This is a genomic window from Streptosporangium sp. NPDC020145, from assembly GCF_040631275.1.
Lineage (GTDB): Bacteria > Actinomycetota > Actinomycetes > Streptosporangiales > Streptosporangiaceae > Streptosporangium.
The window spans coordinates 57672-114082 of sequence record NZ_JBEXZT010000001.1 but is presented as its reverse complement, the minus strand read 5'-3'; the positions used below and the strand labels follow the sequence as shown (position 1 = coordinate 114082).

The 56411-nt window shown below is 72.2% G+C and carries 54 protein-coding genes and 1 tRNA gene (2 of these 55 cut by a window edge); 33 read left to right on the top strand and 22 right to left on the bottom strand.

Translation table 11 applies throughout. The features are described 5' to 3' along the window. The 3 genes from ABZ463_RS00520 to ABZ463_RS00510 form a co-directional block, all read right to left on the bottom strand. Positions 1–2988, bottom strand: the 5' portion of a protein-coding gene (locus ABZ463_RS00520) for an amino acid adenylation domain-containing protein (protein WP_362771659.1). The gene continues 12441 nt to the left of window position 1, outside the view; only the first 2988 of its 15429 coding nucleotides appear in the window; it begins with the start codon at positions 2986–2988; its stop codon lies beyond the left edge, outside the window. A gap of 94 nt (positions 2989–3082) precedes the next feature. Then, on the bottom strand, positions 3083–3325 hold the full coding sequence (locus ABZ463_RS00515) for a phosphopantetheine-binding protein (protein WP_352009149.1): 243 nt from the start codon (positions 3323–3325) through the stop codon (positions 3083–3085). 45 nt (positions 3326–3370) lie between these two features. Next, positions 3371–4711 (bottom strand): lysine N(6)-hydroxylase/L-ornithine N(5)-oxygenase family protein, encoded by a 1341-nt coding sequence (locus ABZ463_RS00510; protein WP_352009148.1) that lies wholly within the window; start codon positions 4709–4711, stop codon positions 3371–3373. Positions 4712–4967: 256 nt separating this feature from the next. Between ABZ463_RS00510 and ABZ463_RS00505 the strand changes: the two genes are divergently transcribed. Genes ABZ463_RS00505 through ABZ463_RS00490 form a run of 4 tightly spaced genes read left to right on the top strand, consistent with a single transcriptional unit; the run spans position 4968 to position 9150 of the window. Continuing rightward, positions 4968–5717, top strand: coding sequence for a 2,3-dihydro-2,3-dihydroxybenzoate dehydrogenase (locus ABZ463_RS00505; protein WP_352009147.1), 750 nt, complete (start codon positions 4968–4970; stop codon positions 5715–5717). Positions 5718–5738: 21 nt separating this feature from the next. Further along, positions 5739–6887, top strand: coding sequence for an isochorismate synthase (locus ABZ463_RS00500; RefSeq protein ID WP_362771656.1), 1149 nt, complete (start codon positions 5739–5741; stop codon positions 6885–6887). Between the two features lie 11 nt (positions 6888–6898). Next, positions 6899–8470 (top strand): (2,3-dihydroxybenzoyl)adenylate synthase, encoded by a 1572-nt coding sequence (locus ABZ463_RS00495; RefSeq protein ID WP_362771654.1) that lies wholly within the window; start codon positions 6899–6901, stop codon positions 8468–8470. Between the two features lie 20 nt (positions 8471–8490). After that, complete coding sequence (locus ABZ463_RS00490) at positions 8491–9150, top strand: isochorismatase family protein (RefSeq protein WP_352009144.1); 660 nt, start codon at positions 8491–8493, stop codon at positions 9148–9150. 78 nt (positions 9151–9228) lie between these two features. Here ABZ463_RS00490 and ABZ463_RS00485 read toward each other — a convergent pair whose 3' ends face one another. The 4 genes from ABZ463_RS00485 to ABZ463_RS00470 form a co-directional block, all read right to left on the bottom strand. After that, positions 9229–10032, bottom strand: a complete 804-nt coding sequence (locus tag ABZ463_RS00485; RefSeq protein ID WP_362771652.1) for a DUF1028 domain-containing protein — start codon at positions 10030–10032, stop codon at positions 9229–9231. Between the two features lie 100 nt (positions 10033–10132). Then, positions 10133–10786, bottom strand: a complete 654-nt coding sequence (locus ABZ463_RS00480; RefSeq protein WP_352009142.1) for a class I SAM-dependent methyltransferase — start codon at positions 10784–10786, stop codon at positions 10133–10135. Positions 10787–11247: 461 nt separating this feature from the next. After that, a complete protein-coding gene (locus ABZ463_RS00475) occupies positions 11248–11799 on the bottom strand; it encodes a hypothetical protein (protein WP_352009141.1) in 552 nt (183 codons plus the stop codon). 78 nt (positions 11800–11877) lie between these two features. Continuing rightward, positions 11878–12630 (bottom strand): lysophospholipid acyltransferase family protein, encoded by a 753-nt coding sequence (locus tag ABZ463_RS00470; protein WP_362771649.1) that lies wholly within the window; start codon positions 12628–12630, stop codon positions 11878–11880. A 117-nt stretch (positions 12631–12747) separates the two neighbouring features. Between ABZ463_RS00470 and dhaK the strand changes: the two genes are divergently transcribed. The 3 genes from dhaK to ABZ463_RS00455 are packed head-to-tail and all read left to right on the top strand — an operon-like array spanning position 12748 to position 14784. Next, positions 12748–13740 carry a dihydroxyacetone kinase subunit DhaK gene (dhaK, locus tag ABZ463_RS00465; protein ID WP_362771647.1) on the top strand — a complete coding sequence of 331 codons (993 nt, stop codon included), beginning with the start codon at positions 12748–12750 and terminating at the stop codon, positions 13738–13740. Continuing rightward, positions 13740–14405, top strand: a complete 666-nt coding sequence (gene dhaL / locus ABZ463_RS00460) for a dihydroxyacetone kinase subunit DhaL (RefSeq protein ID WP_352009138.1) — start codon at positions 13740–13742, stop codon at positions 14403–14405. The genes dhaK and dhaL overlap by 1 nt, the downstream gene beginning before the upstream one ends. A 7-nt stretch (positions 14406–14412) precedes the next feature. After that, positions 14413–14784: a phosphoenolpyruvate--protein phosphotransferase gene (locus ABZ463_RS00455; protein ID WP_352009137.1), complete on the top strand. Its 372-nt coding sequence runs from the start codon at positions 14413–14415 to the stop codon at positions 14782–14784. 107 nt (positions 14785–14891) lie between these two features. Here the strand turns inward: ABZ463_RS00455 and ABZ463_RS00450 are convergent, their stop codons facing one another. The 4 genes from ABZ463_RS00450 to ABZ463_RS00435 form a co-directional block, all read right to left on the bottom strand. Continuing rightward, positions 14892–15383 carry a hypothetical protein gene (locus ABZ463_RS00450; protein WP_362771644.1) on the bottom strand — a complete coding sequence of 164 codons (492 nt, stop codon included), beginning with the start codon at positions 15381–15383 and terminating at the stop codon, positions 14892–14894. Positions 15384–15510: 127 nt separating this feature from the next. After that, positions 15511–16461: an endolytic transglycosylase MltG gene (mltG, locus tag ABZ463_RS00445; protein WP_352009135.1), complete on the bottom strand. Its 951-nt coding sequence runs from the start codon at positions 16459–16461 to the stop codon at positions 15511–15513. After that, a complete protein-coding gene (locus ABZ463_RS00440) occupies positions 16458–16970 on the bottom strand; it encodes a SigE family RNA polymerase sigma factor (RefSeq protein WP_352009134.1) in 513 nt (170 codons plus the stop codon). Before ABZ463_RS00440 ends, mltG begins: the two co-directional genes overlap by 4 nt. A gap of 77 nt (positions 16971–17047) precedes the next feature. After that, positions 17048–17290, bottom strand: coding sequence for a hypothetical protein (locus tag ABZ463_RS00435; protein WP_352009133.1), 243 nt, complete (start codon positions 17288–17290; stop codon positions 17048–17050). 96 nt (positions 17291–17386) lie between these two features. Between ABZ463_RS00435 and ABZ463_RS00430 the strand changes: the two genes are divergently transcribed. Next, positions 17387–17959 (top strand): TetR family transcriptional regulator, encoded by a 573-nt coding sequence (locus tag ABZ463_RS00430; protein WP_362771641.1) that lies wholly within the window; start codon positions 17387–17389, stop codon positions 17957–17959. Between the two features lie 440 nt (positions 17960–18399). On the opposite strand, the gene ABZ463_RS00425 is transcribed toward ABZ463_RS00430, so the two are convergent. Next, positions 18400–18476, bottom strand: a tRNA-Pro gene (locus ABZ463_RS00425). 107 nt (positions 18477–18583) lie between these two features. Here ABZ463_RS00425 and ABZ463_RS00420 point away from each other — a divergent pair. Both ABZ463_RS00420 and ABZ463_RS00415 read left to right on the top strand, forming a co-directional pair. Next, positions 18584–19060 carry an Rrf2 family transcriptional regulator gene (locus tag ABZ463_RS00420; protein ID WP_362771639.1) on the top strand — a complete coding sequence of 159 codons (477 nt, stop codon included), beginning with the start codon at positions 18584–18586 and terminating at the stop codon, positions 19058–19060. Between the two features lie 73 nt (positions 19061–19133). Then, complete coding sequence (locus ABZ463_RS00415; protein WP_362771637.1) at positions 19134–20321, top strand: MFS transporter; 1188 nt, start codon at positions 19134–19136, stop codon at positions 20319–20321. Positions 20322–20466: 145 nt separating this feature from the next. Here the strand turns inward: ABZ463_RS00415 and ABZ463_RS00410 are convergent, their stop codons facing one another. Further along, positions 20467–22389: an AfsR/SARP family transcriptional regulator gene (locus ABZ463_RS00410; protein ID WP_362771635.1), complete on the bottom strand. Its 1923-nt coding sequence runs from the start codon at positions 22387–22389 to the stop codon at positions 20467–20469. 178 nt (positions 22390–22567) lie between these two features. On the opposite strand from ABZ463_RS00410, the gene ABZ463_RS00405 reads away from it, so the two are divergent. The 16 genes from ABZ463_RS00405 (at position 22568) to ABZ463_RS00330 (ending at position 41212) form a co-directional block, all read left to right on the top strand. Continuing rightward, the gene (locus tag ABZ463_RS00405) at positions 22568–24118 is read left to right on the top strand and encodes an amino acid adenylation domain-containing protein (protein ID WP_362771633.1); all 1551 of its coding nucleotides are present in this window, start codon (positions 22568–22570) and stop codon (positions 24116–24118) included. A 7-nt stretch (positions 24119–24125) separates the two neighbouring features. Then, entirely contained in the window at positions 24126–24353 is a 228-nt protein-coding gene (locus tag ABZ463_RS00400) for a phosphopantetheine-binding protein (RefSeq protein ID WP_362771631.1), read from the top strand. Next, positions 24350–25696, top strand: coding sequence for an FAD-dependent oxidoreductase (locus tag ABZ463_RS00395; RefSeq protein ID WP_362771629.1), 1347 nt, complete (start codon positions 24350–24352; stop codon positions 25694–25696). The genes ABZ463_RS00400 and ABZ463_RS00395 overlap by 4 nt, the downstream gene beginning before the upstream one ends. Beyond that, entirely contained in the window at positions 25689–27389 is a 1701-nt protein-coding gene (locus ABZ463_RS00390; protein ID WP_352009125.1) for a class I adenylate-forming enzyme family protein, read from the top strand. The genes ABZ463_RS00395 and ABZ463_RS00390 overlap by 8 nt, the downstream gene beginning before the upstream one ends. 8 nt (positions 27390–27397) lie before the next feature. Next, positions 27398–28765 (top strand): lysine 2,3-aminomutase, encoded by a 1368-nt coding sequence (locus tag ABZ463_RS00385; RefSeq protein WP_352009124.1) that lies wholly within the window; start codon positions 27398–27400, stop codon positions 28763–28765. Next, positions 28762–29775, top strand: coding sequence for a hypothetical protein (locus ABZ463_RS00380; protein WP_352009123.1), 1014 nt, complete (start codon positions 28762–28764; stop codon positions 29773–29775). The genes ABZ463_RS00385 and ABZ463_RS00380 overlap by 4 nt, the downstream gene beginning before the upstream one ends. 4 nt (positions 29776–29779) lie before the next feature. Next, positions 29780–31009, top strand: coding sequence for an AMP-binding protein (locus tag ABZ463_RS00375; protein ID WP_362771626.1), 1230 nt, complete (start codon positions 29780–29782; stop codon positions 31007–31009). Further along, positions 31006–32280 carry an MFS transporter gene (locus tag ABZ463_RS00370; RefSeq protein WP_352009121.1) on the top strand — a complete coding sequence of 425 codons (1275 nt, stop codon included), beginning with the start codon at positions 31006–31008 and terminating at the stop codon, positions 32278–32280. Before ABZ463_RS00375 ends, ABZ463_RS00370 begins: the two co-directional genes overlap by 4 nt. Further along, the gene (locus ABZ463_RS00365; protein WP_362771623.1) at positions 32277–33152 is read left to right on the top strand and encodes an SDR family NAD(P)-dependent oxidoreductase; all 876 of its coding nucleotides are present in this window, start codon (positions 32277–32279) and stop codon (positions 33150–33152) included. Before ABZ463_RS00370 ends, ABZ463_RS00365 begins: the two co-directional genes overlap by 4 nt. A 50-nt stretch (positions 33153–33202) precedes the next feature. After that, the gene (gene paaI, locus ABZ463_RS00360; RefSeq protein ID WP_352009119.1) at positions 33203–33574 is read left to right on the top strand and encodes a hydroxyphenylacetyl-CoA thioesterase PaaI; all 372 of its coding nucleotides are present in this window, start codon (positions 33203–33205) and stop codon (positions 33572–33574) included. Then, complete coding sequence (locus tag ABZ463_RS00355) at positions 33574–35706, top strand: molybdopterin oxidoreductase family protein (RefSeq protein ID WP_362771621.1); 2133 nt, start codon at positions 33574–33576, stop codon at positions 35704–35706. The genes paaI and ABZ463_RS00355 overlap by 1 nt, the downstream gene beginning before the upstream one ends. Continuing rightward, positions 35703–37151, top strand: a complete 1449-nt coding sequence (locus ABZ463_RS00350; protein WP_362771619.1) for an FAD-dependent oxidoreductase — start codon at positions 35703–35705, stop codon at positions 37149–37151. The genes ABZ463_RS00355 and ABZ463_RS00350 overlap by 4 nt, the downstream gene beginning before the upstream one ends. Beyond that, on the top strand, positions 37148–38497 hold the full coding sequence (locus tag ABZ463_RS00345) for an MFS transporter (RefSeq protein WP_352009116.1): 1350 nt from the start codon (positions 37148–37150) through the stop codon (positions 38495–38497). The genes ABZ463_RS00350 and ABZ463_RS00345 overlap by 4 nt, the downstream gene beginning before the upstream one ends. A gap of 25 nt (positions 38498–38522) precedes the next feature. Continuing rightward, positions 38523–39779: a hypothetical protein gene (locus tag ABZ463_RS00340; RefSeq protein ID WP_362771616.1), complete on the top strand. Its 1257-nt coding sequence runs from the start codon at positions 38523–38525 to the stop codon at positions 39777–39779. A gap of 539 nt (positions 39780–40318) precedes the next feature. Beyond that, a complete protein-coding gene (locus ABZ463_RS00335) occupies positions 40319–40816 on the top strand; it encodes a cupin domain-containing protein (protein WP_352009114.1) in 498 nt (165 codons plus the stop codon). A 27-nt stretch (positions 40817–40843) separates the two neighbouring features. Beyond that, positions 40844–41212, top strand: a complete 369-nt coding sequence (locus ABZ463_RS00330; RefSeq protein ID WP_362771614.1) for a hypothetical protein — start codon at positions 40844–40846, stop codon at positions 41210–41212. A 51-nt stretch (positions 41213–41263) separates the two neighbouring features. Here ABZ463_RS00330 and ABZ463_RS00325 read toward each other — a convergent pair whose 3' ends face one another. Then, positions 41264–42583, bottom strand: coding sequence for a PLP-dependent aminotransferase family protein (locus tag ABZ463_RS00325; RefSeq protein WP_362772208.1), 1320 nt, complete (start codon positions 42581–42583; stop codon positions 41264–41266). 146 nt (positions 42584–42729) lie between these two features. On the opposite strand from ABZ463_RS00325, the gene ABZ463_RS00320 reads away from it, so the two are divergent. Together ABZ463_RS00320 and ABZ463_RS00315 are read left to right on the top strand one after the other, a co-directional pair. Further along, a complete protein-coding gene (locus ABZ463_RS00320) occupies positions 42730–43191 on the top strand; it encodes a carboxymuconolactone decarboxylase family protein (RefSeq protein WP_352009112.1) in 462 nt (153 codons plus the stop codon). Next, positions 43188–43511 (top strand): hypothetical protein, encoded by a 324-nt coding sequence (locus ABZ463_RS00315; protein ID WP_362771612.1) that lies wholly within the window; start codon positions 43188–43190, stop codon positions 43509–43511. Before ABZ463_RS00320 ends, ABZ463_RS00315 begins: the two co-directional genes overlap by 4 nt. Before the next feature lie 225 nt (positions 43512–43736). Here ABZ463_RS00315 and ABZ463_RS00310 read toward each other — a convergent pair whose 3' ends face one another. Next, on the bottom strand, positions 43737–43991 hold the full coding sequence (locus ABZ463_RS00310; protein ID WP_271219377.1) for a Smr/MutS family protein: 255 nt from the start codon (positions 43989–43991) through the stop codon (positions 43737–43739). A 269-nt stretch (positions 43992–44260) separates the two neighbouring features. Between ABZ463_RS00310 and ABZ463_RS00305 the strand changes: the two genes are divergently transcribed. Further along, positions 44261–47605, top strand: coding sequence for a S8 family serine peptidase (locus ABZ463_RS00305; protein ID WP_362771609.1), 3345 nt, complete (start codon positions 44261–44263; stop codon positions 47603–47605). Between the two features lie 42 nt (positions 47606–47647). Here the strand turns inward: ABZ463_RS00305 and ABZ463_RS00300 are convergent, their stop codons facing one another. Beyond that, entirely contained in the window at positions 47648–48076 is a 429-nt protein-coding gene (locus ABZ463_RS00300) for a CBS domain-containing protein (RefSeq protein ID WP_352009109.1), read from the bottom strand. Positions 48077–48252: 176 nt separating this feature from the next. Here ABZ463_RS00300 and ABZ463_RS00295 point away from each other — a divergent pair, with 176 nt between their 5' ends. Together ABZ463_RS00295 and ABZ463_RS00290 are read left to right on the top strand one after the other, a co-directional pair. Beyond that, positions 48253–49671, top strand: coding sequence for an aminopeptidase P family protein (locus ABZ463_RS00295; protein ID WP_362771607.1), 1419 nt, complete (start codon positions 48253–48255; stop codon positions 49669–49671). A gap of 47 nt (positions 49672–49718) precedes the next feature. After that, positions 49719–50396, top strand: a complete 678-nt coding sequence (locus tag ABZ463_RS00290) for a 4'-phosphopantetheinyl transferase superfamily protein (RefSeq protein WP_352009107.1) — start codon at positions 49719–49721, stop codon at positions 50394–50396. Here the strand turns inward: ABZ463_RS00290 and ABZ463_RS00285 are convergent. Further along, positions 50313–51278, bottom strand: a complete 966-nt coding sequence (locus ABZ463_RS00285) for a cation diffusion facilitator family transporter (protein ID WP_352009106.1) — start codon at positions 51276–51278, stop codon at positions 50313–50315. The genes ABZ463_RS00290 and ABZ463_RS00285 overlap by 84 nt on opposite strands. Positions 51279–51406: 128 nt before the next feature. Here ABZ463_RS00285 and ABZ463_RS00280 point away from each other — a divergent pair, with 128 nt between their 5' ends. Next, on the top strand, positions 51407–51925 hold the full coding sequence (locus ABZ463_RS00280) for a nitroreductase family protein (RefSeq protein WP_362771604.1): 519 nt from the start codon (positions 51407–51409) through the stop codon (positions 51923–51925). Between the two features lie 15 nt (positions 51926–51940). Next, positions 51941–52495 (top strand): MarR family transcriptional regulator, encoded by a 555-nt coding sequence (locus ABZ463_RS00275; protein ID WP_352009104.1) that lies wholly within the window; start codon positions 51941–51943, stop codon positions 52493–52495. Between the two features lie 43 nt (positions 52496–52538). Here ABZ463_RS00275 and der read toward each other — a convergent pair whose 3' ends face one another. From der to ABZ463_RS00250, 5 genes are all read right to left on the bottom strand, one after another. Next, on the bottom strand, positions 52539–53963 hold the full coding sequence (der, locus tag ABZ463_RS00270; protein ID WP_352009103.1) for a ribosome biogenesis GTPase Der: 1425 nt from the start codon (positions 53961–53963) through the stop codon (positions 52539–52541). Next, positions 53960–54595, bottom strand: coding sequence for a (d)CMP kinase (gene cmk, locus ABZ463_RS00265; RefSeq protein ID WP_352009465.1), 636 nt, complete (start codon positions 54593–54595; stop codon positions 53960–53962). The genes der and cmk overlap by 4 nt, the downstream gene beginning before the upstream one ends. Positions 54596–54731: 136 nt before the next feature. Continuing rightward, positions 54732–55814 carry a prephenate dehydrogenase gene (locus ABZ463_RS00260; RefSeq protein ID WP_352009102.1) on the bottom strand — a complete coding sequence of 361 codons (1083 nt, stop codon included), beginning with the start codon at positions 55812–55814 and terminating at the stop codon, positions 54732–54734. Between the two features lie 33 nt (positions 55815–55847). Then, positions 55848–56207: a chorismate mutase gene (aroH, locus tag ABZ463_RS00255; protein ID WP_352009101.1), complete on the bottom strand. Its 360-nt coding sequence runs from the start codon at positions 56205–56207 to the stop codon at positions 55848–55850. A 54-nt stretch (positions 56208–56261) separates the two neighbouring features. Then, positions 56262–56411 carry the 3' end of a pseudouridine synthase gene (locus ABZ463_RS00250; RefSeq protein WP_352009100.1) on the bottom strand. Its footprint extends 567 nt past the window's final position, so only the last 150 of its 717 coding nucleotides appear in the window; its start codon lies off the right edge, out of view; it ends in the stop codon at positions 56262–56264.

The following is a 56411-nucleotide window of genomic DNA, read 5'->3' as shown; positions in this document are numbered from 1 at the left end:
CACGCCGTCGTCGGGGCGGGCCTGCCGTACGGCTCCCGCGACGGCGGCCAGACCGGCGACGGTCCTCAGCTCGAAGACCTGGCGGGGCGTCACCGCGAGCCCGGCCTTGCGGGCGCGCCCGCAGACCTGGATGGAGGTGATGCTGTCGCCGCCCAGCTCGAAGAAGTTGTCGTCGATGCCGATCTCGGGCAGACCGAGGACCTCGGCGAAGATCCCGCAGAGCGTCTCCTCCGTCGCGTCGCGCGGCGGGCGGCCCATGGCGGTGAACTCGGGGGCGGGCAGGGCGCGCCGGTCGAGCTTGCCGTGCCCGGTCAGCGGCAGGGCGGCGAGCACGACGACGGCGGCGGGCACCATGTAGCCGGGCAGCCGGGCGGCCAGCGTGCCCCGCACCCGGGCGGCCTCCAGGCCGTCGCCGACGACGTAGCCGGTCAGCAGCCCGCCGCGCACGGCGGCCGCGGCCTGGGTGACGCCGGGCACGGCCGCCAGCGCGGCCTCGACCTCGCCCAGCTCGACGCGGTGGCCGCGGATCTTGATCTGGTCGTCGGTGCGGCCGTGGAACTCCAGGGTCCCGTCGGGGCGCCAGCGGGCCATGTCGCCGGTGCGGTACATCCGCCCGCCCGGCTGGAAGGGGTCGGCGACGAACCGTTCCGCGGTCAGGCCGGGCCGGTTCAGGTAGCCGCGGGCCAGGCCGCCGCCCGCGACGTACAGTTCCCCGGTCACGCCGGGCGGCACCGGGGCCAGGCGGGCGTCGAGCACGTAGGCCCTGGCCCCGCCGACGGGACGGCCGACGACCGGTTCCTCACTGTCGTCGAGCCAGGCCCACAGGGCGTCCACGGTGAACTCGGTCGGGCCGTACAGGTTGTGTGCGCGCACACCGGGGGTCTCGCGCAGCCGCCGCCACAGCGCGGGCGGCACGGCCTCCCCGCCGAGCAGCACGAGCCCGGGGTGTCCCGGCCGGTCGAGCATGTCGGCGTCGGCCAGTTGCAGGCAGAACGACGGGGAGACGTCGATGACGTCGAGCCCGGTGAAGGAGGCGGGGTCACGCCGTTCGTGCTCGTCGAGGACGACCAGTTCGTGCCCGGAGACCATCCACAGGAACGGCCCCCACGCCGAGTCGAAGGAGAAGGCGTAGGAGTGCGCGACCTTCCTGCGGGGTCCGGCGTGCAGGGTGACGCGGTGGTGCTCCCACAGGTTGGCGAGGGTGGCGTGGGTGACGGCGACGGCCTTGGGCAGGCCGGTCGAGCCGGAGGTGTAGAGCACGTACGCCAGCGAGGCGGGCCGTACGGTCACCCCAGGAAGGACCCCCGCTTCGGCTTCGGCTTCGGCGAGCGTCTCCGGGGTGACCACGAGCACCGGGCCGGCGTCGGCCAGCAGGAAGGCGCGCCGTTCCTCCGGCAGGTCGGTGGGGAGCACCAGGTGGGCGGCGCCGGACTTGAGGGCGGCGAGCTGGGCGACGATCATGCCGGTGCCGCGGGGCAGTTCGAGGGCGACGGTCCGCTCGGGGGCCGCTCCCCTGCCGAGCAGCAGCGCGGCCAGCCGGTCGGAGCGGGCGTCGAGCTCGGCGAAGCTGAGACCGTTCCCGGTGCCGGACAGGTCGCGGACCGCGACCGCCTCCGGCGTCCTGCGGGCCTGGGCGCGGAACGCCTCGGCGAGGGTCGCGCCGGTGACGGACGTCCCGGTGGCGTTCCAGCCGTCGACGACGAGGTCGCGTTCCGCCGGGGTGATCAGCGGCAGTTCCGCGACCGGCGTTCTCGGCGCCGCGGCCATGGCGTCGGCGAAGGCGAGGAAGCGCCGCAGGTGCGCCCTGAGGGTCTCGGGCGTGCACCTGCCGGGGTTGCCGTCGAGTTCGACGACCAGGACGTCGTCGGGGGTCTTGTAGAAGGAGAACTCCAGGTCGTCGACGGGGCCCGCGGCGAGGTTGCGGGTGACGCCGTCGACCCCGGCGAAGGAGAGCTCGTAGTCGAAGGCCTTGACGTTGACCGAGGGGCCGTACAGCCTGCGTCCCGAGCCGACCAGGTCGAGGTCGCGCTGCAGGTCCTCACCCCGGTAGTGCTGGTGGGCCCGGACGGCGACGATCTCGGCGGCGGCCTGGCGGACGAGGCCGGTGAGCGTCGTCTCCGCCTCGTGGAGGAGCCTGACCGGCAGGACGTTGACCGTCATGCCCGGCACGCGCATCGACGCCACGCCGAACCGTCCGGCGAACGGCATGCCCAGGACGACGTCCGCGGCGCCGGTCATCCGCCAGGTGTAGGCGGCGGTGACGGCGGTCACCGCGTCGGCCCAGGTCCCGCCCGCCTCCTTGGCGACGGCGAGCAGCGCCTGGCCGGGGAACTCGGCCCGCTCGCGCAGGAAGCCGTACGTGGAGGTCCCCGAGGTGATCTCCGCGACCTCCGGCCGGTCGGCGAGGTGCTCGCGCCACCAGTCGCGGTCCTGCTCGCGCCCGCCGGAGGTCCGGTAGTCGACCTCCTGGCCGACGACCGCCCCCAGCCGCCCGAACGGGCTGTCCCCGTACGGCCTGCCCGCGGCCAGCGCCGTGTAGATCTGCGCGACCCGCCCGGCCAGCAGGGCGAAGCTGTAGCCGTCCATGAGGATGTGGTGGAAACGCTGGTACCAGAGGTAACGCTGGGGGCCGACCTCGTAGAGGGTCTCGGCGACCAGCGGCCCGGTCAGGATGTCGACCGGGGTCGCGAGGTCGGCCCGCATGGCGCGCAGCGCCTCCTCGGGGTCGCAGCGGACGACGCCGAAGTCCCAGTCCGCGGCCTCGCCGATCACCTGCCACGGCCCGTCGGGGCCGTCCACGATCCGCACGTTCAGGGCCTGCGTCTCGCCGACCCCGATCCGTACGGCCTCGCCGAACAGGTCCAGGTCGAGGGGTCCGCACAGCTCGACGTACTGGCCGACGTTGAAGCTCGGGTCGGCGGGGTCGAGGCGCTGGGCGTACCAGACGCCCAGCTGCGCGCCGGTCAGCGCGAGCACGTCCGCGGGCAAGGGGAACCTCTTTCTCGGATCTCGTCTTCCATGGCGGATCCCGGGCGCCTGCGGCCCGGCCCGCCGAACGTGGTTCAGGCGCCGTCGGCCCGGCTCACCGGCCGCCGTCCTCCATGCGGTCGCTGATGAGCCGCCACCAGGCGGCGACGGTCGGCTGCTCGGCCAGTTCGATGAAGGTGGTGCTGACGCCCGCCGCGCGCCAGCGTTCGACGAGGCTCATCACGCGGATCGAGTCGAGTCCGCGGTCGAGGAGGTTCTCGTCGTCGGAGATCTCGGCCGGCTGCTCGGACAGGACGTCGGCGACGTCCTCCCGGACGCGCTCGTGGCTCAGCGACATGGGGTGACCGTTGCTTTCTCATCGGGTGGTCGGGGGGCGGGCTGTCTAGCCGAGGGCGGCCACGGACGCGGAGTCCACGCCGGGCAGGCCGCTCGCGCGGGGGCCGCCCGCGATCGAGCGGACGATGTCCCCCGCCCTGACGGCCACGTTGGACAGCAGGGAGGACGACAGGCCGTGGGCGTACTCGGTGCCGCCCTGCAGGTAGATCCCGGCCTTGACGGACGGGTCGGTGAGCACGCGGTAGTCGGCGCCGACCAGCAGCCGTCCCTCGTCGTCGAGGCGGCAGTGCCCGGCCAGGTCACCGAGCAGTTCGGCCGGGTCGACGGGGCGGTAGCCGGTGGCGAAGACCACGGCGTCGCAGTCGAGGACGGTGCTCGTGCCGGTCGCCAGGTGGTCGACGTGCACGCGCACGCCGTCGGTGACCTCGTCCAGGCCCGCGACGCGGGAGACGTTGAGGATGCGCAGCCGTTCCCGGCCGACGACCTTCTCCTGGTAGGCGCGCCGGTAGAGCTCCTCGATGAGTTCGAGGTCGACGACCGAGTAGTTGGTGTTGGCGTGGTAGTCCAGCAGGGATCGCCGGACGTCCTCGGGGGCGGCGTGGAACTCGTCCACGGCCTCGGCGTCGAAGATCCGGTTGGCGAACGGGCTGTCGTCCGCGGGGCTGTAGCCGTACCGGGTGAAGATCGAGCAGACCTCGGCCTCCGGGTAGGTCCGGTGCAGGTGGTCGGTGACCTCCGCGGCGCTCTGTCCCGCGCCGACGACGGCGAAGCGCCGCCGGGTGAGCGGGGGCAGCCCGGCCAGCCGGGTCAGCAGGTCGGCGTTGTGCCAGACGCGCTCGGACAGGTGCACGCCCTTGGGCAGCCGGGGCCGCAGGCCGGGGGCGAGCACCAGGTTGCGGGTGTGGCCGAGGACCTGGCCGTCGTCGCCGAGGACCTCGATCCGCCCGGCGTCGCCGTGGGCGTCCCACACGGGCCGGGCGCCGCGCACCGTGGTGCCGTAGGTGACCTGGTGGGCGAACAGCGCGGCGACCCACTCCAGGTAGTCGTTGAACTCGACGCGGGTCGGGAACAGCGTCTTGTGGTTGACGAAGTCGGCGAGCCTGCCCTTGGCGTGCAGGTAGAACAGGAAGCCGTACTCGCTGGCGGGGTTGCGGAGGGTCGCGAGGTCCTTGAGGAAGGAGACCTGCAGCGTCGCCCCTTCGATGAGCATTCCCGGGTGCCAGCCGAATCGCTCACGGCGCTCGAAGAACGCCGCCTCCAGAGCCGTTCCCGTCGTGCCGTGCTCTCGCAACGCCACGGCCAGGGCGAGGTTGGCCGGACCGAATCCGACGCCGACCAGGTCGAGTGGCCGCCGAGACCGTGGTCTCTCCGCGGGGGGTTCCGACATTCCGCTCCTCGTGTCTGGGCATGGCTGAGCCCCCCTCAGAAAAAGGGCATGCGTAATGGAAGGGCCCAAAATCCACCTAAAGTACTTAGGTAAGTCTTACCTAAGATCTATCCCGTCAAGACGGACGTCAAGGGGCAATCCAGTGTGAACCAGATCACAACAGTCGATCTCTTGACAGACCTTGTCGGGACATGGAAGGTAAATTTAGGCTTACCTAAGTTTAGGCTTACCTAAGTTGACCAGTGAGGGCAGAGCGATGAACGAGCCCGGCCTCTCGGGTGCCGTGGCACTCGTGACGGGTGCCGCACGAGGTATCGGAGCGGCCGTGACGACCGCGCTCGCCCGCGCGGGGGCCGCCGTCGCCGGGGTCGACCTCCTTCCCGAACCCTGGGAGGACCGGGACGAGAAGGTGACCCGGCTGGTCGCCGACGTCACCGACCCCGCACGGATGGAGACGGTCGTCGCGGAGGTCGAGGACCTCCTCGGCCCGATCGGCGTCCTGGTCAACGTGGCGGGCATCCTGCGCACCGGCGCGGTGACGGACTTCGGCGAGGACGACTGGAACCGGGTGTTCGCGGTGAACGCCTCGGGCGTCTTCCACGTCTCAAGGGCCGTCGCGCGCAGGATGGTTCCCCGCCGTTCCGGGACGATCATCACCGTGGCGTCGAACGCGGGCGGCGTGCCCCGGATGGGGATGGCGGCCTACGCCGCCTCCAAGGCCGCCTCCGCCATGTTCACCCGCTGCCTCGGGCTCGAACTCGCCGAGCACGGCATCCGCTGCAACGTGGTCTCCCCCGGTTCGACGGAGACCGTGATGCAGGCCGGGCTCGACCGGCGCTCCGTGCTTGAGGGCGATCCCGCGACCTTCAGGGTCGGCATCCCGCTCGGCCGGGTCGCCGACCCCTCCGACATCGCGGACGCCGTGACCTTCCTCGCCTCCGACCGTGCGCGGCACATCACCATGCAGGACCTGTACGTGGACGGCGGCGCCACGCTGCGAGCCTGACTTCTGTAGGAAAGGCTAGTTTTGAGCATCGCATACGAGGCGGTCACCGCCTCCGAGCTGCTGCACGGGTACCGTCCCGGGCTCTCCTCCCTCTTCTCCTCCCCCCAGCACACGCTGCTGGGCCAGGGGTGCGCCGACGTGGTGCCCCCCGCGGCGACGCTGCGCGAGCTGGCGGGCCGCGTGCGGGAGCGGGCGGGTCTCGTCATGGGCGCCATCCCGTTCGACGAGCCGGGTGCGGCGCACCTCGTCGCGCCGGAGCGGGCCCGGTGGGCCGACCCCTTCGTCCCCTGCGACCCGCCGGAGGCCGAACCGGGGCAGCCGTGGCGGATCGTCGCGGTCCCCAGCCCGGCCGACCACCGCAAGGGGGTACGGCGCGCCCTGGACCTGCTGGAACGGGGCGCCCTGGACAAGATCGTCCTGGCCCGGTCCCTGGAGCTGACCCGACCCGAACCGGTGGACGTCGTGACGATGGTGCGCCGCCTGGCGGGCCGCGACCCGCACGGCCACATCTTCGCGGTGCCGCTGCCCGGTGACAGGACCCTGGTCGGCGCGAGTCCCGAGCTGCTGGTCTCCCGTACCGGGCCGGCCGTGGTGGCCAACCCCCTGGCGGGGTCGGCGCCGCGCAGCGCAGACCCGCAGGAGGACCGCCGCCGCGCGGCGGCCCTGCTCTGCTCCGCCAAGGACCAGCGGGAGCACGCCGTCGTCGTCGAGGCGGTCGCCGACGCGCTCGCCCCGCACTGCCGCGCGCTCAGCGTGCCCGCCGAGCCCTCACTCGTCTGCACGGCCACCATGTGGCACCTGTCGACCAGGGTCACCGGCCGCCTGAACGACCCGGCGACGACCTCACTCGACCTGGCCGTCGCGCTGCACCCCACCCCGGCCGTCTGCGGCACGCCCACCGGGGCGGCCCGCGCCGCCATCGCCGACATCGAGCCCTTCGACCGCGGCTTCTACACCGGCATGGTCGGCTGGTGCGACGCCTCGGGCGACGGCGAGTGGGCCGTCACCATCCGCTGCGCCGAGGTGTCGCGGACCGGGGTCCGCCTGTTCGCGGGCGGCGGCATCGTCGCGGGCTCGGTCCCCGAGGCCGAACTCGACGAGACCTCCGCGAAGTTCCGCACCCTCCTGCACGCCCTCGGTCTCGGCGCGCAGGCCTCAACCCACGATTGACGGGAACCACGATGAGCGTTGTGCCGTACCCGCCGGAGTTCGCCGAGCGGTACCGCGCCGCCGGATACTGGCGCGGCGAGACATTCGGCGGTCTGCTCCGCGAACGGGCCGCGGCGCACGGCGACCGCGTCGCCCTGGTCGGCGGCGGCGAGCGGGTGACCTACCGCGAGCTGGACGAACGCGCCGACGGGCTGGCGACCGGCCTGCTCGGGCTCGGGCTCGGCCCCGGTGACCGGGTCGTCGTCCAGCTCCCCAACCGGATCTCCTTCTACGAGGTCTGCTTCGCGCTGTTCCGGATCGGGGCGCTGCCGGTGTTCGCGCTCCCGGCCCACCGGTCCTCGGAGATCTCCTACTTCTGCGAGTTCACCGAGGCCGCGGCGTACGTCATCCCCGACGTCCACGACGGCTTCGACCACCGGCGGCTCGCCGAGGGGCTGAAGGTGCCGCACGTGATCGTGGACGGCGACCCCGGTGGGCACGTCGCCCTGGACTCCCTGCGCGCGGACGGCGCGGGCCCCACGGACATCCCCGGCCCGGTCCCCTCCGACGTGGCCTTCCTGCAGCTGTCCGGCGGCAGCACCGGGCTGCCCAAGCTCATTCCCCGCACCCACGACGACTACATCTACAGCTTCCGCGCCAGCGCCGAGATCTGCGGGCTCGACGAGACGAGCGTCTACCTGTGCGCGCTGCCCGCCGGGCACAACTTCCCGATGAGCTCCCCCGGCGTCTTCGGCGCCCTGTACGCCGGGGGACGCGCGGTGCTGGCCCCCCACCCTGGGCCGGACACCTGCTTCCCGCTGATCGAGGCGGAGGGTGTGACGATCACCGGGCTGGTGCCGCCGCTGGCGCTGCTGTGGGTCGAGGCCGCCCGCCGCGCCGAGCACGACCTGTCGAGCCTGCGCGTGCTGCAGGTCGGCGGAGCGAAGCTGAGCGAGGAGGCGGCGCGCAGAGTGAGCCCCGCCCTCGGCTGCGCCCTGCAGCAGGTCTTCGGGATGGCCGAGGGACTGGTCAACTACACCCGCTTCGACGACCCCGAGGAGATCGTCGTCACCACGCAGGGCAGGCCGATCTCACCCGACGACGAGATCCTGATCGTTGACGACTCCGGCTCCCCGGTCGCCCCCGGGGAGACCGGCCACCTGCTCACCCGCGGGCCGTACACGATCCGCGGCTACTACCGCGCCGAGGAGCACAACGCGACCGCCTTCACCCCCGACGGCTTCTACCGGACCGGCGACATCGTACGGCGGACGCCGACCGGCCACCTCGTCGTCGAGGGACGGGCGAAGGACCAGATCAACCGGGGCGGCGAGAAGATCGCGGCCGAGGAGGTCGAGAACCACCTGCTCGCCCACCCGGCCGTGCACGACGTGTCGGTCGTGGCGATCCCCGACGCCTATCTCGGCGAACGGTCCTGCGCCCACGTCGTGACCCGATCCCCCGTCGGCGTGCCCGAGCTGAAGGCCTTCCTGCGGGAGCGGGGCCTCGCCGACTACAAGATCCCCGACCGGATCGAGTTCACCGAGACGCTGCCGACGACCGCCGTCGGCAAGGTCAGCAAGGTCAGGCTCAGAACCCGTTGACGACCGAAGAAAGGAACGACGTGGCCATTCCCGCCATCGCCCCCTATCCCATGCCGGGAGAGGAGGGGCTGCCCGAGAACCGGGTGGAGTGGACGCCGGACCCACGGCGTGCGCTGCTGCTCGTGCACGACATGCAGAACTACTTCGTCAGCGCGTTCACCCAGGGCGCGTCGCCGATGTCCGACCTGGTGGCGAACGTCTCCGCGCTCCGCGAGACCGCCGGGCGGCTCGGTGTCCCCGTCGTCTACTCGGCCCAGCCCGGCGGGCAGACCCGCACGCAGCGCGGCCTGCTGCAGGACTTCTGGGGGGCGGGGATCGGCCCCGAGCCCGGCGCCCAGGAGATCATCCCGGCCCTGGCCCCGGGTCCCGACGACGTCCACCTCGTGAAGTGGCGCTACAGCGCCTTCCACCGCACCCGCCTGCGCGAGCTGATGACGGAGACCGGCAGGGACCAGCTGGTCGTCACCGGGATCTACGCCCACATCGGCTGCCTGATGACCGCCTGCGACGCGTTCATGAGCGACACGCAGGTCTTCTTCGTCGCCGACGCCGTCGCCGACTTCTCCGCCGAGCACCACGGGATGGCCCTGACCTACGCCGCCGAGCGGTGCGCGATGGTCCTGACCACCCGGCGTCTGAACGAGCGGCTCACCACCGCGGCCACCGTGGTGGCCCACTGATCCCGTACGGCGTCGTCACCAGGGTGTCCCGGCGTGGGGACGCCCTGGTGACCCCGTCCTCGCAGGGGCCCGGCCGCCTCAGGCGTCTCCCCTGAGGCGGGCCAGGACGATCGGGTCGATCCTGCCCTCGACCAGCCTGCCCTCCAGGTTCTCGACCCCGGCCCACTGGTCGAGTGTGTCGTGTCCCAGCTCCTTCAGGCGGGCCTCGATCTCCTCGGCCAGCTCTCCCCGGACCTCCAGCAGGCTCTCCGGGTCGGGCCTGCCGAACAGCAGCTCGTGGACGTCCAGCAGCCTGCGCAGTTCGGTCACCGGGTCGGGGTGGTCGTCGACGCGCAGGTCGCAGGCGACGTCGCCCGAGCCCGCGTAGCCCGCGCCCGCCTCGACCACGTAGACCGCCGCGCTCTGCCTGCCCCTGCTGTCGCCGCCGGCGGCGTCGCCCGCGGCCAGCGCGGCCACCAGCCGTTCGGCGAGGGGCAGTTCCGCGGCGGCCAGCCAGGCCGCCTCCATCTCCCGGACCACCTCGGGGCCGGTGAGGATGTTGCCCTGGATGGCGTAGCCGTCACCGCTGACCCCGCCCGCCCAGGCGGGGCACTCCTGCCCGGTGAAGGTGGCGCCCGCGCCGTCGGCTCCGACCACGCCGAGCTGACGCTGGTCCCGCCCGGGGTCGGAGGCGATCAGCCCGGCCACCGCGTCCTCGGCCCGCGTCCCGGTACGCAGCAGCGCCAGTCCCTGCGGCCGGAAGGCGACGTTGGCCCACGCCTGGGTCGCCAGCGCTCCGGCGCCCGCCTCCGCGGCGGGCACGATCGCCCCGGCCGCCAGGAACTTGCTCGCCACGGCGACCCCGTAGGCGTCACCGGCCCTTGCCACGATCGAAAACGTCACGCGCCGACCGTACCCGGACAAAACGGCGAGGTCCATATCACCCCTGCACGGCCCCGTCTCCGCTGGAGGGCCGTCGTCCTGGCACGGTCCATCCGCGAACTCAACGCTTGATCGCGATCAGGGCCTTCACCAGACCGGCCATCCACTCGTAGTGGAGCTCCGAGTCCGGGAAGTAGTGCCGCATCTCGGTCTTGCTGAGCAGTTCGATCTCGGCCACCGAGCGCACCGCGCTCGCCCGGTCCGCCGGGCGGGTGTGCACCAGGGGCCAGCGCCGCACGGTCGCCGCCCGCACCGCCATCGGCATGAACTGCAACCCGGGGAAGACGTAGTGCGGCTCGACGGGGAAGTAGCGGTAGGGCGTCTGCACCCAGTGCCGGTCGGCCAGGTCGTAGACGGCCTCGGCGAAGCTCTCCCGTCTGGCGTGGCCGCCGACGTGCTCGATGACCGCGTTCGAGAAGACCAGGTCGTAGCGGCCGTGGGTGGCGGCGCGCAGATCACAGGCGTCGCCGTTCTCCACGGTCACCCACGGGGGCAGCTCGGCGGGCGGGGTGGAGAGGTTGACGATGTGCACACGCGCGGGCTTGACCGGCGAACGGAGCCAGGCGCTGGCCGTACCGCCCAGGTCGATGACCGTCATGTCGCCCACGTCGGGGAAGACCCGCGCCAGCCACTGCCAGCGGCGCGCGCGGGCCTTGGCACCCAGGGAGTCAGGAGCGTCCACGAACCTGCTACGCAGGGCGGTCAAACGGCTCATCGGGCATCCATTCTCGGAGTCGAGCAATACACCGGACAGCAGGGTCAGATTTCCTGAACGTTCGCGATGCCTCACCGTCGTCAGCCGACGGCCCCCGATTCCCCGTTCGCGAGACAGCAGGGAGATACCCCTTGATTCTCATGAACTTCAGGAAGTTTTCCATAGAGGGGATATCCGTCGTTAGTGCATCGTTATAGTGCGCGATCAGGTGACACGCGCGACTCATGAGGCATATAGCGAAATATCACATTTGACCGGATTTACCTGCTGGACATCTCGCCCAAAAATACCAATCGTCCCCTCCTTGCCATCCCGAACAGAAACTTCCTTCCAGGCGCCACCCCCTCTCTCAATTCGCAAAATTTACGACTATTCGGCCGGTTCTTAATGAGAAACCAGGAACGGTCCAAAAACCATGACCAATGCCATACGGATCACGCCCCTCGTAATACCTCTAAGCATCACGAATAGGCAGCGACCACGCCCACGACGAGACCGGCCAGAGAGACGGCCGTGAGCAGGCATCCGACGGCCACGGCCGGGCGCCGGCCACGCCGTACCCGCAGGACGTACAGCAGCGCGTACGGCAGGAAGCCCAGCACCCCGACACCGAGGAAGGGCAGGGTGAGGGCGGCCAGCACACCCGAGGTGCCGGCCGGGACCGCGCGGTCGCCCTCCGGGGTGAGCCGGGCGCGCCTGACGTCGCCGACCGTCGAGTCGGGTGAGGCGGCGACCTGCACCGTCTCACCGGTGCGGTCCAGGACGAAGCTGCCCCGGCAGTCGTAACGCCCCTGCCCCAGAGGCGCGCACGAGACGACCGTCAGGGTTCCCGGGGAGCCGGTCCTCCCCGTGGCGAGCTTGAGATCCTCGACCGCGAAGACGAAGGGCGCCAGGCCGAGCGCCGCCCAGAGGATCATCAGCACGGCCATCCCCACCGGCCCGGGAGTACGCCCCGGCCCCGGCGACGGGGCGGGCTGGAAGGCCTCGGCGAGGTTGTCGAACACGTCATTCATGGGATCAGCGTGGACCACACCGCTTGTGGCCCACCTGACACCGGCTTGCGGACCTCCCGGGGCTCGCGGGGCGGGCCTTCAGGACAGGTCGTCGCCCTGTCTCGCCTGCGCCTCCGCGGCGTCCAGCTTGGCGGCCTCCTCCGGAGTCGGGGCGCCGCCACCGAGGTGGCTGGGCTGCCACCACGCGCCCGGCGGGATCTCCGGATAGGTCCGCTGCGCCCGGTCGAGCAGCTCGGCCATCCTCCTGCGCAACTCGGCGGTGACCGCGTCGTAGTCGTCACCGCGCTTGGGCTCCAGCGGTTCGCCGACCAGGACCGTGATCGGCACGTGCCGCTGCAGCAGCCTCCTGGGCCGCCCCTTGGTCCACAGCCGCTGGGTGCCCCACAGGGCCATCGGGATCAGCGGCACCTTCGCGCCGACGGCCATCCTGACCGCGCCGTTCTTGATCTCCTTGACCGTGAAGGACCGGCTGATCGTGGCCTCGGCGAACACCCCGACGACCTCACCCGACTTGAGCGCCTTCAGCGACGCGCCGAACGCGGCGGCACCCGCGGCCCTGTCCACCGGGATGTGGTGCATGCCGCGCATCAGCGGACCCGAGATCCGGTGGTCGAAGACATCCTTCTTCGCCATGAAGCGGACCAGACGCTCGGCGGGCAGGGCCGCCAGGCCCGCGAAGATGAAGTCCAGATAGCTGATGTGGTTGCTGGCGAGCACCGCGCCGCCGGTCCGCGGAATCCGCTCCGCGCCCTCGACATGGATCTTGAGGTCCAGCGCGCGGAACAGGGTCTTCGCCAGCGCGATGACCGGGGGGTACACGATCTCAGCCATGGCTGAACCGTACCTCAGTCCTCCCCCTCCCCCGGTACCCCCGCCCCGCCCTCGCCCCACTGAGAGTTCCGCACCGCCGTGCTTGCCACGACACGGGAACGGGAAGAGCTAAGGAATGTGAAGAAGCTCATCAACAGCGCCGAAACGGTCGTCACGGACGCGCTGCGCGGGCTGGCGGCCGCCCACCCCGACCTGAGGGTCGACCCCGGCGGCCGGATCGTCTCCCGTGCCTGCGGTCCCACCCCGGGCAAGGTCGGGCTGGTCTCCGGCGGCGGCTCCGGCCACGAGCCGCTGCACGCGGGCTTCGTCGGGTACGGCATGCTCGACGCGGCCTGTCCCGGCGAGATCTTCACCTCCCTGGTGCCCGACCAGATGGTCACCGCGACCGCCGCCGCGAACGGCGGCGTGGGCGTGCTCCACGTCGTGAAGAACTACACCGGCGACGTCCTGAACTTCGAACTGGCCGCCGACCTGTGCGCCGAGGAGGGCGTCGAGATCGCCCGTGTGCTCGTCGACGACGACGTGGCCGTGCGCGACTCCCCGGACACCGCGGGCCGCAGGGGCACCGGCGCGACCGTCTTCGTGGAGAAGATCGCCGGAGCCGCCGCGGAGGGCGGCGCGCCGCTGGCCGAGGTCGCGCGGGTGGCCCGGGAGGTCAACGCCAGGAGCCGCTCCTTCGGCATCGCGCTGGAGGCCTGCACGACTCCCGTCTCGGGCAGGCCGACCTTCGAACTGGGCGAGACCGAGATCGAGCTGGGCGTCGGCATCCACGGCGAGCCCGGACGGTCACGCGCCGCCATGCGCGACGCCCGGGAACTGGCCGCCGTCGCGCTCGACGCCGTCAATGAGGACATGCCGCTCTCCGGCGACGTCCTGGTCATGGTGAACGGCCTGGGCGGCACGCCGCTCATCGAACTCCACATCGTCTTCGCCGAGATCGCCGAGCGGTTGTCCGGCAGGGGCGCGCGGGTGGCGCGCAGCCTGGTCGGCGACTACGTCACCAGTCTCGACATGCGGGGCTTCTCCGTCACGGCCTGTCTGCTGAGCGAGGACCTCGCCCGCCTGTGGGACGCCCCGGTCCAGACCCCCGCCCTGCGCTGGGGCCGCTGATGGACACCGCCCTCCTCACCCGGTGGATCACCGGGATCGCCGAGACGGTGCGCGCGAACCGGGAACGGCTCACCGAACTGGACGCCGCGATCGGCGACGCCGACCACGGCGTCAACCTCGACCGGGGCTTCGGCGCCGCCGTACAGGCGCTGGCCGAGGAGCCACCGGTCAGCCCCGGCGCCCTGCTCCGTCTGGTGGGCGGCACGCTGATCCGCAGGGTCGGCGGCGCCTCCGGCCCCCTGTACGGCACGGCGTTCCGGGAGGCGGGCAGGCACCTCGGCTCTCTCGGCGACTCCCCCGAGGTGTCCCCCGCCGAACTGGCCCGCGCGCTCAGGGCCGGCCTCGACGGCGTCACGCGGCTGGGGTCGGCGGCGGAGGGTGACAAGACCATGGTGGACGCGCTCGCCCCGGCCGTCAGGGCGCTTGAGTCGGCCACCGCGTCACCCGCCGCCGCCCGAGCCGTCGCCGAAGAGCGGGAGGCGTTCGAGGCGGCGGCCTCGGCCGCCCTCGCGGGAGCGGAGGCCACGATCCCGATGGTGGCCCGTAAGGGCAGGGCCAGCTATCTCGGCCCTCGCAGCGCGGGTCACGAGGACCCCGGCGCCGCCTCCTGCGCGCTCGTGTTCGCCGCCCTGCTCTCGGCCGTGAACGATCCCGGGCAGGGGTAGGGCGCCGATGGTCGGCATCGTCCTCATCTCCCACAGCGGGCCGCTCGCCTCGGAGGTCGCGACGCTGGCCGCCCAGATCTGCGGCGTCACCGTACCCCTGGCTCCCGCGGGGGGCGCGTCCGACGGCGGCCTGGGCAACAGCGCCGACCTGGTGGCCGCGGCGATCTCCCGGGTCGACCAGGGGGACGGGGTGATCCTGATCCCCGACCTCGGCGGCTCGGTCCTGACGGCCCGCCTCTTCGAGGCCCCCGGGGTCGTGGTCGCCGACGTACCGTTCGTCGAGGGCGCCGTCGCGGCGGTCGTCTCAGCGAGCACGGGGGCGTCCCTGCGGGCCGTACTGGCCTCGGCGGAGGAGTCCAGGACCTTCCGCAAGCTCTGAGGCCGGGCTCCGGGCGGCGGCCGGCCGAGGCGTCGGGCCCGGCCGTCCGGTGAGGACCCAGGTGGGGGGTCGGGACCTCACCGGACGCGCCTCGCGGGTCCGCCGGACTACTTGACGAGCTTGCCGAGTGCCCCTTCGTACTCCTGGGCGTCCATCGGCATCAGCTCCTTCGAGACCCGCACCACGACCGGGCCCTTCACGTAGCTGTACTCGGCGAGTGTCGGGACCTTCTGCGCGCTCTCCTTCAGGAGGTTGGCGCGCACCTCCGCGTCTCCGGCCGTGGCGAAGACCTCGACGCTGCCGCCGAGGCCCACGTCACCCTGCTTGGCTCCGGGGACCTTGGTGGCGTCGACCCGCTGGTCGGTGAAGGAGGCCTTGGAGGTGTAACCGTTCGGCTTCCCGAGCAACTTGTTCGGGTCGTTGGAGGCGGTGTAGGTCACCGTGAGGGACACGGGCAGTCCCTGTTTGGCCAGCGCCTCGACCATCTGGGTGGCGTTCATGGTGGTGGTCGGAGCGCTCGCGCAACCCGCGAGGGTGAAGATCAGCAACCCGGCGGAAACCGCCGTGCCCGTTCGTCGCTTCTGGGGGGTTTTGAACATACCCCTTTCTTCGTTTGGAGCGCTCTCCTCATTACACGAACGACATCATCGGTTCCATACCGTGTCCTTCCGCAGGAGAGAGTCCCGTCCCGGGGCCGCCTGGGAGAGCGCTCCCCCGGCTCGTGACTCACCCGGCCTTCCCGAGGTTCCCGCGGTACTCCCTGGTCAGTTCGAGGAACTCGGCTTCGGAGGCGGCGAACTTCGTGACACCCCTCTTCGGGTCGGTCGTCACGAAGTAGAGCCAGGGCCCGGCGGCCGGCTTCAGGGCGGCCGCGATGGCGTCGGCGCCCGGGTTGCAGATGGGCCCGGGCGGCAGGCCCCGGCGCGCGTAGGTGTTGTACGGCGAACGGCTCCTGAGATCCTCCTGCGAGGCCTTGGCGCCGTACTTGCCCAGGCCGTACAGGACGGTGCTGTCCAGTTGCAGTCTCAGTCCGGGCGTGTGGTCCAGCCGGTTGTGGACGACCCGCGCGATCTTCGGCATGTCGCGTTTGTCGGCCGACTCGGCCTGGACGATGCTGGCGATGATCAGGATCTCCAGTGGTGTACGGCCGGCGCGCCTGGCGCCGGCCACCAGATCGCCGTCCCCGGCCACGCGGTTGAAGCGCGTCACCATCGCGGCGAGGATCTCGCCGGGGCTCGACGTGGACGGGACCTCGTAGGTTCCGGGGAAGGCGAATCCCTCCAGCGCGCCCCTGGCGTAGGACGGCAGGCCGAGCGCCCCGCCGTCCTTGGCGGCCCGCCCGAACTCCGCCTGCGGTCTTCCGGTGGCGGCCGACAGCCGCTCCAGGACCTGTGAGAGCCGTAGCCCCTCCCGCACGGTCAGGGTGATCCGTCCCCGCCCGGTCTCCACAGACGCCGTGCCCGGACCCTGCCCGGCGGCGTCCCGGGATGAGGACAGGCCCTGGGACACGAGCGTGGACCCGACCGCCATCGCGGTCACGGCCGCCGCCGCGACCAGGGCGAGTCCGCGCCCGCGGGGGCGCCCCCGCCTGACCTGGACGAACCGGTCCGGTGGGGGCGGCTGCTCCTCGTGGGCCATGTCGGAAAGGGTCTCGCGCAGCAGATCCTCGATGTTCATCCGAACTCCCTCACCGTGCTCAGTTCGGGCGCGGCCGCCCTCAGACGTTCCAGCGACCGGTGGATCTGGCTGCGCACCGACCCCACCCTGACGCCGAGCAGTCGTGCGATCTCGGTCTCGGACAGGTCCTCGAAGTAGCGCAGCACGAGGATGGTCCGCTGCCGGGGGGTCAGCCGGGCGAGTGCCTCGCGCATCACCAGGCGGAGATCCGCCGCCTCGGCGTGCCCGTCGCCGATCCGTTCGGGCAGCCATCCGGTGGGCACCTCCGCGATGCGGGAACGGCGCCGCCACCGGCTCACCTGCTCGTGGTACATGACGCGGCGGACATAACCCTCGATGGCCGCGGTGTCCCGCAGACCCCGCCATTTCGCCGCCGTTTTCGCCAGCGCCGACTGCACCAGGTCCTCAGCGGCGTGCCGGTCGCCGGTCAGCAGGTAGGCGGTGCGGAACAGCGCCCCCGATCGATCGATGACGAACTCCCTGAGGTCCGCCTCAAATCCTGGATCCACCCGTCCTCCTCTCGATGTCACCGGACAAGGACGCGGACGGAGCGCCGATCTATGCCGGTGGGACCGGATCGCCCGGTCTAGGCGTCGTCCGAGGTGGTCAGGCGGCGGCTCCGGCGAAGGTGGGCGTGGACGCGCAGGAGGCTGGGGACGAGGGCGTACACCACGGCGGGGACCACGATCGCGGTGAGCGCCAGGGTGCGCAACGGCAGCGGCAGCGGCGCGAGGACGGGCCCGATCACGACCTGGACCAGCATGATCATCGCGTAGACCGACAGCCAGGTGATCACGGCGCGGTGGTGCACGGAGGGGACAGCGGACATGTCAGTGCCTTTCGCTACACATTTCCAACTCGCTGGTTGGATATTGTCACGACAGACTCCAACTGTCCAGTTGGAATTTCGGCTATGCTGGCCGCCATGGCGTGGAACACGGAGAGGACACGGCAGCTCCTGCTGGACGCGGCCGTACAGGAGTTCGCCCAGCACGGCCCCGAGGCCGCCCGGCTGGATCGGGTCGCCGCCGCCGCGGGCGTCAACAAGGAACGCATCTACCAGTACTTCGGCAACAAGGAGCAGCTGTTCGCCGCCGTGCTGACCTCGGCGCTGGAACGGCTGGCCGAGGCCGTGCCACTGGACGAGCACCTGGCCGGCGACCTGCCGGAGTACGCCGGGCGCGTCTACGACTACCACCGTGAGCATCCACAGCTCATCCGCCTGCTGCACTGGGAGGGCCTGCACCGCGGCGACGGGCCCATCGCGGCCGAGGAGCGGCGCGGTGCCCACTACGCCGCGAAGCTGGCCGCGCTGACCGCCGCCCAGAAGGCGGGCACCCTGAACCCGGACCTCGCGGCCAGGGAACTGCTCTACGCCGTGGTCGCCCTGGCCGGATGGTGGTACGCCACCCCGCAGCTCGCCCGCATGATCATGGCGGAGGGCACGGAGACCGCCCGGGACACCCTCGTCCGCCTGGTCGCCAGGCTGGCCGGCTGAGGCGGACGTCGTCCTCCCGATCTCCGAGTCGTTCGCGGGTCTCTCCACACTTGGCGGCCCGCCGTGGATCGGCCCCGTCGGTCTCCTCAGGCGAGAGGCCTGCCACCCACAGCGACGACCAACGGTTCGCCGAAACCCACAGAGAACCGATTCACCGGACATCCCGAATCTCGACGCCGCGCCGAGGGCACCCGGCGCGGCGGGGCGCCCGTGGTGCTCAAGCAGGGGCGGCCCTGGTTCGAAGCCGATGAGGACGGCAGGGACGTGCGTGACCCGCCGCGCGACGAGGAGGCCGTTCTTCGGCACCCCTCTCAGGAAGCTGCGCCCTGCGCGCGCGGGAGTACGGCCCTCTTGTGGGACGCCGGTGCCTCAGTTGGTGCCTCAGAACGCGAAAAAGGTGCCTCTCATGTGAGAGACACCCTCGCTGACCAGTGGAAACCTGGTCGGGACGACAGGATTTGAACCTGCGACCCCTTGACCCCCAGTCAAGTGCGCTACCAAGCTGCGCTACGTCCCGGTTGTCCTTCGGACACCGTGAACCTTAGCGTAGATCAGCAGCGTGTGCACACGAGCGAGCCGGTGGCCGACGTCGACGGGATAACCGGGATGTGTAATATCCCGGTTATGTTGATGGGTGAGGGCGTCGAGTGGGGTCTGCACTGCTGTCTGGCCCTGGCGTGGCTGGGAGATCAGGCGCCGGTGTCGACGGGACGGCTGGCCGAGGTGTTCGAACTGCCGCCCGAGTACCTGAAGAAGCGTCTCCAGCCACTGGTGCGTGCGGGAATCCTGTCCTCCTCGCCGGGGCCGCGCGGCGGCTACTCGCTGGCGCGGACACCTGAGGAGATCAGCCTCATGGACGTGGTGGCCGCGATCGAGGGACGGCAGGACGCGTTCCGCTGCACCGAGATCCGGCAGCGCGGCGCCGGAGCCGAGGCCGCGGGCTCCGAGTTCGCCCGTCCGTGCGGGGTCGCGCAGGCGATGCGCAGGGCGGAGCTCGCGTGGCGGCGGGAACTGGCCGCGCAGACCCTGGCGGATCTCATCGCGGTGAGTCCCGCGGCGGCCCCGGCGCGGGTGCGCCGGTTCTGCCAGACCCTTTCCTGACCCCGGTCCTCCGGCACGAGGAGATCCATCGCGCCCGGCCGGCCGGCCGGGCCTCATTGAAAGGTAAATCGGGATGTCAAATGTCTCGATATCGCGCCCGGCCGCCCTCGGCGGCCTGGGCCGGACGTGGGTGCTGGCCCTGGGAACGTTCGCGGTGGGCACGGACGCGTTCGTCCTGGCCGGGTTCCTGCCGGACGTCGCCGCCTCACTGCGCGCCTCGACGGCGGGCGCGGGGCAGGCGGTGACGGTGTTCGCCGCCTGCTACGCGCTCGCGGCGCCGGTGGTGGCCACCCTGACCGCGCGGCTGCCGCGCCGGGCGCTGCTGGTGGCGGCGCTGGTGCTGCTGGCCGCGGCGAACGCGGGCTCCGCGCTGGCGCCGGACCTGCCGTCGCTGCTGGTCACCCGGGTGCTCGCGGCGGTCGGCGCGGCGGCCTACACCCCGACCGCAGGGGCGGTCTCGGCGGCGTTGGTCCGTCCCGAACTGCGGGCCAGGGCGCTGGCCGTGGTCGTCGGCGGGCTGACGGTGGCGACGGCGCTGGGGGTGCCGCTCGGCGGCGCGATCGGAGCGGTGATGGGCTGGCGGGCCGCCCTGGGCCTGGTGGCGGCGTTGTGCCTGGTGACCGCGCTGGCCGCGGGCGCGTTGACGCCGCCCCTTCCCGGAGGCGTCCCGGTGCCGCTGCGGACCAGGCTGGCGGCGCTGCGCAGGCCCGGGGTGGCCATGGTGCTGCCGCTGACGGCCCTGGGCATGGCCGCCGCCTACACCGCCTACGCCTTCGCGGTCCCGGCGCTGCGTGCCCTGGGTGTGACCGGCTCGGGCACCGTGTGGGTGCTGTCCGCCTACGGTCTCGGCGCCGTCGCGGGGAACCTGGCCGCCGGTTTCGCCGCCGACCGGATCGGCCCGGTCAGGACGCTGGCCACCGGCTACGCGCTGATGGCCGTGACCATGGCCGCCTTCGCGACGCTGGCCGTGACGGGCGTGCGGGCGCCCGCCGCGGTCGCCCTGCTGGCCGTCACGTGGGGCGCGGCGAGCTGGTGTCAGACCCCGCCGCAGCAGCACCGGCTGATCGAGGCGGCGACGGCGCAGGCACCGCTGCTGGTGGCGCTGAACTCATCGGCGATCTATCTCGGCATCAGCGTGGGCACGGCGGTCGGCGGGCTGACGATGCCGGCCGGGACGGGGACGACGTTCGCCGTCGCGACGGCGCTGGCGCTGGCCGCGCTCGCCTGGCTGTCCGTGACCGCCGGGGTCACCCGTCGGTGAGGAACGCGAGCCGATCCGGATCTGCCGGCTTCGGGCGCCCGCTCCTCACCTCGGTCCGTGTCCCGCCGCCTCGCCGGTGAACACCCCCGGCCTGGCGCGGCACCCGAACATGAACCGGACAGAGTTCACGAGAGCAAACGCCCGCTCAGAGGACGGCGATCATGTGCGCCGGTACGGTGGCGGCCTCCGCGAGGCAGGCCTCCTCGCCCGCCTCACGGACGGCGCGCAGGTACCAGGCCAGCAGGGCGTCCAGGGCTCGGGCGCGCTCGGGTTCTGGGTCCTCGGCCCAGGCGCGTTCGAGGGCGTACTCGCGGACCAGGTCGTGGAGGGCGTAGCGGCCCGGTTCGGTCTCCTCGACGAGCCCCGCGGCGGCGAGACCGTACAGCAGGCGGTCGGCCTCGCCTGGGGGCGTGCCCGCGAGCGCGGCGGCCGCCTCGGCGGTGAAGACGGGCCCCGGGACCATGCCGAGCAGCCGGAACAGGCGCCGGGCGGGCGGGTCGAGGTGGCGGTAGGAGCTGTCGAGCGCGCCGCGCGCGATCTCACGCGCCTCCCCGGCGGCGGGCACGGAAAGCCTGGCGCCGGCGAGCCTGCGGGCCCGGCCCGCCGTCTCCCCCACGGGCCCACCCGCGACGTCGGCCGCGGCGACGCGCAGCGCCAGCGGCAGGTAACCGCAGGCCCTGGCCAGTTCCCCGGCCGCCTCGGGCTCCGCCGACAACCGTTCGCCGCCCGGGAGTTTGCCGAACAGGGTGACCGCCTCGTCCGAGGCGAGCACGCCGAGCGGGACCGGGACCGCGCCGTCCCTGGCGACGAGGCCCGCCAGGTGTTCCCTGCTGGTGACCACCGTGGCGCAGCGCCTGCCGCCGGGCAGGAGGGGACGGACCTGCTCCACACTGCCCGCGTTGTCCAGCACGACCAGCACCCTGCGGTCGGCGAGCAGGCTGCGGTAGACCGCGCCCGCCTCCTCCACGGTGCCGGGCACGCGCTCGGCGGGAACGCCCAGCGCGCGCAGGAACCGTCCGAGGACCTCGATCGGGCGCAGCGGCCGTCGCGGTGAGTGACCGTGCAGGTCGACGTAGAGCTGCCCGTCGGGGAAGCGGGAGCGGGTCCGGTGCGCCCAGTGGACGGCCAGGGCGGTCTTGCCGACGCCGCTCGTGCCGGTCACCAGCGAGATCGCCACCGTTTCGTCACCGGTCACGACCGAGTCCAGCAGGGTCAGTTCGGCGGCGCGGCCGGTGAACTGGCCGGGTTCCGCGGGCAGCTGGGCGGGGACCGCGTCCGCCTCGACGGACGGCAGAAGAACGGTCCCCGCCCCGCGTACGGTGCCGCGCAGGATTGTCTGGTGCAGTTGCCGCAGCTCAGGGCCGGGGTCGAGGCCGAGTTCCTCGACGAGACGGCGCCGGGTGCGTTCGTATCGCTCCAAGGCGTCGGCCCTGCGGCCCGCCCGGCACAGGGCCAGCATGAGCAGGCCGACCAGTCCCTCCCTGAAGGGGTGCTCGGCCACGAGCGCGATCAGTTCGGGGATCAGCACCGTGGCGTGGCCCGCGCGCGCCTCGGCGTTCAGGCACTCCTCGGTGGCGGCCAGCCGTTCCTCGGTGAGGGTCTCGCGCAGCCCGTCGAGCAGCTCACCTCCGGAGACTCCGGTCAGGGGTTCCCCCCGCCACAGCGCGATGGCGCGCCGCAGGGCGACGGCCTGCGCCTCGTCGGTGTCGAGAGAGCGTGCCCTGGTGACCGAAATCCGGAACTCGTGGACGTCCACCTGTTCGGCCGCGAGTTCGAGGAGGTAGCCCTGCGGCGCGTAGGCGATCGTGACGCCCATCCCGGCGAGGGCCGGCCGCAGCCGCGAGACGTATCCCTGGACCAGGCCCCGCGCCCCCGCCGGTGCCCGCTCCCCCCATAAACCTCTGATCAGCCGTTCCATCGGGACCGTACGACCCGCCTCCAGCGCGAGCAGGGCCAGCACCGCTCGCTGCCGCGGCGGGCCGAGGGGGACCTCCCGGCATTCGCAACGCGCCTGGACCGCTCCGAGCAGCCCGATTTTCAGAACGTGCCCCAGGCACCTTTCTGACATTTCGCTCTCCGTCTGTCACATCGTTGTCACAGGCAGCCATGCGAGAAACACGAGATGTAGTCCAGCCGAAATCCAGGCCGCATCAAGTCCACATCCAGCGCTCCTCGACAGCATGAACGCGATCCCCCGAATTCACTGCAAAACACCATTTGGCGTGTTAACTCAGAAAGAGGCAAGAGTGCCTTATTCGCATCCCGACGTGATAAGGGCGTTCGCGGACGCGGCCGAACGGTATCCGGAACGGCTCGCGACGGCGGACAACGGTCACCCCCTCACCTACGCCGAGTTCGCCGCGTGGGTCCGCGCGACGGCCGGGCGGCTCGGCCCCCGCCCCGGGACGGTCGGGGTGGTCGCCTCGCACTCGGCGGCGACCGTGGCCGCCCTGCTCGGCGTCCTGGCCGCGGGCGGCACGTACTGCCCCGTCGACCCGGCGCACCCGGAGCCCAGGCGGCGGGCGCTGCTGGCGGCGAGCGGGTGCCGCCTGCTGCTCACCCCCGACCCGGACGCGCCCACGCCGCCGGGAGTGCGCGCGCTCGCCCTTCCCTCCCCCGGGGAGGCCGTACCGGGGGAGGCCCTACCGGGGAAGGCCCTACCGGGGGCCGTGCCCGGGACGGGGGACACCGCAGACGCCGACGACCCGGCGTACGTCCTGTTCACCTCCGGCTCAACGGGGGCGCCGAAGCCCGTGGTGACCCCGCGCGGGGCCGTCTCCACCGTGACCGGTGAGCTGCGGACCCTGTTCGGGCTGACCCCCGAGGACCGGGTGCTGCAGTTCGCGTCGCCGAACTGGGACACCTGCCTGGAGGAGATCCTGCCCGCGCTCACCACGGGGGCGGCGCTGGTCTTCGACGAGCGGGCCCACTCGGGCTCCTTCCCCCGGCTGCTACGGATGATCGAGACCGAGCGGATCACCCTGCTCGACCTCCCCTCGGCGTTCTGGCACGAGCTGGTGCGCCACCTGACCGAGGAGCGGGCCGTGCTGCCGGCCTGCGTGCGGACGGTCGTCATCGGCGGGGAGGCCGTCAGCCCCGTACGGCTCGCCGACTGGTGCGCGCTCGGCACCGACGGGATCCGGCTGGTCAACACCTACGGGTGCACGGAGACCACGCTCATCACCCATGCCGTCGACCTGCACGGCCCGTTCGCGCCCCGCAGGGACCGGCCGTGGACGGCGGGGGAGCGGGTCCCGATCGGGCGCCCCCTGCCCCATGTCCGCCAGCACGTCACAGGGGACGGCGAACTGCTCGTCGGCGGCCCCTCGCTGGCGCTCGGCTACCGCGACCTGCCCGAGGCGACCGCGGAACGGTTCGCCGAGGCGGACCTGGGCGAGGGCCCCGAGCGCTGCTTCCACACCGGCGACCGGGTGAGCCGGACCGAAGACGGGACGCTCGTCCACGAGGGACGGCTCGACCACGAGCTCAAGGTCCGTGGTGTCCGGGTCGATCCGGGCGAGGTGGAGGCCCAGATCTCCGGCCACCCGAGGGTGGGCGCGGTGGCGGTCGCGGGCGCGACCGTCGCCGACCACACGACGCTCGCCGCCTACGTCGTGCCCCGCTCGCCCGCCGACGCCCCGACGCTCGCCGGAGACGTCCTGGACTATCTGCGCGCCCGGGTGCCCGGTCATCTGGTGCCCAGCCGGATCACCGTCGTTCCCGAACTCGCCTATACGGCCAGCGGAAAGGTCGATCGAGCGGGTTCGCACCGGCGATACGCGTCCTCAGCCAATTGAAGGAGCAATGCATTCCATGAACGTAGACGCCATCTCCGACATATTCCGGCGTGTGCTGGAAAATGACGATGTAAGGGCCGATTCTGACTTTTTCGTCATGGGTGGAGACTCGCTACTCGCCACCCGTGTGCTGAGCGCGGTCGCCCGGTCCTGGGGGGTCGAGCTGGACTTCGACGACTTCATGACCGCCCCGACGCCGGACGCCCTGGCCAAGAAGATCGCGAGCACGGCATGAGCGTCGTCGTGGTCGGGGCGGGCCTGGCCGGGCTCACCGCCGCGACCGACCTGGCCGCGCGGGGCGTCGAGGTCACCGTCGTCGAGGCACGCGAACGGGTCGGCGGCCGTGTCCACGGCGTCGAGGCCGCCCCCGGCAGCTGGATCGACGCGGGCGCCGCCTACCTGGGGGAACGGCACACCGCGCTGACCGCTCTGATGGCGCAGGTGGGCCTGCGGACCACGCCGACCGCCATGACCGGTGACAGCCGCTTCGCGCTCGGCGACGACGGCGACGGCCGTACCAGGCCCGGACGGTTCCCTCCGTTGTCGGCGGTCGCGCTCGGCGAGCTGTTCGACGCGCTGGACGAGCTGACCCGCGCGGTGCGCGCCGACGCGCCCTGGCTGTCGGCGGACGCCGTACGGCTGGACGCGACGACCGCGGACGAGTGGGCGCGTGAGCACCTGCGCCACCCCGACGCGCGGCTGTTCTTCCCGCTGTTCCTCGGGGAGATGATGGCCGCCGACCCCCGGGACGTCTCGGTCCTGCACATGGGGTTCTACCTGCGCTCGGGCGGCGGGGTCCGCTATCTCAACGCCTTCGCCGGCGGCGCGCAGGAGGACCGCGTCGCCGGTGGCGCGCACCGGCTGTGCGAACTGCTGGCCGGACGGCTCGGCGACCGGGTACGGCTCGGCGAGCCGGTGCGCGCCGTCCACCAGGACGACGAGGGCGTGACGGTGACGACCACGGCCGGTTCGCTGCGGGCCCGCGCCGTGGTGGTCGCGGTGCCGCCGTCGCTCGCCGACGCCGTCGACCACCACCCCGCGCTGCCGGTCCCCCGCTCCGGCGGGCGTACGGCGCCCGGCTGCGCGGTCAAGGTGCACCTGGTCTATCCGAGCCCGGCCTGGCGCGAACGGGGCCTGTCCGGCTGGTCGGTCAACGCGCGCGGGCCGCTGCTGTCCACGGTCGACGACTCGCCGCCCGACGGCGCGATCGGCGTGCTGACCGGTTTCGTGACCGGCAGGCAGGCGCACGACTTCGCCCGGCTGTCCCCCGGCGAGCAACGCGCGCGGGCGTTCGAGCAGGCCGTGCGGCTGTTCCCCGGACTGCCGGAGCCGACCGGCTTCCACGTGACCGACTGGGTCAACGAGGACTACAGCCGGGGGTGCTACGCGGCCCTGTTCGGCCCCGGGGACTGGACACGGCTCGGCCCGCACCTGGTCACCCCGCACGGACGGGTGCACTGGGCCGGCACCGAGACGAGCACGGAGTTCTTCGGCCTGATGGAGGGCGCCATCCGGTCGGGTCACCGCGTCGCCGCAGAAGTGATCACGACTTACGACAGGAGAGACGAGCATGTCTGAGACCACCTCGATCGCCCCCCTGGAGGTCCGGCGGAGGCTGATGACCGAGCCGGGACTCGGCGCGGGCAACTTCCTGGACCACGCCCTGGCCGCCAACCCCAACCGGGACGTCCCCTTCGTCTACAGCCACCACGACGACCACCTCGGCCGGGTCGTGTTACGCGGCCACAGCCTGACCGACCTGGCGGCGCTGCGGGACCGCTACGCCGGGTGGTACCGGGCCAACGGCGTACGGCCCGGCGAGCCGGTCGGCGTCGTGGTCGGCGAGGGGCTCCAACCCCTCATCCACTTCCTGGCGCTCACCTCCCTCGGCGCCGTCCCGGCGATGGTCAACGACGCCATGCGGCCCGACATCATGGCCGGCTACCTCGCTCACGTGGGGGCCGTCGGCGTCGTCGCCGACGACACGACCCGGCTGCAGGCCGCCTACCGGAACAACCCGCGGGAGCGGCCCCGGTTCGTCGCGCCGTCCTCCGAGGTGCGGGCCCACGACGCGGGCTCCGGCACGCCTGACGGCGAGCCCTACCGGCACGCCCCCGACGACGTCGTCGGGCTGATCCACTCCTCCGGCACCACCGGCGTCCCCAAGTCGACGATCCTGGGCCACCTGCAGTTCTGGGACGGCAAACAGCCGAGGATGGTGCGTTTCCCCGCCGAGCCGTACGACAGGCTGATGTCGCTCATGCCGCACACCCACGCGGGCGGGCTGAGCTACTTCCTCACCGCGGTGTTGCTCGGGCTGCCGACCGTCGTCATGTCGGACTGGCGGCGCGTGGCCGTCGAACCGGTCATGGAGGCCTTCCAGCCGACGATGCTGGCCTCCTTCCCCAGGACGTTCGTCGAACTGGCCACCGGCGACCTGCCCGTCAAGGGCGCCGCCAAGGTGCACTCCTGGTTCAACACCGGCGACAGCGCGCACCACGGGCACATCAGGCGCCTGGTACGGCTCGGCGAACGGCCCGCGGGCCTGATCAAGCCGTGGCTGCTGCCCGGCGGGGCCGCCTCCGACGGGCCGCTGCCCGGCTCCCAGTTCGTCGACGGCCTCGGCTCCTCGGAGATGGGGATGGCGCTGTTCGGCCAGGTCACCACGCCGGAGACGCCGAGGAACGACCGCTGCGTCGGCAAGGCGCAGGAGGCCGTGACCCGCGCGGCGGTGCTGGACGAGGACGGTGAGGAGGTGCCCGACGGCACCGTCGGCCTGCTGGCGGTCATCACCCCCTCCAGGACCCCCGGCTACTGGAACGACCCGAAGCTGACCGGAAGCTTCGAGCTCAACGGCTACTGGCTGACCGGGGACGTGGCCCGCAGGGACGGCGAGGGCAACTTCTACCACCTCGACCGGACCATGGACGTCATCGACACCGTGGACGGCCCCGTCTACAGCCTGCCGGTCGAGGAGGTCCTCATCGCCGACTGCGCCGACCTCGTCCAGGACTGCTCGGTCATCGGCGTGCCGGGACGGCCCGGCGAGGGACAGCGCCCGATCGCCGTGGTCGTCCCCCAGGCGGAGGCAGGCGACGTCACCGCCGACGAGGTGCGGGAACGCGCCAACAAGGCCCTCGCGGAGGCGGGCCTGGCCACGCTCGCCGCGGTGGTCGTCGCGCGGGACGAGGCGGACGTACCGCTCGGCCCGACCGGCAAGGTGCTCAAGCGCGAACTGCGCACCCGGCACGCGACGCTGCTGGCCGGGTGATCCTCCGCATGAACGGCGAGGCCTCCCGGCCGTACGTCTACACGCGGCGGCCCCTCGTGGAACCCGACTGGCGGCGGCTGCCCGGCTGGCGCGGCGTCGGCGACGACCTGTGGCGCGACGCCCAGTGGCAGCGTGCCCACTGCGTGAAGAACGCCGCGCAGCTGCGCGCGGTCGTCGGCGACCTGCTCCAGGAGTCCTTCTACGCCGACCTGGCCGCCGACGCGCAACGGTTCGCGACCATGCCGACGCTGCTCACCCCGCAGTTGCTCAACGTGATGGCGCCGGACGCCGTGACCGGCCCCGCCTCCTTCACCGAGGCGTTCCTGGCCGACCCGGTCCGCCGCTACATGCTGCCGGTCTGCTCCGACCGCCACCCCGAGTGGCCGAGCCACCCGCTCGCGCGGCGCGACTCACTGCACGAGGCGGAGATGTGGGCCGTGGAGGGCCTGACCCACCGCTACCCGACCAAGGTGCTGGCCGAGCTGCTGTCCACCTGCCCGCAGTACTGCGGGCACTGCACCCGGATGGACCTGGTCGGCACCTCGACCCCGCAGGTCGTCAAGGCCGGCCTCGCCCTCAGGCCGGTCGACCGGCAGGAGCTGATGCTGGACTACCTCAAGCGCACCCCCGGCGTGCGGGACGTGGTGGTCTCCGGCGGTGACGTGGCCAACGTGCCCTGGCCCCGGCTTGAGGCGTTCCTGCTGCGGCTGCTCGAACTGGAGTCCGTACGGGACATCCGGCTGGCGACCAAGGCGCTGGTCGGCCTGCCACAGCACTGGCTGCGGCCGGACGTGGTCGAGGGAGTCGGCCGGGTGTCCGCCGTCGCCCGTGCCCGCGGGGTGAACCTGGCCGTGCACACCCACGCCAACCACGTGCGCTCGGTGACACCGCTGGTGGCCGAGGCGGCCCGCGCCCTGCTCGACGCGGGTGTGCGGGACGTGCGCAACCAGGGCGTGCTGCTGCGCGGGGTGAACGCCACCCAGGCCGACCTGCTCGACCTGTGCTTCGCCCTGCAGGGCGAGGCGGGCATCCTGCCGTACTACTTCTACCTCTGCGACATGATCCCCAACGCCGAGCACTGGCGGACGCCGCTGCACCAGGCGCAGCGCCTCCAGGAGTCCCTCATGGGCTACCTGCCCGGCTACGCGACGCCACGGATCGTGTGCGACGTGCCGTACGTCGGCAAACGCTGGGTGCACCAGGTCGCCGAGTACGACCGGGAACGCGGCGTCTCCCACTGGACCGGCAACCACGGGGTCGGCCCCGGCCGGGACGGACCCTCCGCCCCGGGAGACCGCTTCCCCTTCTACGACCCGATCGACACCTTGCCCGAGCCGGGCCGCCTCTGGTGGACCCGAGGAGAGGGACGACGATGACCCTGCCCCCCGAGAGCACACTGCGTCGTATGTGCTGGATCTTCCCCGACCGGGAGTCGTCCAGGACCGGCGCCATGTGGCGCCACTACTTCTGGGACATGTACGCCGAGGTGGCCGAGGAGCTCGGCCTGACCTGGACCAGGCACGCCCCCGAGGCGGTGACCGTGGACGGCCTCGAACCCGGCAAGCCGCGTGTCTACGTGGACGACGAGCTCGTCACCCCGCAGGACACGCTCTTCATCACCGCGCTGTACTCGCTGCCCTACCAGGACATGGACGTGTTCAACCAGTACGGCCTGTACGCCGTGCTCGAACAGGCCGGCTTCTACCTGCCGTTCCCGCCGTGGCTGTCCCCGATCGCCAACGACAAGCTCGCCACCGTCCTGCACCTGCACGACTCCCCCATCCCGCCGATCCCCACGATCCGCGTCGGCAGCGGACGGGACGTGGGCAAACACCTGTACGAGGTGGCGCTGGACGGCCTCACCTACCCGGCCATCGTCAAGCCCGCCGGGTGGTGCGGCGGCGGCGGGGTCAACCTGGCCCGCGGCCCCGAGGACGTCAGAGGCCTGGCCAGCCTGGCGCAGGGCGGCGACACCACCCTCGTGCTCCAGCCCTACCTCGGCGACGGCACGGTCGACTACCGGGTCTACGTCGTGGACGGCAGGCCGTACGCGGTGCTGAAGCGGACCCCGGAGGCCGGGTCGCCGGTCGCCAACGCCAGCCGGGGCGGCGCGATGGAGTTCGCGCCCGTCCCGCCCGAACTGGCGGAGGCGACGGCCTACTTCCACCGCAAACTGCCCATCCCGTTCTTCTGCGTCGACTTCCTCCACGACGGCGAACGGTTCTGGTTCTCCGAGCTCGAACCCGACGGGGTGATCGCCCCCGACTTCGGCGACCCGGGCCGGGCGGTTCAGCGGGACGTCACCCGGGCGCGCTGGACGGCCTACCGGGACGCCCACACCCGCTGGATGACGCGGGACTCCTCGACGACCCACGAAAGCCGGTGACGACATGACCGAATCGTTCTCCCTGCCGCCGGAGGCCGCCGAGCCCCGCCTCGACGTCGCACGGCGCTCCCTGGAACGGCTCAGGGACGTGCCCGCGCTGGCGCCGCGCTACGCCGGCCACGGCAAGGTGCTCACCCTCGACGACCTCGCCGCGCTGCCCCCGCTGGTCAAGGACGACCTCAACGTGGCCCTGGCGCACCTGAGGCCCCGGGCGGAGCACGGCGCGACCTGGCTCTTCCAGAGCGGCGGCAGCACCGGAGAGCCCAAGGTCGGCCACGCTCCGACCGGGTTCTACATGCGCGGCGTCCACGAGCAGTGGCGACCGCTCGGGCGCGACGACGTCTTCGTCAACGGCTGGGGCGCGGGCCGGATGTGGGGCGCCCACTTCCTGGCCGCCGCCTTCGCCGACCTGTCCGGCTGCGAGGTCATCGCGCTCGGCTCGGTCTCCGCGCCGGAGTACGGCGACTGGCTGTCGTTCTTCGCCACCAGGGGCGTGAGCGCGTTCGGCGGCACCCCGAGCGTGCTGCGGCTGTGGTTCGCGCACGCCAGGCAGGCCGGAATCCGCCTGCCCGCGCTGCGCAAGGTGCTCTGGCTCGGCGAGGCCTGGCACCCGCAGCTCGACGAGGACCTCGCCGAGGTCGCGCCGGACGCGCGCCGCTGGGGCATGTTCGGCAGCACCGAGACCTGGGTCGCGGGCACCAACACCCCCGACTGCCCGGCGGACGTCTTCCACCTGCTGCCCGAACAGCTCGTCCACGTGGACCAGGACGAACTGCTGGACTTCACCACCCTCAACCCGGACATGCTCAACCCGGTGCTTCGCTACCGGACCGGCGACGCCGGACGGTTCACGACGTGCGAGTGCGGCAGGCCCGACCGGGCGCTGCGCGTCCTGGGCCGCCGTGACTCGGTGGTCCAGGTGCGCGGACTCGGGCTCCACGTGGACGACATCGTCGCGCGGGCGGAACGGGAGCCCGGCGTCCTGCGGGCGCAGGTCCTGGTCAACGAGCGGCGGGACCGGGTCTCCTCCGTCGAGGTGCTGCTGCTCACCGCCCCGAACGCTCCCGAGGGCCTGGCCGTACGGCTGCGCGAGGACCTCATGTCCTCGACCTTCACCATCAGCACCGCCTTCCAGCACGACCCGGGGTCCTTCCGGGTCACGGTCGCCGACGCGCTGGTCGGCAACGAACGCACCGGCAAGACCGCCTCCTTCGTGGTGCGGGAGGAGCCGTGAGGCCGAGGACCTCCCTCGGCCGGGAGTTCAACCTGTTCTGGGGCGGCCAGACGATCAGCCTCGTCGGTGACCGCATCACGGTGTTCGTCGTGCCCACCCTGATGATCTTCGCGTTGCACGCCTCGCCGTTCGAGGTCGGCGTGGTCGCCATGGCGCAGTACCTCGGCATCCCCCTGCTCGGGCCGGTCGCGGGCGTGCTCGTCGACCGCTGGGACCGGCGCAGGACCCTGGTCGCCTGTGACCTCGTACGGCTGGCCGCCGTGGCGGCCATGCCCGTCACCTACTGGCTCGGCGTGCTGTCCACCCCGGTGCTGTTCGTCTGCGTGGCGCTGGTCAGCGGGGCGACGATCTTCTTCAACGTCGGCTACCTCGTCGCGGTGCCCACCACCGTCCCCGAGGACAAACTGGTCAGGGCCTACTCCCGGCTTGAGGGCAGCAGGACCGTCTCCGAGGTCGCGGGCCCGTCGATCGCCGCCGGCCTGTACCACGCGCTCGGGGTGGCCGCGTTGCTCGTGGACGCCGCCAGCTACCTGGTCTCGGCCGCCTGCTTCCGCACCATGCGGCCCTGGGGGGCGGGAACCGTCCAGCACGGCTCCATCTGGTCACGGCTGGTCCTGGGATTCCGGCTCAACTGGACCGACCCGGTGCTGCGCCGGGTGGTGATCGCCGCGGTGACGCTGAACTCGGGCGGCCCCATCTTCGTCACGGTGCTGCCGGTGCTGGCCTACCAGGGCCTCGGCGTCCCGGTCGGCGTGTTCGGGGCGGCGATGTCGGCCGCGGCGGTGGGCGCGGTCCTCGGCGCGCTCGTCGCGCCCAGGATCGGCGCCCGGCTCGGCCTCGGCCGTACGCTGGCTTGGGCGCTCCTGCTGCACTGCCTGGTCGGCCTGGGCATCCTCGCCGCACCCGCGCTGCCCGCCGCGCCCGTCATCGGGGTGACGTTCGGCTGCTACGGCTTCTTCATGTCGTGCATCAACGTCTGCAGCGCCCCGATCCGCCAGTCGCGGATGACGGCCGACAACCAGGGCGTCACACACGCGGCCTTCCGCACCGCGACGTGGGGGGTCATCCCGCTGGCCGCGCTCGTGGGCGGACTGGCGGTCACCCTGCTCACCGGCGACCTGGGCGTGCTCAACGCCGCCAAGGCCGTCATGGTCGGCGGCACGCTGCTGGCCGCGCTCTCCTTCGTGCCCGCCTCCGGCGTCCAGGCGCTGCTCGACCGGGCCGCCGCCGAACAGCAGGAGGAGCCTCAGCTGTCCGGGAGCGCGTCGTGACGCCCCGGCGCGGAGTCCTGCTGGTCACGGGAACCTCCTCGGGCATCGGCCTGGCGACCGCGGTGAGCGCGGCGCGGGCCGGGTTCACCGTGGTCGCCACGATGCGCGACCCGGACCGGGCGGACGAGCTGCGCGAGGCGGCCGGCCAGGCCGGGGTCACCCTGGACGTGCGGCGCCTCGACGTCACCGACGCCGGCTCCGTCGACACCTGCCTGCGGGAGGTACGGCTGACCCACGGACGCCTCGACGCGCTGGTCAACAACGCCGGGATCTCCAACTTCGACCCCACCATGGAGATGTCCACCCTGGAGGCCCTGCGGGCCAACCTGGAGGTGAACTTCTTCGGCGTCGTCGCCGTCAGCCGGGTCGCGATGCCGCTGCTGCGCGCCAGCCGGGGCCGCCTGCTGACCGTCGGCAGCGTGCACGGCGTCGTCGGACAGCCCTTCAACGAGGCCTACGCGGCGGCCAAGGCGGCCGTCGAGGGCTTCATGGAGAGCCTGGCCCCGGTCGCCGCCCGGCACGGGGTCCGCGTCGGCGTGGTCGTGCCCGGCTTCGTGCCCGGCACCCGGTTCGGGATCTTCCCCGGCGTCAACAGGGAGACCGTCCGCGCCGCCTCGGGACCGTACGCGGAGACCTTCTCCGACTACCTGGCCTGGGTGACCGGCCAGGGGTGGGAGGGGGCGGGCCAGTCCCGCTGGGAGGTGGCCGAGGTCGTGGTGCGTGCGCTGACCGCCGAGGCGCCGCCGTTCCGCATCCCCACCAGCGACTGGGTCACCGCCTACCTGTCGCACAAACTCGCCGACCCGGACGGCTCCGCCGTGCAGAAACTGGCCGGGACCTGGGTCTCCGGCTCCGACGGGGCGGCCCGGTGAACGGCGCGGCCAACGGTGGGGGCAGCTGTGGGGGCGGCGCCGGAGACGCCGTGTGCCGCTCCCTGGGCATCACCGTCGAGGAGGTCTCCGTGGGAAGGGCCCGGCTGCGGATGCGGATCTCCGAGGACATGTTGAACGGCCACGGCCTGGCCCACGGCGGCTACCTGTTCCTGCTGGCCGACGCCGCCTTCGCCTACGCCGGCAACGCCCGCGGCCCGGTCACGCTGGCGCAGAGCGCGCAGATCACGTTCCTGCGCCCGGCCGAGGCCGGTGAGGAACTGCTCGCCGAGGCCGTCGAACGCACCAGGTACGGCAGGCAGGGCGTCTACGACGTGACCGTGCGGCGCCCCTGCGGCGAGATCGTCGCGGAGTTCCGCGGCCAGAGCGTGACGGTCTCCGGCAGGCCCGGTGGAGTGTCGTGATGAGCACGAGCACCGGGACGCACTGCCCCTACTGCGCGTTGCAGTGCGGGATGACCCTGACTCCGCTCCCACCGGCGGGCGCGCGGGTCGGCCCCAGGGACTTCCCGGTGAACGAGGGCGCCCTGTGCCAGAAGGGGTGGACGGCGGCGGCGCTGCTCGACACCCCCGACCGGCTCACCCACCCGCTCGTCCGCCGCCGCAGGGACGAGCCGCTCCGGCCCGCGACCTGGCCGGAGGCCCTCGACCTGATCGCCGGGCGGCTGCGGGAACTGCGTGAACGGCACGGGCCGGACGCGGTCGCCGTCTTCGGCGGTGGCGGCCTCACCAACGAGAAGGCCTACCTGCTCGGCAAGTTCGCCAGGGTCGCCCTGCGCACCTCGCAGATCGACTACAACGGCCGGTTCTGCATGTCGTCGGCCGCGGCGGCGGGCATCCGGGCCTTCGGCCTCGACCGGGGGCTGCCGTTCCCGGTCACCGACCTGCGGGAGGCGGAGACGGTCATGCTGGTCGGGGCCAACGTCGCCGAGACGATGCCGCCGTTCGTCCGGCATCTGCGCCGGGCCAGGGACCACGGCGGTCTCGTCGTGGTCGACCCCCGGCGCACCGCGACGGCCGAACTGGCCTCGCTGCACCTGGCGCCCAGGCCGGGCACGGACCTGGCGCTGGCGCTCGGCATGCTGCACGCGGCGGTCGCCGGGGGGCACCTGCGGCACGACTACGTCGGCGCGCGGACCGGCGGGTTCGCCGGGGCGTGGCGCGTCGCCGCGCGCTGGCGTCCCGAGGAGGCCGAACGGGTCACCGGGGTCGCGGGCGCCGACCAGCGGGCCGCCGTCGAACTGCTCGCCGGGGCGCGTAACGCCTACGTCCTGACCGGCCGGGGAACCGAACAGCACTCCAACGGCGTGGACACCGTCTCCGGCTGGATCAACCTGGCACTCGCCCTCGGGCTGCCGGGGCGTACGGGCTCCGGCTACGGCTGCCTGACCGGGCAGGGCAACGGGCAGGGTGGCCGTGAGCACGGGCAGAAGGCCGACCAGCTGCCGGGTTACCGGCGCCTCGACGACGAGGCGGCGCGCCGGCACGTGGCCTCCGTGTGGGGCGTCGCCCCCGAGGAGCTTCCCGGTCCCGGCCGCTCCGCCTACGAGCTGCTGGACGCGCTGGGCACCTCGACCGGGCCGAGGGCTCTGCTGCTGTTCGGCAGCAACCCCGTGGTCTCGGCGCCCCACGCCGCGCACGTGACACGCAGGCTCGCCGCCCTCGACCTGCTGGTCGTCGCCGACGTCGTCCCGTCGGAGACCGCGCTGCTGGCCGACGTGGTGCTGCCGGTCACCCAGTGGGCCGAGGAGGAGGGCACGATGACGAACCTGGAGGGGAGGGTGCTGCTGCGGCGCAGGGCCGTACCTCCCCCCGAGGGGGTCCGCGGAGACCTGACCGTCCTGCGGGAGCTCGCCGTACGGCTCGGGCAGCCCGCCGAGCGCTTCCCCGACGATCCCGAGGAGGTGTTCGCGGAACTCGCCCTGGCCTCCCGCGGCGGCGCGGCGGACTACTCGGGGCTCAGCCACCGGCGGCTGCGAGCCGGCGAGACACCGCACTGGCCCTGCCCTGAACCCGGCCATCCGGGAACGCCCCGCCTGTTCCTGGACGGCTTCGCCCACCCCGACCGCCGGGCGCGCTTCACACCCGTCGAGCACCGGGGACCCGCCGAGTCCCCCGACGCCGTCTACCCGCTGGTCGCCACGACCGGCCGGACGCTCGCGCACTACCAGTCCGGCGCGCAGACCCGCCGGGTCGCCGAACTGGTCAGAGTGGCGCCCGCGCCGTACGTGGAGGTGCATCCCGACACGGCCCGGCGGGCCGGGCTGGCCGACGGCGACCTGGCCCGTGTCGTCTCACGGCGGGGCGCGGTCGAGGCCGAGGTGCGCTGCGCGCCGGGGATCAGGCCGGACACGGTGTTCGTGCCGTTCCACTTCCCCGGCGCGGGCCGGGCCAACCTGATCAGCAACCCGGCGCTCGACCCCGTCAGCGGGATGCCGGAGTTCAAGGCGTGCGCGGTACGGCTCACCCCCGCCCGTGAATCCTCCGCCCGTGAATCCTCCGCCCGTGAGATCCCCGCCCACGAGGAGGGGTCGTGAGTCCCCGCAGGGTGGTGGTCGTCGGTTACGGCATGGCCGGAGCCCGATTGGCCGAGCTGGTCAGGGAACGCGACCCACGGGGCGAGCTGGTCGAGCTGACCGTCGTGGGTGCCGAGTCCCGTCCCGCCTACAACCGGGTGCTGCTGCCCGGCGTGCTGGACGGCACGATGACCGCCGACGGCATCGCCCTGCACGGACGGGAGTGGGCACGGGACAACCGGGTCCGGCTGCTGCTCGGGGCCGTCGCCGTACGGCTGGACCGGGCGGCGCGCATGGTCCACCTCGCGGACGGCCCTCCGATCGGCTACGACGCCCTGGTGCTGGCGACCGGCAGCAGGCCGTGGCTGCCGCCGGTCGGCGGGCTGACCGGCGAGCGAGGTGAGCCCGCGCGGGGCGTGGCCACCCTGCGCGGCCTGGACGACTGCGCGCGGATCGCGGCCGTGACCGGCCCCGGAGTCCCGGTCGCCGTGCTCGGCGGCGGGGTGCTCGGCGTGGAGACCGCGCTCGCGCTGGGCAGGCGCGGCGCCGGGGTCACGCTGATCCATCCCGCGCCCCACCTGATGGAACGCCACCTGGACCCGACAGCCGGGATGATCCTGGCCCGGCTGTGCCACGCGGCGGGAGTACGGGTCGTGACCGGCCTGACCGCGGTCAGGCACTACCCGGACGAGGGCGTCAAGCTGGAGGACGGCGCGTTCGTCCCGGCCGCGCTGACGGTGGTGACCACCGGGGTGCGCCCCGAGACGGACCTGGCCGTCGCCGCCGGGCTGGGCTCGGCGGAGGGCGTCCCGGTCGACGACCGGCTGCGCACCGCCGACCCGTACGTCCACGCCGTCGGCGACTGCGCCCGGACCGGTGACGCGCCGTCCGGCCTGCTGCGGCCCGCCTGGGATCAGGCGGCGGTGCTGGCCGACCTGCTCACCGGCGCCGGCCCCACGGCACGCTACCGCGCGAGCCCTCCGGTCACCCGGCTGCGCGCCGGGGACGTCGACCTCACCGTGTTCGGCGCCTCGCACCTCGGGCTGGACAGCCGGGAGGCCGAGGTGCTCGGCTACGCCGACCCCGCCAGGGGGACCTACGCCAAGCTGACGCTCGACGGCGACCGGGTGACCGGGGCGATCGTGCTCGGGCTGCCCGGCGTCGGGGCGACGCTGACCCAGCTGTACGACACCGGGTGGCCCGCACCCGCCGACCGGCTCGCCCTGCTGCTCGGACGAACGCCGCCACCGGCCGTCGACGACGACCCCGCCCGCCTGCCCGGCTCCACGGTGATCTGCCGGTGCAACTCGGTGACCAAGGACGACCTGACCCGCGCGGCCCGCGCCACAGGCGGCGGCGTGACCGCGCTGGTCCGCGCGACCAGGGCGAGCACGGGGTGCGGTGACTGCCTGCCAAAAGTACGACGCCTCGCCGATCCACACGAGACGACAGGAACCCCTACATGAACGACAGACGCCCCAAGACCCGCAGAACCGGACGCTGGATCGACCACTGGGAACCGGAGGACCCCGGCTTCTGGGCGGCGACCGGACGCCGCGTCGCCACCAGGAACCTCCTGTTCTCCATCGTCGTCGAGCACCTCGGCTTCACGGTGTGGCTGCTGTGGAGCGCCGTCGTCGTCCTGCTGCCCGCCGCGGGCTTCCCCTTCGACGTCGACCAGCTCTTCTGGCTGGTCGCGGTGCCCAACCTGGTGGGCGCCGCACTGCGGCTGCCGTACACCTTCGCGGTCTCGGCCTTCGGCGGGCGCAACTGGAACGTGGCCAGCGCGCTCCTGCTGCTCGTCCCCGCCGGGCTGCTGACCTGGATGGTCTCCGACCCGCGCACGCCGTACTGGATGTTCCTCGTGGCCGCGGCCACGGCCGGGCTCGGCGGCGGGAACTTCGCCTCCTCCATGGCCAACGTCTCCTACTTCTACCCGGAACGGAGTAAGGGCTTCGCGCTGGGCGTGAACGCGGCGGGCGGCAACCTCGGAGTGGCCGTGGTGCAGCTGACGGTCCCGCTCGTCGCGGCCTTCGGCCTGGCCAACGCCGGTGCGGTGTGGGTGGTGCCGATCCTGGCGGCGGCCCTGTGCGCCTACCTGTTCATGGACAACCTGGCCGTGGTGAGAGCCGACTTCGCCTCACAGAGCAGTGCCTTCCGCCGTGGACACACATGGGTCATGTCCTTCCTCTACATCGGCACCTTCGGCTCCTTCATCGGCTACTCGGCGGCGTTCCCGCTGCTGGTCAAGGCGACCTTCCCCGAGGCCGCGGCCACCTACTCCGCCTTCCTCGGCGCCCTGGTCGGCTCACTGGCCCGCCCCCTCGGCGGCTGGCTGGCCGACCGTCACGGCGGGGCCAGGGTCACCGCGTGGTCCTTCACCGCCATGGCCGCCGGCGCCACCGGTGCCCTCGCCGGACTCGGCACGCGCAGCTTCCCGCTCTTCCTCGGCGCGTTCATGGTGCTGTTCGTCGCCTCGGGGACGGGCAACGGCTCCACCTACCGCATGATCCCGGCGATCTTCACCGCCCAGGCGGAACGTGACGTCGCCGACGGCGTGGAACGCGAGCAGGCCCGGCTGCGCGCCAGGCGGGAGGCCGCGGCCGCCATCGGCATCGCCTCCGCGGTCGGCGCCTTCGGCGGCTTCCTCATCCCGCGCGGTTTCGCCGTCTCCCTCTCGCGGACCGGCTCCGTGGACGTCGCGCTCTACCTGTTCCTGGCCGCCTACGGCGTGTTCCTGGCCACGAACTGGTGGTTCTACCGCCGCCGGGTGCTGGCCCGAATCCCCAGCCTGGCCCACGCCCTGATCTGAACCCCTCTCCCGGAAGGAGCAGCACATGCCCGCCAAACCGCTGCGCGACCTGATCGACTTCGCCCGGCGCAACTCCCCCTTCTACGCCGACCTCTACCGTGACGTACCGCACGGCACCGAGGACCTCACCCTGCTGCCGATCATCGACCAGACGGCCTTCTGGGCCGCGAACACCTGGCCGGACAACCGGCTGCTGACCGGGCCGCTGACCGACGCCGGGGTCTACACCTCCGGCGGCACGACCGGCGCGCCGAAGTTCTCCCCGTGGACCCGTACCGAGCACACCGACTCGGTCAGCGCCTTCGGGGCGGGCATGGTCAGGTCGGGCCTGAGACCCGGTCACCGGGTGGCGAACCTGTTCTTCGCCGGCGAACTGTACGGAGGGTTCCTCTACATCGACAACGCCCTCTACCACGCCCCTGTCGAGAACGTCCGGCTGCCCGTCGCGGGCTCCGCGCCGGACGACTACATCGCCGACCTGATCGCGGCCTTCGACGTCGAGGTGCTGGCGGGACCGCCGATGAAGCTCAGCGGGGTCGCCGACGCGATGAACGCCAGGGGGCTGACGGCCGAGTCGGTCGAACTGCTGCTGTTCGGCGGCGACCTCCTCTTCGACGACCTGCGCCCGCACCTGGCCAAGGCCTTCCCCCAGGCGGTGATCGCCTCGCTCGGGTACGCCTCCGTCGACGCCGGGCTGGTCGGCGCCCCGGTCGTCGGTGACGACGTGCGGGTGCACGAGGCCTTTCCCAACAGGACGCTGGTCGAGCTGGTCGACGAGGTGACCGGCGAACCGATCACCACCCCCGGCGTGCCCGGCCGGGTGCTCGTCACCAACCTGTTCCGGACCCTGATGCCGATCATCCGCTACCCGGTCGGCGACCGGGCCGAGTGGATCGACGACGAGTGCCGCCGGTTCCGGCTGGTCGGCAGGACGACGGAGGGCGCCAGGGTGGCGATGGTGACGATGCGCACCGAGGACGTCCGCGAGGTGATCGTCGCGGCCGACACCGACCGGGTGCTGGCCGGGATGCAGCTGGTACAGCGCCGCTGGGACAACAAGGACGGCCTGGTGCTCCGTCTCGCCTACACCGAGGAACCGTCCGAGGCCCTGACCAGGCACTTCATCGAGGCCGTGCACGAGGCCCGCCCGATGTACCCCGAGTACGCGGCCAAGGGGTTCGTCCACCCCCTGAGCATCGAGTGGGTACGGCCCGCGGACCTGGCCACCAACCCCAGAACCGGCAAACTGATCCCCCTGGTCGACGAACGCCCCCACGCCTGACGATCTCTGATCGAGCCCCGGTGTCTCCGGCGCCGGAGCCCTCCCCTTTACAATGTAGATCAAAATCAAGGACCCGTGGACCGCACAGGCCGGGAAAGGACCACCGTACGAGCATCCGGCACGGAACCTTCCCGGCCCTGGCCGTGGACGCCTCGGCCCCCGCCACACGACACCCCCGCGAGGCGGGCCGGGCCCGCTTGTGCCCGAGGTGGCACCCCTCTTCGACCACCTCTACCCCCGCACGCCGGACCCGCTGTTCGACCGTCATCACCGGCCCGCCCCGAACGGCCCGCAAACGGCCCGGCGTCCGAGAAGGACCGCCCCCGTACGGGGGCGGTCCCGGCGTGTTCGTGCTCGGCCTGCGCCCGGGACGGCTCCGCCGCGCTCCCCCTCCGCAGGGTCCGCACAGAGACCGGACGTAGATTGACCCATGTTCTCATGGCCAAAATGAACCATGTGGTGGGTCTTTTCGGGCCCTAGATTCGGTTGTGCCGCCACGGAGAAACGTTCCTGCGGTATCACCGAACATCGGAGAGATCATGAACTTCGCCACCGCTGACCAGCCCGTTCTCGTCCGGTCCCTCGAAGCCGAGGCCCTGCGGGACGGCGCGAGCAGCCTGATCACCCTGCTCGCCGACTCCGGGGAAACCGGCGGTGCGCTGACCGCCAACAAGGCGACGTTCCTGAAGGGGTCGCCGGGTGCGCCCGCGCATTTCCACACCCGGGCCACGGAGATGTTCTACGTCCTGCGCGGTTCGATGCGGATCCTGCTGAACGACACGGTCGTGACCCTCGGCCAGGGCGACTTCCTCACCGTTCCGCCGACCGTTCCGCACGCGTTCGCCCCGTCGGCGGGGTCCGAGGCCGAGATGCTCGTCGTCTTCACGCCCGGGATGGACCGGTTCGACTACTACCGGCTGCTTGAGCGCGTCCACCACGGCGAAGCCTCCGTCCAGGAGATCCGCGACAGCTCCGAGCGCTTCGACAACCACTACTTCGACAGCCCCGTCTGGCAGCGGGAACTCGCCCGGCGCTGAAGCCCCTCCGCGAAGAAGGACTCCATCATGACCGCTCTGACCGCACCCGGTATCGCGGCCCGCCGACGGCCGGGCCTCACCCTGGCGCTGCTGGCGTTCGCACAGCTGATCGTCTCGATCGACTACAACATCGTGTACGTGACGCTGCCCGAGATCGGCTCGGCTCTCGGCTTCTCCGCCCAGAGCCTGCAGTGGGTGATCAGCGCCTACGCGGTGGCCTTCGGCGGCTTCCTCCTGCTCGGCGGCGGGGGCGCCGCGATCGTCGCCGTCACCCTCTCTCCGGCCGCCCCCTCCCCCACCGCCGTCACCGGCGGCCTCCAGACCGCCGTCACCATCGCCGTCGCGGGCATCGCCCTCACCGCCCTCCTCGCCCTCCGGCTCCGCGGCCCTCGCTGAGAGCCCGGTCACCGCCCCGTCCCCGGACGGGGCTTTCGCCGTCCCTGCGGTTCACGGGGCGGGTGGAAGGATCTCGCAGAGGGCGGCGAGGGCGGCGGCGTAGGCGTGGTCGGACGGGGTCGCGTAGCCGACGACGAGGCCCTCAAGGTCGGCGGGGGTGTCGGGGTGCCGGAAGCCGGCCAGGCCGTCCAGGGACACACCGCGCCAGGCGGCGGCCCTCAAGGTGGCGGCCTCGGTGCCGTACGGCAGGCGCAGGACGGCGTGCAGGCCCGCGGCGATGCCGGCCACCTCGATGTGCGGAGCCTGGCCGGCGAGGGCCTCCACCAGCCGGTTGCGGCGTTCGCGGTAGCGCTGGCGCATGTGGCGGATGTGGCGGTCGTAGGCGCCGGAGACGATCAGGTCGGCGAAGGTGAGCTGGTCCACGACGCCGGTCCAGCGTTCGCGCTGGCCCTTCACCGCCAGGACCGGGTCGACCAGATGTTCGGGGAGCACCATCCAGCCGAGCCGGAGGGCGGGCGAGATGCTCTTGCTCGTCGAACCGACGTACAGGACGTGCTCGGGATCGAGCGCCTGGACCGCGCCCACCGGTTCCCGGTCGTACCGGAACTCGCCGTCGTAGTCGTCCTCGATCACGACGCCGCCGCGCTCGCGTGCCCAGTCGACGGCGATGTTGCGGCGTGCCGGGGTGAGCGGACCGCCGATGGGGAACTGGTGGGCGGGGGTGAGCAGCACCGAGCGGACACCCCGTCGCCCGGCCAGGTCCTCGGTTCTGGTGCCGTGGTCGTCCAGGCCGAGCGCCACCGTCCTGACCCCGTCGGCGGCCAGCAGGGAACGGTGGAACGCCAGGCCGTACGCTTCGACGGCCAGCGGGCCGCGCAGCACGCCGCCGCCGAACAGCAGGCGTAGCGCGTCGGCGAAACCGGCGCAGATCACGATGCGTTCCGGAACGGCCCGCACCCCACGGGCACGGGCCAGATAGTCGACGAGCGCGGTGCGCAGCTCGATCCGCCCCTGGGGATCACCCGGCCCGAACGCGTCGTTCGGCGCGGCGGCGAGAGCACGGCGGGTCGAGGCGGACCAGGCGTTCCTGGGGAACGACGACGCGTCCGGCTGCCCCTGCGACAGGTTGTGCGCCGGGGCGGCGGGCACGGCCCGCGGCCTCCTCGGCACCCGCGCCGTCTTCGCGGGAGCCGCGCGTTCGGCGACCCGGGTTCCCGAGCCCTGCCGCGCGGTCAGCCAGCCCTCGGCGACCAGTTCGGCGTAGGTGTCGGCGACCGTGTTCCTGGCGATTCCGAGGTCGACCGCGAGCGATCGATAAGGAGGCAGCCGCACCCCCGGGGCGAGCCGCCCGTCCTGGATCGCCGCCCGCAGCGCCCGCCCGAGAGCGGCTCGCCGTGATCCGGTTCCGTCCAGCTCAAGATGCAGGTCAGAACCGATGCGCTCCGCCGAATTGACCCAAGGTTCCGACAGTGGAATGCACCTCCTGAGCGGTCTATCAACTCCCTAGGTTAGTGCGCATGACGGACACCGCGCCCCGCCTCAACTTCGCCGCCGCCGCCCCGAAGGCGTTCAGATCCCTGATCGGCTTCGACGCCGCCGCCCGCGACGGCCTCGACCCCGCCCTGGCCGAGCTGATCCAGATCCGTTCCTCCCAGCTCAACGGCTGCGCCTACTGCCTGCACATGCACGTCACCGACGCCCGCAAGGCCGGTGAGGACGACCTTCGTCTCCACATGATCGGGGTCTGGCGCGAGGCGAAGCACTTCTTCTCCTCCAGGGAACAGGCCGCGCTGGCCCTGACCGAAGCGGTCACCCTGATCGCCGACGCCGGCGTCCCCGACGAGGTCTACGCCGAAGCCGCCGCCCGGTTCGAAGAGGCCGAGTTGGCCCACGTGCTCGCCGTCATCCTCACCGTCAACACCTGGAACCGCGTCGCCGTCACCACCGCCAAGATCGCCGGAACGGACGAGCGCCGATGACGATCGACGCCTCCATCCGGATCCGCATCGCGCGCCCCTTCCTCGACCTGGCCGCCCCCGTCGGCCAGGCCCTGCTCGACCGGCTCCTGTCCGCGGAGGCGTCCGTGTTCCCGCCCACAGCCCCTACTGGGACGCCCACGGCGTCACCCTCGCCGACCCTGACGGCTACCGCCTCGTCCTCAGCACCCGCTCCTGGAGCCCCGGCACGGTCTCACAACGGTGAGTCCTTCCCGTCCTCGGGTGGTCCGCGCGCCTCCGTGACTCTGGAGGACGGCGACGGCCTCGCAGAGGTGACCGGTCTTGCCGGGGCCGCGGCGTAGCTTGAGAATCCTCCAGCTCTTCAGCCGGGCGTCCGCGTGTTCGCCGAGTCCGCGTAGGCGGGCACGGCGATGCCTGCCGGAGAAGTACGGCCGGTCGGCGGCGATCCGGCCGATGTGGTCAGGTGCCGTCCGGCCCGAGGTGGCGCAGGCCGTCCTGCCTGGCCCGGCGCAGCGCCCGGCCAGGCTTGGGTGAGCGCGCCGAAGGCGGCGTCACAGCCGGCGGGTCTACTTGTGCCTGAAGTAGACGAACAGGCGGCCGTGGTTCTTGGAGTCCTTGTCGATGCGGTGGTAGAGGGCCTTGATCTCCTTCTGTTCGAGGAAACGCAGGACCTTCTTCTTGAGCTGACCTGACCCCTTGCCGGGGATGATCTCGACCTCGGTCGCCCGCTTCCTGATGGCCTCGTCGATGACGTCCCGCAGTGCCCGGTCGATCTCGCCGCCGCGGTTGAAGATCGGGTGGAGGTCCAGCTTCAGTTTCACGGTTCCAGCCTCTCATCGCACGTGCTCGCGGACGAGCCCACCCGGGACCGGGCCAGCTATCTCGATGATTGCCGAAATTTCCGTATCTAGGCAAACAAAGGGGCTCTAGCTAGGCTCCCATTCATGATCAGCCGCCCATATCGGGCGGCCGTTCCCTCGTCACCCAGCGGGGAGAGCCGAGGCCTCCTCAACCGCGCCCGGACGCGGCGGGTGACCGGGCGCCTCCTTGCGGTGTGACACGCTCACGCGTCCCCCAAGGAGGTCCCCAGTTGTCAAGCACGTCCCCCTCGCCACGGACCCGGCGCCTGGTCGCGGCCGTCGCGGGCGCCGGGCTCGTCGCGATCATGATCCCGCCGGCTCACGCGGACCCGGCTCCCTCTCCTCCCGGCCGGGGGAAGTGGACGGTGACCCCGCTGACCGGCGGCGAGCCGATGCAGGGCGCCAGGTCCGAGACCGGCAGGATCGCCAGGAGCGACCAGGCGCTGCTGCGCTCCACCTCCGACGCGACCGTCAACGTGATGGTCAAACTCGACTACGACTCCTACGCCGCCTACCGGGGCGGGCTCGACGGCCTGCCCGCGACGAGCCCCGCCGAGACGGGAAGGGCCCTCGACGTCCGCGGCGCCGAGGCCAGGAGGTACACCGGGCACATCGAGCGGGTCGAGGACGACTTCCTGACCGCGCTGGCCAGGGAGGTCCCCGGTGCCAAGGCCGGACAGCGGCTGCGGACCGTCTACGGCGGGATCGCGCTGCGCATCCCGGCCAGTAAGGCGGCCCTGGTCGCCCGGCTCCCCGGGGTCACCGCCGTGCAGGAGGACAAACCGGAGCAACTCCTGACCGACTCGAGCGCCTCCTTCATCGGGGCGCCCACGGTCTACGGCAGGCTCGGCGGCGCCTCCTCCTCGGGCAAGGGCGTCGTCGTCGGCGTCCTCGACTCCGGCGCCTGGCCGGAACACCCCCAGTTCGCCGACCCCGGCACGCTGCCCGCGGTGCCCCCTACCAAGGACGGGACTCCGCGTGCCTGCGCCTTCGGCGACAACCCGCTGACCCCGCGGACCGACCCGTTCACCTGCAACCGCAAGCTGATCGGCGGTGCGCCCTTCCTGGAGACCTACAACTCCGCCTATCCGGGGGAGACGTACCCGGACAGTGCCCGTGACTCGAACGGCCACGGCACGCACACCGCGACCACCGCCGCGGGCGGCCCGGTCTCCGGCGCCACCCTGCTCGGTGTCGACAGGGGCCCGCTGCACGGCGTCGCCCCCGCCGCGCACGTGTCGGTCTACAAGGTCTGCGGGCAGCAGGGCTGCTTCCCCTCCGACGCCGCGCAGGCCGTCGGCCGGGCGATCCTCGACGGCGTCCAGGTGATCAACTACTCCGTCTCGGGCGGCGCCTCCCCCTACAGCGACCCGGTCGAACTGGCCTTCCTCGACGCCTACGCGGCGGGAGTGTTCGTCGCGGCCTCCGCGGGCAACACGGGGCCGAAGGCGGGAACCGTCAACCACACAGGCCCGTGGGTGACCACGGTCGCGGCCTCGACGCAGAGCCGTACGTTCCAGTCGGCGATCACGCTGGCGGGCGCGGGCGGGGCGAGCGCGACGCTGAAGGGCCTGTCCGTCACGACGGGTGTCGCCTCCCCGCTGCCGGTGGTGCTCGCCTCCGCGGCGCCGTACTCGAACGCCTCCTGCTCGGCGCCCGCGCCCGCGGGCCTGTTCACCGGGAAGATCGTCGCCTGTGACAGCGCGGGCGACCGGATTCTCAAGGGCCACAACGTACGGCAGGGCGGCGCCGCGGGCCTGATCGTCTACGACGCCAGGCCGCTCGACCCGATGGCCGACAACCACTGGCTCCCGGCGATCCACCTCGGCAAGCCGGAGGCCGACGCGATGCTGGCCTTCCTGTCCGCGAACCCGGGGGTGACCGCGACGTTCACCCAGGGCGCCAAGGCCGCCGCGCAGGGTGACGTGATGACCTCCTTCTCCTCGCGCGGCCCCGCCGGCGACTTCCTCAAGCCCGACGTCGGCGCGCCCGGCCTGCACATCCTGGCCGGGCAGACGCCGGTCCTGGAAAGCCCGTCCGGCGGCCCGCCCGGCAACCTGTACCAGGTCATGTCGGGCTCCTCGATGGCGGCGCCGCACGTGGCGGGCGCGGCGGCCCTGCTGTTCGCGCTGCACCCGGACTGGACGCCGGGGCAGGTCAAGTCGGCCCTGGTGACCACGGCGAAGACCACGGTCACCAAGCAGGACCGCCTCACCCCGGCCGACCCCTTCGACGTCGGCGGCGGCCGTGTCGACCTGACCAGGGCGGGCGATCCCGGCCTGACCCTGAGTGAGAGCGCGCGGAACTTCGCCGCCTCGGCGGCCGACGAGCTGAACCGCGTCGACCTGAACCTGCCCTCGGTGAACGCCCCGGTCATGCCGGGTGTCCTCACGGTCAGGCGGACGGTCACCAACGTCACGAACAGGACCCTCCTCTACCGGGCCACCGGCACGACGGTGAGCGGGGCGAGCGTCACGGTGCTGCCGCCGATCCTCAGCGTCGGTCCGGGCAGGAGCGCGAAGATCAGCGTCGTGATCGCCGCGCCCGAGCTGCCGGACGGGCAGTACTTCGGCCGGGTGGACCTCAAGGAGATCGGCGGCAGCCGTGACCTGCACCTTCCCGTGGCGTTCCTCCGCAGGCAGGGGGCGGTCCCGGTCGAGCAGAACTGCGCTCCCTCGGTGATCCGGCGCGGCACCGAGGAGGCGACCTGCACGGTCACCGTGCGCAACGACACCTTCGACAAGACCGAGGTGACGGCGGTCAGCACGCTGGACGGCAGGCTCAGGCTGAACGGCGTGACCGGCGCCGTCAAGATCGGCTCGCAGCTGGCCACGACCAAGGCGACCCTGGCCCCCAGGCAGCCCGACAGGCCGGACGTCGTGCCCGGCACCGGGCCCGCGCCGTACCTCCCGCTGGACGCCTTCGGAGTCAAGCCGACGCCGATCGGCGACGAGCAGGCGCTGAACTTCACCGTCCCGGCGTTCACCTACGCGGGCAGGACCTACACCAGGATCGGCGTCGTCTCCAACGGCTACACGGTCGCGGGCGGCACCTCGGATCCGGCCGACATCAGTCCCGTCCCGCAGTCACTGCCCGACCCGGCGGCGCCGAACAACGTGATCGCCCCCTACTGGACCGATCTGGACGGCACCGACGCGCCCGGCGTCTACGTCGGCACGCTGGCCGACGGCCCCAGCAAGTGGCTGGTGATCGAATGGCGGCTCAAGGTCCGCGGCACCCCGGACACCAAGGTGTTCCAGCAGTGGGTCGGGCTCAACGGCACCGAGGACATCACCTACACCTACGATCCGGACAGACCGCCCGGCGCCCCGTCCGGGGACCTGGGCCTGACCGTGGGCGCGGAGAACGCCGACGGTACGGCGGGCGGCCGGATCTCGGGGCCGCCCACCGGGGACCTGCGGGTCACCAGTGTGCCCGGGGCCCCGGGCGGGAGCCTGACCTACACGTTGAAGGTCAGGGGGGTCAGCCCGGGAACCGGGACGGTGACGACGGGAACCTCGACACCGCAGGTCAAGGGCCTGACCGTCGAGACCGGCAAGGTGATCGTGCGATAGCGGTCCGGGTGGGGTCCGCACCGGGACCCCACCCGGAGAGGGTCAGCGGTGGAGGTAGTCGACGAGGTGGGCCCGCTCGGTCTCCAGCGTCTCGATGGAGCTCTTGACCACGTCGCCGATGCTGACGATCCCGGTGAGCCGCCCGTCGGTGACCACCGGGACGTGCCGGATGCGGTGTGTCGTCATGGTCTGGCGCAGGTCGTCGGCGTTGGCGTCCGGCGAGCAGGTACGGACCTCGGTGGTCATGATGGAGGAGACCGGGGCTCCCAGCACGCCGGGCCCGTGCTCGTGCAGCCGCCGTACGATGTCACGCTCGGACACGATGCCGACGATCGAGAAACCGTCCTCGGACACCACCGCGGCGCCGATGTTGTGCTCGGCGAGCAGCCCGAGCAGGTCTGTTACCGTCGCGTCGGGGCGGACGGTCGTCACCACGGAGCCCTTGGCCTGCAGAATCTTCCCAATCAGCATGGAAACCACCTCGGTTCGGCGTGGCTGGGGTATCCCTGGGTTTTGCCCTGGCCGGGTGCGCCCTAAGCATGAGCAGGGCGGCCCCTGCGACCGTTATGTCACACATGGTGGTGGGATGCGCGTCCCGCCTCAGATTAGTAACGTGTGAAATACCACAATCTCACCACGGGGAAACGATGACCGACAAGCTCAACACCGGCAGCCACGACCTACCGGTCTCCGAGGCCCTCGCCGCGTTCATGGGCACGGGCTGGGCCGACACCCACCGGGACGACCTGGCCGCGCTGCCGCAGGCCGCCTACACCGCCAAGCGCCGTGCCGCACTGGCCGCGCGCTTCCCGGGCGAGCGGCTGGTCATCCCGTCCGGCACGCTCAAGGTCCGCAGCAACGACACCGACTACCGGTTCAGGGCGCACAGCGCCTTCGCCTACCTGACCGGGGACCAGGAGCCGGACGACGTCCTGGTCGTCGAGCCCTCGGGGACCGCGACCCTGTTCCTGCGTCCTCGTTCGCCGCGCTCGGCACCGGGACGGGCCGGGCAGGAGTTCTACCGCGACCGCCGCTACGGCGAGTTCTGGGTCGGCAGGCGCCCCGACCTGGCGGAGGCCGAGTCGCTCTACCTGATCGACTGCGCGCCGATCGATCGCCTCGGCGAAGCGCTCACCGGGCCCGCCAGGGTGCTGCGCGGGGTCGACGCCTCCGTCGACGCCCTGGTCTCCCCGCACGAGGGCGACGCGGAGCTTGAGACGTTCCTGTCCGAGATGCGGCTGATCAAGGACGAGTGGGAGGTCGCCGAGCTCCAGTTCTCCGTCGAGGCGACCGTCCGCGGCTTCGAGGACGTGGTCAGGGCGCTCCCCCAGGCGATGCGGCACCGGCGCGGCGAGCGCTACCTGGAGGGGGTCTTCGGGCTCCGCTCCCGTCTCGAAGGCAACGCCGTCGGCTACGACAGCATCGTGGCCTCCGGCGCGCACGCGTGCGTCCTGCACTGGATCCGCAACGACGGCGCCCTGAACGGCGACGACCTGCTCCTGCTGGACGCCGGCGTCGAGACCGACTCCCTCTACACCGCCGACATCACCAGGACCCTGCCGCTCTCCGGCCGTTTCAGCCCGGTCCAGCGGCAGGTCTACGAGCTGGTCCTGCAGGCGCAGGACGCGGCGATCTCCACCCTGCGCCCCGGCGCCAGGTTCCGTGACTTCCACATGGCGGCCATGCGGGTCATCGCCGAGGGGCTGCACGACTGGGGAGTGCTGAAGATCGGCGCCGACGAGGCCCTGGAACCCGGCAGCGGCCTGTACCGCCGCTACACGCTGTGCAGCAGCGGCCACATGCTCGGTATCGATCTGCACGACTGCGCCAAGGCCCGTGCCGAGACCTACCTGGACGGCGTGCTCGCGGAGGGGCAGGTGCTCACCGTCGAACCCGGCCTCTACCTCCAGCCCGACGACCTGACCCTTCCTCCCGAACTGCGCGGCATCGGCGTGCGCATCGAGGACGACCTCGTCATCACCGCCGACGGCGCCCGCCTGATGTCCTCCGGGCTGCCCCGCCGCCCGGACGAGATCGAGGAGTGGATGGCCGGGCTCCTCTCCTGACCCAGGCACCCACGACCCGCCGCCCGGACGGGCCCTAGTCTGGGCGGATGCCTGATTGCCTGGTGCTGGCCGGTCCGACCGACGAGATCTACTCCCCCGCCGCGCTGGACCTGCTCACCGAGGTGGAGCGGGAGCGGGCGGCGCGCTTCCTCAAGGAGGCCCACCGCCGCGACTTCGTGGCCGCCCACCTCCTGGTACGGCGCTGCGCCGCCCGGGTGACCGGAGTGCCCGAGGAGGAGCTGACGCTGCTGCAGCACTGCGACCGCTGTGGCCCGGGGCACGGCAGGCCGTCCCTGGCGGAGTTCCCCGAGCTCGGCGTCAGCCTCTCCCACACCGGGGGGTACGTGTGCGCGGCGGCGGGCCCGGGGCGGATCGGCGTCGACGCCGAGCGGGTGCCCGGGGGCCCGTTTGAGGAGTCCCTGGCGGCACAGGCGCTGTCCCCCGCAGAAAGGGCCCTGGTCGCCGACAACGAGTCGCTGATCCGTCTGTGGGTCCGCAAGGAGGCCCTCATCAAGCGCGGGGAACTCGCCCTCGACGGCCTGCGCTCGGCCGACCTGTCCGCGCTTCCCCTCGACGGCGCCGGGGACGGACGGCGGCGCCTGGAGTGGGAGGGCAGGCACCTGCTGGAGTGGCGCACCGCCTCAGGCGTCGCGGTCAGCGTCGTCACCGACCGCCCGGCCACGTTTGGCCTGTTCCCCGGGAGTCGGGTCGAGGAAGACCTGTGAGATGGCCGGGAAGCGTTCGGCGAGCGTGCGCTCGACCCGGTCCGCGGCGCGTTCGAGCGCGCCCGCCGTGCTCTCGTCGACGAAGTCCACCCGGGCGGCGACCATGATCTCATCGGGGCCCAGCATCATGGTCAGCAGCTCGACCACCGCCTCGACCTCGGGCATCGCGAGCAGTTCGGCCCTGATCTCCCGCTCGACCCGTGCCGGTGCCGACTGGCCGATCAGCAGGGAGGCGTTGGCGCGGATGAGGTTGAGCGCCACGCCCAGGAGCAGCAGGCCGATCACCACGGAGGCGGCGCCGTCCCACAGGGAGGATCCGGTCACCTGGTAGCCGAGCAGTCCGGCCGCGGCGATCAGCAGGCCGACCAGCGCGGCGGCGTCCTCGAAGACGACGGCCTTGAGCGCGGTGTCCGGGGTCCTGGCGACGTAGCGCCCCGGGCTGACCCGCAGTCTCCTGGCCTGCCCGCGCACCTGCGACAGGGCCTTGAGGAGGGAGATCCCCTCGACGACGAAGGCGATCGCCAGGACCAGGTAGGAGAGCCTCAGGTCGGCCAGTTCCTCGCCGTGGGCGATCTCGTGCACGCCATGGGTGATCGAGAACCCGGCTCCGCCGATGAGGGTGGCGAAGGCGGCCATGAGCGCCCAGAAGAAGCCCGCCATGCCGTACCCGAAGGGGTGGCGGGCGTCCGCGGGGCGTCCGGCCCTGCGCACCGCGATGAACAGCAGGACCTCGGTGACCGTGTCCGCGGCCGAGTGCGCGGCCTCGGACAGCATCGCCGAGGAGCCGCTGACCAGTCCCGCCACCAGCTTGGCCACGGCGATGGCGAGGTTGGCCAGCCCCGCGACGATCACCGTGCCGAGGCTCTCCTGCTTGTCCTCCACCCTTCGCCTCCTCCCCGCCGTCCGGTCGTGACGCACGTCTCCTGCCCACCGTGGAATAGTTGAATCTTCACCTATGTTGACGGCAGAGAACGCTAGAAACCGTGCATATAACCCACAAGGGGTGAAACATGTCGCTCGTGCTCTCTCCCGAGGCCCAGGACCTGCTCTTCCGTGAGGCCCGTACGGCCAACACCTTCACCACGGAACCGGTGAGCGACGAACAGGTGCGAGCGATCTACGACCTGGTCAAGTACGCCCCCACCGCGATGAACCAGCAGCCGCTGCGAGTCGTCCTGGTGCGCTCGCCGCAGGCCCGGGAACGCCTGGTCCGCCTGATGGCGCCGGGCAACCAGGCCAAGACCGCGGCCGCCCCGCTGGTCGCCATCCTCGCCGCCGACGAGGCGCTGCGCTCCCGCACCGCGACGTTCAACGCGGCGCTGCAGGTCGGCTACTTCATCCTGGGCGTACGCGCGGCGGGTCTCGCCGCGGGCCCGATGGCGGGCTACGACGCCGCCGGCGTCGACAAGGAGTTCCTCGACGAGGCCCACACCGTGCTGGCGGTCGTCAACATCGGCAGGCCCGGCCCTGACGCCTGGTTCGACCGCCTTCCCCGCCTGACCTACGAGGAGGTCGTAACCACCGTCTGAGGTAAGTTCTGCTCTATGAGCCAGGAGCGATCACGGCACGGCGGGCGAAACGGCCAACCCGTGGCGGCCTCCAGCACGACGAGCGAGGAACGGGTGATAGCAGCAGTGAACGACGAGGAGCCCCGCTGGCTCTCCACGATGGAGCAGCGGGCCTGGCGTGCTCATCTGGCCGCGCACAAACTACTTGAGCACCGCCTCGATCGTGACCTGCAGACCTTCGGGCTTTCGGTGAACGACTACGAGATCCTGGTCAACCTCTCGGAGAGCCCGGGCCACCGGATGCGCATGAGCGACCTCGCCGACGCCACGATCCAGTCCCGCAGCCGCCTGTCCCACCAGATCTCCCGGATGGAGGCAGCCGGACTGGTCGCCAGGGAGACCTGCGTCGACGACAGGCGCGGCACCTTCGCGGTGCTCACCGAGCACGGCTGGGCCACGATCCAGCAGGTCGCCCCGCATCACGTGGCCAGCGTACGGCAGCACTTCATCGACCTGCTGACCGACGACCAGCTGCGGGAGCTCGAAGCCGCCTACAGCCCGGTCGTGACCCACCTCAAGAGCCTGCGCTGAGTCCGTTCACCGGGTACGGCGCGCGCCGTACCCGGTGAACGGGTCACTTCTTCTTCTGGCCCTGCCGCTTCTCTCTGATCTTCATCGTGACCTCGATCGGGGAGCCCGCGAAGCCGAACTCCTCACGGATCCTGCGCTCGATGAACCGGCGGTAGGTCTCCTCAAGGAAGCCTGAGGTGAACAGCACGAACCTGGGCGGCTCGGTCGTCGCCTGGGTGGCGAAGAGGATCTTGGGCTGCTTGCCGCCCCTGACGGGGGGCGGGGTCGCCGCGACCAGCTCGGTGAGGAAGGCGTTGAGGCGGGCGGTCGGCACCCGGGTCGACCAGGACTCCAGCGCCTTCTCCAGAGCGGGGACGAGCCTGTCCACGTGCCAGCCGGTCTTGGCGGAGATGTTGACCCGCAGCGCCCACGGAACGCGGACGAGCTGACGGTCGATCTCCTTCTCCAGGTAGTAGCGGCGGTCCTCGTCGAGCAGGTCCCACTTGTTGAACGCCACGACCATGGCCCGCCCCGACTCGATCACCAGGGAGATGATCCGCAGGTCCTGCTCGGTCAGCGTCTCACTGGCGTCGATGAGCACGACCGCGATCTCGGAGCGCTCCAGGGCCGACCTGGTGCGCATGCTGGCGTAGAAGTCGGCGCCCTTCAGCTCGCGGTCACGCCTGCGGATGCCCGCGGTGTCCACGAAACGCCAGGTCTTGCCGCCCAGCTGGATCAGCTCGTCGACCGGATCGCGGGTGGTGCCCGCCATCGGGTCGACCAGGACGCGCTCCTCCCCCGCCAGCTTGTTCAGCAGCGAGGACTTGCCCACGTTCGGCTTGCCGAGCAGGGCCACCCTGCGCGGTCCCCGCTCCTCGCCGAAGCGCTGCGGCGGCGTCTCGGGCAGGCTGTCGAGGACCACGTCGAGCAGGTCACCGCTCGACCGGCCGTGCAGAGCCGAGACCGGGTGGGGCTCGCCCAGGCCGAGGGACCACAGCCCGGCGGCCTCAAGCTCCATCTGCTGGTTGTCGACCTTGTTCGCGGCGAGGATCACCGGCTTGCCCGAGGAGCGCAGCACGTGCCCGACGATCTCGTCGGCGTCGGTCACGCCGACCGTCGCGTCGACCACGAACAGGATCACGTCGGCCAGCTCCGCGGCCACCTGCGCCTGCTCGGCGATCCTCAGCGCCATACCGGTCGCGTCCGGGTCCCAGCCTCCGGTGTCGACGACCGTGAAGCGCCGTCCACGCCAGGTGGCGTCGTAGGTGACCCGGTCCCGGGTCACGCCCGGTACGTCCTCAACGACCGCCTCACGGCGGCCGATGATCCGGTTGACCAGCGTGGACTTGCCCACATTGGGGCGCCCGACCACGGCGACGACCGGCTGAGGACCGGCGTCCTGCCAGTCCTCCTCTGAGCCTTCCCCGGTACCTGAATCGACCGGCCCCGCGTCGATCCAGCCGCTGTCTTCTTCGAATTCCCCTGTCACGTCTTTTCCTTAATCAAACGCAGGATCTCGGCGACGACCTCGTCGAGGTTGAGCGCCGTTGTGTCGAGTTCTACGGCGTCGGCCGCCATCGCGAGCGGGTCCGCCTTGCGTGTGGAGTCCAGGGTGTCGCGCCTGGCCATCGCGGCCTTCTGCGCCTGCACCGTGGTGCCCGCCAGCTCCGCCGTACGGCGCAGCGCCCTGGCGTCGGCGCTCGCGGTCAGATAGATCTTGACCGGGGCGTCCGGGACGACGACCGTGCCGATGTCGCGGCCCTCGACGACGATGCCACCCTCGCCGATGATCTCACGCTGCTCGGCCACCAGCCTGCGCCGCACCTCGGGCACCGCGCTGACCGCGGAGACGGCCGCGGTGACCTCGGCGGTGCGGATGGGAGCCGCCACATCGGCGCCGTCCACGGCGACCGAGGGGGCGTCCGGGTCGGTGCCGAGCGTCAGCACCGGGCCGAGCGCCCTGGCGGCGATCGCCTCCTGGTCGGAGAGATCGACGCCCTGCTGGAGCATCCACCATGTGATCGCCCGGTACATCGCCCCGGTGTCGAGATAACGCAGCCCGAGCGCCCGCGCGACCCCGCGCGACGCGCTCGACTTGCCCGACCCCGAAGGACCGTCCATCGCGACGACCAGTCCGGTCACGACGCCTCTCCCTTGCAGCCCGCTTCAGTTGTCCGTACGAGGCTACCGGGAACGGCGAGGCGATCGCGCATCGGACGACCCGCGGCCCGCCGTGAACGGGCCGCGGGGACCGCTTCTAGGGAAGCTGCCAGCCGCCCGCCCGCAACGCCTCCGACAGGGCCGGTACGGCCTCCGGCTGGACCTGCAGTTCGGCGGCGCCCAGGGGCAGCCCCGGGGTGTGCTCAAGGCGGACGTCCTCGATGTTGACACCCGCCGCCTCGGCCACCTGGAACAGCCGGGCCAGCTCTCCGGGGCGGTCGCCGATGACGACCTGGACGCTCGCGTAGGCACGCGCGGGACCGCCGTGCTTGCCGGGAATCCTGGTCGTGCCCACCACACCGCGGCGCAGCAGGCCGGTGACGCCGTCCATGCCGGCGTTCCCGTCCGCCGGGGCTGCGGCGGCGCGCAGCGCGGCGGCGGCGGTGGCCAGATCGTCCGCGATCGCCTCGAGCACGTCGGCGACCGGCAGCGCGTTGCCCGACAGGATGCCGGTCCACAGCGCCGGGTCCCCCGCCGCGATGCGGGTGACGTCACGGACCCCCTGACCGGCCAGGCCGAGCGCGGTCCCGGAGGCCTCGGCGAGCCTGGCGGCCACCGCGGAGGCGGCCACGTGCGGGGCGTGCGAGACGACCGCGACGGCCCTGTCGTGCTCGTCCGCGCCGACCTCGACGGCCTCGCCGCCGCAGAGCTTGATCAGGCCGCGCAGAGCCTCGACCGCGTCGGGCGAGGTCTCCTCCGTCGGGCACAGCGCCCACGGCCTGCCCAGGAACAGGTCGGCCCTGGCCGCCGCCGGGCCCGAGCGCTCCCTGCCCGCCAGGGGGTGCCCCGGCGCGTAGGTGCTCAGGTCGCAGCCGAGCGCCGCCGCTCCCTCGATCGGCAGCCGCTTGACGCTGGCCACGTCGGTGTAGAAGCGCGCCGCGCCCTCCCGCTGCAGACGGGCGATCTGGTCGGCGACGAGGTGCGGCGGGACCGCGACGACCGCGAGCCCGACCCGCCGCCCGTCCCACTCGACGCCCGCGCCGAGTTCCCGCGCCAGCCGTACGGCTCCCGCGTCGCGGTCGGCCAGGTGGACGGGGACGTCGTGGCCGCGCAGGGCGAGGGCGACCGAGGTACCGATCAGGCCCGTGCCGACGACGAGGACGCTCTCAAGGCCGTTCACACGCACTCCTCCGGCGTGACGCTTGGACGGGGGTCACTGGGCGATGTCGACCCGCAGGGCCGCCGCGCCGTGCAGGTAGACATGGTGGATCTCCTGACGCGGCCGGTCGGTCTCCACGTGCGCCATCAGCCGTACGACGCGGGGCAGCGCGCCCGGGACGTCGATCTCCGAGGCGCAGATCAACGGGACGTCGTGAAAGCCGAGCTTGCGTGCCGCCAGGGCGGGGAACTCGGCGTTCAGGTCGGGCGTCGCGGTGAAGATCACACTGATCACGTCGTCGGTGGTGAGCCTGTTGCGTCCCATCACCTCCGTGACCAGCTCGGTCACCCCGGCCAGGATCGCGTCCCTGTCGTTCGCGTCGACCTGGACCGCCCCGCGGATCGCCCGCACCATCGTCGCTCCTTCGTGTCCTGAACGTGTATGTCGGGGAAGGTTACCGGCCTCGGGTCACAGACCCACGGCGGCGTAGAGTTCCCCGACCTCCTTGAGGGTCAGCGCGCGGATCGTCCCCGGCTTGAGCCTGCCGAGTTTGACCGGGCCGAACTCGATACGGGCCAGGTCGATGACCGGGTGCCCGACCTCCTCCAGCATGCGGCG

What these genes read in the sequence shown, in the direction of transcription:
- ABZ463_RS00480 (WP_352009142.1), bottom strand. Translation starts at nt 10,786, where the DNA reads ATGAGCCGTTTGACCGCCCTGCGTAGCAGGTTCGTGGACGCTCCTGAC.
- aroH (WP_352009101.1), bottom strand. Translation starts at nt 56,207, where the DNA reads ATGGTGCGGGCGATCCGCGGGGCGGTCCAGGTCGACGCGAACGACAGG.
- ABZ463_RS00290 (WP_352009107.1), top strand. Translation starts at nt 49,719, where the DNA reads ATGCCTGATTGCCTGGTGCTGGCCGGTCCGACCGACGAGATCTACTCC.
- ABZ463_RS00340 (WP_362771616.1), top strand. Translation starts at nt 38,523, where the DNA reads ATGCCCGCCAAACCGCTGCGCGACCTGATCGACTTCGCCCGGCGCAAC.
- ABZ463_RS00320 (WP_352009112.1), top strand. Translation starts at nt 42,730, where the DNA reads ATGACGGACACCGCGCCCCGCCTCAACTTCGCCGCCGCCGCCCCGAAG.
- ABZ463_RS00355 (WP_362771621.1), top strand. Translation starts at nt 33,574, where the DNA reads ATGAGCACGAGCACCGGGACGCACTGCCCCTACTGCGCGTTGCAGTGC.
- ABZ463_RS00450 (WP_362771644.1), bottom strand. Translation starts at nt 15,383, where the DNA reads ATGTTCAAAACCCCCCAGAAGCGACGAACGGGCACGGCGGTTTCCGCC.
- ABZ463_RS00335 (WP_352009114.1), top strand. Translation starts at nt 40,319, where the DNA reads ATGAACTTCGCCACCGCTGACCAGCCCGTTCTCGTCCGGTCCCTCGAA.
- ABZ463_RS00300 (WP_352009109.1), bottom strand. Translation starts at nt 48,076, where the DNA reads ATGCTGATTGGGAAGATTCTGCAGGCCAAGGGCTCCGTGGTGACGACC.
- ABZ463_RS00385 (WP_352009124.1), top strand. Translation starts at nt 27,398, where the DNA reads ATGAACGGCGAGGCCTCCCGGCCGTACGTCTACACGCGGCGGCCCCTC.
- ABZ463_RS00510 (WP_352009148.1), bottom strand. Translation starts at nt 4,711, where the DNA reads ATGTCGGAACCCCCCGCGGAGAGACCACGGTCTCGGCGGCCACTCGAC.
- ABZ463_RS00380 (WP_352009123.1), top strand. Translation starts at nt 28,762, where the DNA reads ATGACCCTGCCCCCCGAGAGCACACTGCGTCGTATGTGCTGGATCTTC.
- ABZ463_RS00390 (WP_352009125.1), top strand. Translation starts at nt 25,689, where the DNA reads ATGTCTGAGACCACCTCGATCGCCCCCCTGGAGGTCCGGCGGAGGCTG.
- ABZ463_RS00505 (WP_352009147.1), top strand. Translation starts at nt 4,968, where the DNA reads ATGAACGAGCCCGGCCTCTCGGGTGCCGTGGCACTCGTGACGGGTGCC.
- ABZ463_RS00330 (WP_362771614.1), top strand. Translation starts at nt 40,844, where the DNA reads ATGACCGCTCTGACCGCACCCGGTATCGCGGCCCGCCGACGGCCGGGC.
- ABZ463_RS00395 (WP_362771629.1), top strand. Translation starts at nt 24,350, where the DNA reads ATGAGCGTCGTCGTGGTCGGGGCGGGCCTGGCCGGGCTCACCGCCGCG.
- ABZ463_RS00280 (WP_362771604.1), top strand. Translation starts at nt 51,407, where the DNA reads ATGTCGCTCGTGCTCTCTCCCGAGGCCCAGGACCTGCTCTTCCGTGAG.
- dhaL (WP_352009138.1), top strand. Translation starts at nt 13,740, where the DNA reads ATGGACACCGCCCTCCTCACCCGGTGGATCACCGGGATCGCCGAGACG.
- ABZ463_RS00455 (WP_352009137.1), top strand. Translation starts at nt 14,413, where the DNA reads ATGGTCGGCATCGTCCTCATCTCCCACAGCGGGCCGCTCGCCTCGGAG.
- ABZ463_RS00410 (WP_362771635.1), bottom strand. Translation starts at nt 22,389, where the DNA reads ATGTCAGAAAGGTGCCTGGGGCACGTTCTGAAAATCGGGCTGCTCGGA.
- ABZ463_RS00345 (WP_352009116.1), top strand. Translation starts at nt 37,148, where the DNA reads ATGAACGACAGACGCCCCAAGACCCGCAGAACCGGACGCTGGATCGAC.
- ABZ463_RS00400 (WP_362771631.1), top strand. Translation starts at nt 24,126, where the DNA reads ATGCATTCCATGAACGTAGACGCCATCTCCGACATATTCCGGCGTGTG.
- ABZ463_RS00515 (WP_352009149.1), bottom strand. Translation starts at nt 3,325, where the DNA reads ATGTCGCTGAGCCACGAGCGCGTCCGGGAGGACGTCGCCGACGTCCTG.
- ABZ463_RS00275 (WP_352009104.1), top strand. Translation starts at nt 51,941, where the DNA reads ATGAGCCAGGAGCGATCACGGCACGGCGGGCGAAACGGCCAACCCGTG.
- mltG (WP_352009135.1), bottom strand. Translation starts at nt 16,461, where the DNA reads ATGAACATCGAGGATCTGCTGCGCGAGACCCTTTCCGACATGGCCCAC.
- ABZ463_RS00315 (WP_362771612.1), top strand. Translation starts at nt 43,188, where the DNA reads ATGACGATCGACGCCTCCATCCGGATCCGCATCGCGCGCCCCTTCCTC.
- ABZ463_RS00375 (WP_362771626.1), top strand. Translation starts at nt 29,780, where the DNA reads ATGACCGAATCGTTCTCCCTGCCGCCGGAGGCCGCCGAGCCCCGCCTC.
- ABZ463_RS00435 (WP_352009133.1), bottom strand. Translation starts at nt 17,290, where the DNA reads ATGTCCGCTGTCCCCTCCGTGCACCACCGCGCCGTGATCACCTGGCTG.
- ABZ463_RS00475 (WP_352009141.1), bottom strand. Translation starts at nt 11,799, where the DNA reads ATGAATGACGTGTTCGACAACCTCGCCGAGGCCTTCCAGCCCGCCCCG.
- ABZ463_RS00495 (WP_362771654.1), top strand. Translation starts at nt 6,899, where the DNA reads ATGAGCGTTGTGCCGTACCCGCCGGAGTTCGCCGAGCGGTACCGCGCC.
- ABZ463_RS00470 (WP_362771649.1), bottom strand. Translation starts at nt 12,630, where the DNA reads ATGGCTGAGATCGTGTACCCCCCGGTCATCGCGCTGGCGAAGACCCTG.
- ABZ463_RS00420 (WP_362771639.1), top strand. Translation starts at nt 18,584, where the DNA reads ATGTTGATGGGTGAGGGCGTCGAGTGGGGTCTGCACTGCTGTCTGGCC.
- ABZ463_RS00430 (WP_362771641.1), top strand. Translation starts at nt 17,387, where the DNA reads ATGGCGTGGAACACGGAGAGGACACGGCAGCTCCTGCTGGACGCGGCC.
- ABZ463_RS00295 (WP_362771607.1), top strand. Translation starts at nt 48,253, where the DNA reads ATGACCGACAAGCTCAACACCGGCAGCCACGACCTACCGGTCTCCGAG.
- cmk (WP_352009465.1), bottom strand. Translation starts at nt 54,595, where the DNA reads ATGGACGGTCCTTCGGGGTCGGGCAAGTCGAGCGCGTCGCGCGGGGTC.
- ABZ463_RS00415 (WP_362771637.1), top strand. Translation starts at nt 19,134, where the DNA reads ATGTCAAATGTCTCGATATCGCGCCCGGCCGCCCTCGGCGGCCTGGGC.